The sequence below is a fragment of the Desulfitobacterium sp. PCE1 genome (assembly GCF_000384015.1).
GTDB classification, from domain to species: domain Bacteria; phylum Bacillota; class Desulfitobacteriia; order Desulfitobacteriales; family Desulfitobacteriaceae; genus Desulfitobacterium; species Desulfitobacterium dehalogenans.
In genome coordinates this window covers 2,619,309-2,676,979 of the sequence record NZ_KB913023.1, presented here as the reverse complement: position 1 = coordinate 2,676,979, position 57,671 = coordinate 2,619,309, and the positions used below count along the sequence as shown (strand labels likewise).

The 57,671-nt window shown below is 42.8% G+C and carries 49 protein-coding genes, 2 tRNA genes, 2 rRNA genes and 5 pseudogenes (2 of these 58 cut by a window edge); 54 read left to right on the top strand and 4 right to left on the bottom strand.

Annotation, left to right across the window (positions count from 1 at the left end; all coding sequences use genetic code 11):
- The 8 genes from DESPCE1_RS0113310 to DESPCE1_RS0113275 all read left to right on the top strand — a co-directional run.
- Positions 1-738, top strand: partial view of an IS110 family transposase gene (locus DESPCE1_RS0113310; protein WP_019849557.1) — the 3' portion only. Its footprint begins 546 nt before the window's first position; 738 of the gene's 1,284 nt are visible here — the last part of the coding sequence; its start codon lies beyond the left edge, outside the window; it ends in the stop codon at positions 736-738.
- 425 nt (positions 739-1,163) lie between these two features.
- Positions 1,164-1,439, top strand: coding sequence for a YciI family protein (locus DESPCE1_RS0113305; RefSeq protein WP_014794460.1), 276 nt, complete (start codon positions 1,164-1,166; stop codon positions 1,437-1,439).
- A 307-nt stretch (positions 1,440-1,746) separates the two neighbouring features.
- A complete protein-coding gene (locus DESPCE1_RS0113300) occupies positions 1,747-2,394 on the top strand; it encodes a DUF975 family protein (protein ID WP_014794459.1) in 648 nt (215 codons plus the stop codon).
- 117 nt (positions 2,395-2,511) lie between these two features.
- Entirely contained in the window at positions 2,512-2,904 is a 393-nt protein-coding gene (locus tag DESPCE1_RS0113295) for an ACT domain-containing protein (protein WP_014794458.1), read from the top strand.
- A 264-nt stretch (positions 2,905-3,168) separates the two neighbouring features.
- Positions 3,169-4,134 carry a hypothetical protein gene (locus DESPCE1_RS0113290; RefSeq protein WP_014794457.1) on the top strand — a complete coding sequence of 322 codons (966 nt, stop codon included), beginning with the start codon at positions 3,169-3,171 and terminating at the stop codon, positions 4,132-4,134.
- Positions 4,135-4,324: 190 nt separating this feature from the next.
- A complete protein-coding gene (locus tag DESPCE1_RS0113285) occupies positions 4,325-5,467 on the top strand; it encodes a hypothetical protein (protein ID WP_019850773.1) in 1,143 nt (380 codons plus the stop codon).
- Between the two features lie 47 nt (positions 5,468-5,514).
- Entirely contained in the window at positions 5,515-5,925 is a 411-nt protein-coding gene (gene fosX, locus DESPCE1_RS0113280) for a FosX/FosE/FosI family fosfomycin resistance hydrolase (protein WP_014794455.1), read from the top strand.
- 34 nt (positions 5,926-5,959) lie between these two features.
- Entirely contained in the window at positions 5,960-6,253 is a 294-nt protein-coding gene (locus DESPCE1_RS0113275; RefSeq protein WP_014794454.1) for a Dabb family protein, read from the top strand.
- Positions 6,254-6,348: 95 nt separating this feature from the next.
- On the opposite strand, the gene DESPCE1_RS0113270 is transcribed toward DESPCE1_RS0113275, so the two are convergent.
- Positions 6,349-6,873, bottom strand: a complete 525-nt coding sequence (locus DESPCE1_RS0113270; protein ID WP_014794453.1) for a CarD family transcriptional regulator — start codon at positions 6,871-6,873, stop codon at positions 6,349-6,351.
- Between the two features lie 253 nt (positions 6,874-7,126).
- Here DESPCE1_RS0113270 and glgB point away from each other — a divergent pair, with 253 nt between their 5' ends.
- From glgB to DESPCE1_RS23355, 29 genes and pseudogenes are all read left to right on the top strand, one after another.
- Positions 7,127-9,073, top strand: a complete 1,947-nt coding sequence (gene glgB / locus DESPCE1_RS0113265) for a 1,4-alpha-glucan branching protein GlgB (protein WP_019850772.1) — start codon at positions 7,127-7,129, stop codon at positions 9,071-9,073.
- A gap of 58 nt (positions 9,074-9,131) precedes the next feature.
- Positions 9,132-11,561 (top strand): glycogen/starch/alpha-glucan phosphorylase, encoded by a 2,430-nt coding sequence (locus tag DESPCE1_RS0113260; protein WP_019850771.1) that lies wholly within the window; start codon positions 9,132-9,134, stop codon positions 11,559-11,561.
- A 17-nt stretch (positions 11,562-11,578) separates the two neighbouring features.
- The gene (locus DESPCE1_RS0113255; protein WP_019850770.1) at positions 11,579-12,775 is read left to right on the top strand and encodes a glucose-1-phosphate adenylyltransferase; all 1,197 of its coding nucleotides are present in this window, start codon (positions 11,579-11,581) and stop codon (positions 12,773-12,775) included.
- Between the two features lie 14 nt (positions 12,776-12,789).
- Positions 12,790-13,911: a glucose-1-phosphate adenylyltransferase subunit GlgD gene (gene glgD, locus DESPCE1_RS0113250; protein ID WP_019850769.1), complete on the top strand. Its 1,122-nt coding sequence runs from the start codon at positions 12,790-12,792 to the stop codon at positions 13,909-13,911.
- Positions 13,912-13,926: 15 nt separating this feature from the next.
- On the top strand, positions 13,927-15,330 hold the full coding sequence (gene glgA, locus DESPCE1_RS0113245) for a glycogen synthase GlgA (RefSeq protein ID WP_014794448.1): 1,404 nt from the start codon (positions 13,927-13,929) through the stop codon (positions 15,328-15,330).
- A 10-nt stretch (positions 15,331-15,340) separates the two neighbouring features.
- On the top strand, positions 15,341-18,892 hold the full coding sequence (locus DESPCE1_RS0113240) for a bifunctional glycogen debranching protein GlgX/4-alpha-glucanotransferase (RefSeq protein ID WP_033422456.1): 3,552 nt from the start codon (positions 15,341-15,343) through the stop codon (positions 18,890-18,892).
- 26 nt (positions 18,893-18,918) lie between these two features.
- Complete coding sequence (locus tag DESPCE1_RS0113235; RefSeq protein ID WP_028305572.1) at positions 18,919-20,487, top strand: glucose-6-phosphate isomerase; 1,569 nt, start codon at positions 18,919-18,921, stop codon at positions 20,485-20,487.
- 131 nt (positions 20,488-20,618) lie between these two features.
- Complete coding sequence (locus DESPCE1_RS0113230) at positions 20,619-22,088, top strand: L-lactate permease (protein WP_242835395.1); 1,470 nt, start codon at positions 20,619-20,621, stop codon at positions 22,086-22,088.
- Between the two features lie 313 nt (positions 22,089-22,401).
- A complete protein-coding gene (locus tag DESPCE1_RS0113225; protein WP_014794444.1) occupies positions 22,402-22,602 on the top strand; it encodes a hypothetical protein in 201 nt (66 codons plus the stop codon).
- 7 nt (positions 22,603-22,609) lie between these two features.
- Positions 22,610-23,569: a polyprenyl synthetase family protein gene (locus DESPCE1_RS0113220; RefSeq protein WP_019850765.1), complete on the top strand. Its 960-nt coding sequence runs from the start codon at positions 22,610-22,612 to the stop codon at positions 23,567-23,569.
- Positions 23,550-25,913 carry a sensor histidine kinase gene (locus DESPCE1_RS0113215; protein ID WP_019850764.1) on the top strand — a complete coding sequence of 788 codons (2,364 nt, stop codon included), beginning with the start codon at positions 23,550-23,552 and terminating at the stop codon, positions 25,911-25,913. Before DESPCE1_RS0113220 ends, DESPCE1_RS0113215 begins: the two co-directional genes overlap by 20 nt.
- Before the next feature lie 42 nt (positions 25,914-25,955).
- On the top strand, positions 25,956-26,600 hold the full coding sequence (locus DESPCE1_RS0113210) for a response regulator transcription factor (RefSeq protein WP_019850763.1): 645 nt from the start codon (positions 25,956-25,958) through the stop codon (positions 26,598-26,600).
- A 254-nt stretch (positions 26,601-26,854) separates the two neighbouring features.
- Positions 26,855-27,412, top strand: coding sequence for a DUF4879 domain-containing protein (locus tag DESPCE1_RS0113205; RefSeq protein ID WP_019850762.1), 558 nt, complete (start codon positions 26,855-26,857; stop codon positions 27,410-27,412).
- 161 nt (positions 27,413-27,573) lie between these two features.
- Positions 27,574-28,023: a hypothetical protein gene (locus tag DESPCE1_RS0113200; RefSeq protein WP_019850761.1), complete on the top strand. Its 450-nt coding sequence runs from the start codon at positions 27,574-27,576 to the stop codon at positions 28,021-28,023.
- Between the two features lie 332 nt (positions 28,024-28,355).
- Positions 28,356-28,889: a hypothetical protein gene (locus DESPCE1_RS0113190; protein ID WP_019850760.1), complete on the top strand. Its 534-nt coding sequence runs from the start codon at positions 28,356-28,358 to the stop codon at positions 28,887-28,889.
- A 90-nt stretch (positions 28,890-28,979) separates the two neighbouring features.
- Complete coding sequence (locus tag DESPCE1_RS0113185) at positions 28,980-29,582, top strand: hypothetical protein (protein ID WP_019850759.1); 603 nt, start codon at positions 28,980-28,982, stop codon at positions 29,580-29,582.
- A 569-nt stretch (positions 29,583-30,151) separates the two neighbouring features.
- Entirely contained in the window at positions 30,152-30,535 is a 384-nt protein-coding gene (locus DESPCE1_RS0113175) for a hypothetical protein (protein WP_084813872.1), read from the top strand.
- A gap of 175 nt (positions 30,536-30,710) precedes the next feature.
- Positions 30,711-31,784: pseudogene (locus tag DESPCE1_RS21905) on the top strand (transposase).
- A gap of 111 nt (positions 31,785-31,895) precedes the next feature.
- Positions 31,896-33,872, top strand: a complete 1,977-nt coding sequence (locus DESPCE1_RS0113165) for a DUF1430 domain-containing protein (protein WP_019850756.1) — start codon at positions 31,896-31,898, stop codon at positions 33,870-33,872.
- The gene (locus tag DESPCE1_RS0113160; RefSeq protein WP_019850755.1) at positions 33,869-34,477 is read left to right on the top strand and encodes an ATP-binding cassette domain-containing protein; all 609 of its coding nucleotides are present in this window, start codon (positions 33,869-33,871) and stop codon (positions 34,475-34,477) included. Before DESPCE1_RS0113165 ends, DESPCE1_RS0113160 begins: the two co-directional genes overlap by 4 nt.
- A 323-nt stretch (positions 34,478-34,800) precedes the next feature.
- Positions 34,801-34,953, top strand: a pseudogene (locus tag DESPCE1_RS24195) (lactococcin 972 family bacteriocin); the annotation flags it as partial.
- 117 nt (positions 34,954-35,070) lie between these two features.
- Complete coding sequence (locus DESPCE1_RS21900; RefSeq protein WP_019850754.1) at positions 35,071-36,975, top strand: hypothetical protein; 1,905 nt, start codon at positions 35,071-35,073, stop codon at positions 36,973-36,975.
- A 6-nt stretch (positions 36,976-36,981) separates the two neighbouring features.
- Complete coding sequence (locus tag DESPCE1_RS23505; RefSeq protein ID WP_202951812.1) at positions 36,982-37,389, top strand: DUF1430 domain-containing protein; 408 nt, start codon at positions 36,982-36,984, stop codon at positions 37,387-37,389.
- Positions 37,386-38,036, top strand: a complete 651-nt coding sequence (locus tag DESPCE1_RS0113150; protein ID WP_019850752.1) for an ABC transporter ATP-binding protein — start codon at positions 37,386-37,388, stop codon at positions 38,034-38,036. Before DESPCE1_RS23505 ends, DESPCE1_RS0113150 begins: the two co-directional genes overlap by 4 nt.
- Positions 38,037-38,086: 50 nt before the next feature.
- Positions 38,087-38,420, top strand: a pseudogene (locus DESPCE1_RS0113145) (hypothetical protein); the annotation flags it as partial.
- A pseudogene (locus DESPCE1_RS23795) lies at positions 38,411-38,572 on the top strand (ABC transporter ATP-binding protein); the annotation flags it as partial. The pseudogenes DESPCE1_RS0113145 and DESPCE1_RS23795, both read left to right, overlap by 10 nt.
- A gap of 267 nt (positions 38,573-38,839) precedes the next feature.
- Complete coding sequence (locus tag DESPCE1_RS23790; RefSeq protein WP_019850750.1) at positions 38,840-39,094, top strand: response regulator; 255 nt, start codon at positions 38,840-38,842, stop codon at positions 39,092-39,094.
- A gap of 45 nt (positions 39,095-39,139) precedes the next feature.
- Entirely contained in the window at positions 39,140-39,319 is a 180-nt protein-coding gene (locus DESPCE1_RS23785) for a helix-turn-helix transcriptional regulator (RefSeq protein WP_256379871.1), read from the top strand.
- A gap of 398 nt (positions 39,320-39,717) precedes the next feature.
- Entirely contained in the window at positions 39,718-39,948 is a 231-nt protein-coding gene (locus tag DESPCE1_RS23355) for a hypothetical protein (protein ID WP_172637566.1), read from the top strand.
- Here DESPCE1_RS23355 and DESPCE1_RS21890 read toward each other — a convergent pair.
- Positions 39,919-41,128, bottom strand: a pseudogene (locus DESPCE1_RS21890) (transposase). The gene DESPCE1_RS23355 and the pseudogene DESPCE1_RS21890 sit on opposite strands and share 30 nt — an antisense overlap.
- Before the next feature lie 134 nt (positions 41,129-41,262).
- Between DESPCE1_RS21890 and DESPCE1_RS0113115 the strand changes: the two are divergent.
- From DESPCE1_RS0113115 to DESPCE1_RS0113075, 9 genes are all read left to right on the top strand, one after another.
- Positions 41,263-41,709 carry a hypothetical protein gene (locus DESPCE1_RS0113115; RefSeq protein WP_014794440.1) on the top strand — a complete coding sequence of 149 codons (447 nt, stop codon included), beginning with the start codon at positions 41,263-41,265 and terminating at the stop codon, positions 41,707-41,709.
- Between the two features lie 19 nt (positions 41,710-41,728).
- Positions 41,729-42,199: a hypothetical protein gene (locus DESPCE1_RS0113110; protein WP_019850746.1), complete on the top strand. Its 471-nt coding sequence runs from the start codon at positions 41,729-41,731 to the stop codon at positions 42,197-42,199.
- Between the two features lie 70 nt (positions 42,200-42,269).
- Positions 42,270-42,737: a hypothetical protein gene (locus tag DESPCE1_RS0113105; RefSeq protein WP_014794438.1), complete on the top strand. Its 468-nt coding sequence runs from the start codon at positions 42,270-42,272 to the stop codon at positions 42,735-42,737.
- A complete protein-coding gene (locus DESPCE1_RS0113100; RefSeq protein ID WP_014794437.1) occupies positions 42,737-43,105 on the top strand; it encodes a hypothetical protein in 369 nt (122 codons plus the stop codon). The genes DESPCE1_RS0113105 and DESPCE1_RS0113100 overlap by 1 nt, the downstream gene beginning before the upstream one ends.
- A 299-nt stretch (positions 43,106-43,404) precedes the next feature.
- Complete coding sequence (locus DESPCE1_RS0113095; protein ID WP_019850745.1) at positions 43,405-43,635, top strand: hypothetical protein; 231 nt, start codon at positions 43,405-43,407, stop codon at positions 43,633-43,635.
- 90 nt (positions 43,636-43,725) lie between these two features.
- Positions 43,726-43,977 carry a hypothetical protein gene (locus tag DESPCE1_RS0113090; RefSeq protein ID WP_019850744.1) on the top strand — a complete coding sequence of 84 codons (252 nt, stop codon included), beginning with the start codon at positions 43,726-43,728 and terminating at the stop codon, positions 43,975-43,977.
- Positions 43,978-44,219: 242 nt separating this feature from the next.
- Entirely contained in the window at positions 44,220-45,356 is a 1,137-nt protein-coding gene (locus DESPCE1_RS0113085) for an FtsX-like permease family protein (protein WP_019850743.1), read from the top strand.
- A 127-nt stretch (positions 45,357-45,483) separates the two neighbouring features.
- Positions 45,484-46,653 carry an ABC transporter permease gene (locus DESPCE1_RS0113080; protein ID WP_242835394.1) on the top strand — a complete coding sequence of 390 codons (1,170 nt, stop codon included), beginning with the start codon at positions 45,484-45,486 and terminating at the stop codon, positions 46,651-46,653.
- The gene (locus DESPCE1_RS0113075; RefSeq protein ID WP_019850741.1) at positions 46,650-47,315 is read left to right on the top strand and encodes an ABC transporter ATP-binding protein; all 666 of its coding nucleotides are present in this window, start codon (positions 46,650-46,652) and stop codon (positions 47,313-47,315) included. Before DESPCE1_RS0113080 ends, DESPCE1_RS0113075 begins: the two co-directional genes overlap by 4 nt.
- Before the next feature lie 389 nt (positions 47,316-47,704).
- Here DESPCE1_RS0113075 and glk read toward each other — a convergent pair whose 3' ends face one another.
- Positions 47,705-48,772 carry a glucokinase gene (gene glk, locus DESPCE1_RS0113065; protein WP_028305568.1) on the bottom strand — a complete coding sequence of 356 codons (1,068 nt, stop codon included), beginning with the start codon at positions 48,770-48,772 and terminating at the stop codon, positions 47,705-47,707.
- A gap of 101 nt (positions 48,773-48,873) precedes the next feature.
- On the opposite strand from glk, the gene DESPCE1_RS0113060 reads away from it, so the two are divergent.
- Positions 48,874-51,231, top strand: coding sequence for a sigma 54-interacting transcriptional regulator (locus DESPCE1_RS0113060; RefSeq protein WP_019850738.1), 2,358 nt, complete (start codon positions 48,874-48,876; stop codon positions 51,229-51,231).
- On the opposite strand, the gene DESPCE1_RS0113055 is transcribed toward DESPCE1_RS0113060, so the two are convergent.
- Entirely contained in the window at positions 51,225-52,613 is a 1,389-nt protein-coding gene (locus tag DESPCE1_RS0113055; RefSeq protein ID WP_019850737.1) for an MFS transporter, read from the bottom strand. The genes DESPCE1_RS0113060 and DESPCE1_RS0113055 overlap by 7 nt on opposite strands.
- Positions 52,614-52,717: 104 nt before the next feature.
- Here DESPCE1_RS0113055 and DESPCE1_RS0113050 point away from each other — a divergent pair, with 104 nt between their 5' ends.
- The 7 genes from DESPCE1_RS0113050 to DESPCE1_RS23485 all read left to right on the top strand — a co-directional run.
- Positions 52,718-53,470, top strand: coding sequence for an acyl-[acyl-carrier-protein] thioesterase (locus DESPCE1_RS0113050; protein ID WP_172637621.1), 753 nt, complete (start codon positions 52,718-52,720; stop codon positions 53,468-53,470).
- A gap of 124 nt (positions 53,471-53,594) precedes the next feature.
- A complete protein-coding gene (trmB, locus tag DESPCE1_RS0113045) occupies positions 53,595-54,242 on the top strand; it encodes a tRNA (guanosine(46)-N7)-methyltransferase TrmB (RefSeq protein ID WP_014794429.1) in 648 nt (215 codons plus the stop codon).
- An 87-nt stretch (positions 54,243-54,329) separates the two neighbouring features.
- Positions 54,330-54,406 (top strand) — tRNA-Arg (locus DESPCE1_RS0113040).
- A 9-nt stretch (positions 54,407-54,415) separates the two neighbouring features.
- Positions 54,416-54,489, top strand: a tRNA-Gly gene (locus tag DESPCE1_RS0113035).
- A gap of 180 nt (positions 54,490-54,669) precedes the next feature.
- Complete coding sequence (locus DESPCE1_RS0113030; RefSeq protein ID WP_019850736.1) at positions 54,670-55,206, top strand: helix-turn-helix domain-containing protein; 537 nt, start codon at positions 54,670-54,672, stop codon at positions 55,204-55,206.
- A 294-nt stretch (positions 55,207-55,500) separates the two neighbouring features.
- Positions 55,501-57,181: ribosomal RNA gene (locus DESPCE1_RS0113025) — 16S ribosomal RNA — on the top strand.
- Positions 57,182-57,443: 262 nt separating this feature from the next.
- Positions 57,444-57,671 (top strand): 23S ribosomal RNA (locus tag DESPCE1_RS23485); it runs 1,904 nt beyond the window's last position.
- Together the 16S and 23S rRNA genes form the textbook arrangement of a ribosomal RNA operon.

The following is a 57,671-nucleotide window of genomic DNA, read 5'->3' as shown; positions in this document are numbered from 1 at the left end:
ACGGTGTTTGGAAAGTTTGATGCCACGAGTAGCATGCTGGTATTGCAAGTTGCCCCGCTACCTAGGGATGTTGAAAGACTTGGAGCAGAAGGAATCAACCGAATTTGGAGAGACAACAAATTGAGAGCAGTCGGAATGAAAAGGGCTAAGAGCCTGTATGAAGCTGCTCAGAAGAGCATTGGTTGCACCGAAGGAGAGTCTTGTTCCCGAATGGAAATCCAGCTATTACTGCAAGACTATCATACTAAAACAGCACAATATGAGGCAGTCACTGAAACCATCGATGGGTTGTGCCGTCAGATACCCGAAGTAGCCAAGTTGCTTGAAATTAAAGGTGTTGGCCTCGTTACCGTGGCAGGTTTTCTCTCCGAAGTGGGAGATATTAGACGCTTTAATTCTCCAAAGCAAATTCAAAAGCTAGCGGGCCTAGCCTTGCGAGAAAGTAGCTCGGGCAAGCACAAGGGACAGACCACCATCAGTAAGCGAGGTCGAGCGCGGTTGAGGGCGATTCTATTTCAAGCAGTGATGCCGCTAGTCGCCAAAAACGCAGAGTTTGCAGAGATACACACCTACTATACGACAAGGCCCAAGAATCCACTGAAGAAGAAGCAATCGTTAATAGCCTTAAGCTGTAAACTGATTCGGGTGTTCTATGCCCTATTAACAAAGGGTATAGACTATGACCCGAAAAAGCTGATTCAAGATATTCATCGTCCAGTTGAGTATTCAGCAGCGTAACAGAATAGCAGCGAAATCACAAAAACAAACGGTCTGTGAGTAAGCGTCACCGCAGAAGTGAACAATCCAGGTAGCCTAGCAGACAAAAGAGCTGGTAGTCAGTCGGATAAATCACCATTAGAGCAAAGACTCGGTTGAGGAGCATAACTGACACCCAATCATGGATAGGTGGAACGAAGGAATTTAGGGCGGATTTATCATCTTGACCCTGTTAGACATGGGAGGTTTACCACCGTGAGAATAATGGGTTTACAACGGCCAACATATGCTAAAAAAGCAGACGTTTGCTTTGCTATACCCAAATTCTCTGAATTAGGCATTCTATGCGAATTCTATCCGTGGTGAGCTAGTTTGTTTGGTAAGGAATTCTATGAAAAAGCGAGATATTCAAAGAAAATCAAAAGATATTATAGGGAGGGGAATAAATGACATATGTTTATTTAATGAACAATCAGAAGCCGATAAATAATGATATAATCAATAGTCATGTAGAATATTTAAGAAAATTAAACTCACAAGGCAAGCTTGTGATCTGTGGCCCTTTTACGGATTATCCTGGAGGAATGGTTATTATTTTGGCAGAAGATTTTATTGAAGCAACAAACATTGCAAATTCTGACCCGTTTATTGCATCAGGGTGCAAATCTTTCGAACTCAGAACGCTTGAGGTGGCCAATGAAGAGAATAATTATTTGCTTTAACTAAGGGACATAGGCATAACCTTAGTTCACAACATTCTTAAATTACGTAGTAAAAGACACGGAGGTTCAAGGGGCCGCCGTCCATGGCGCCCTCTGAATTCGGGGGCGTACAGCATTGGATAACAGAGGGTTTGCGACATTGGGGTAGAACATTAAAGATAATAACCCGACGTTGCAAACCCTCAAAACGTAATGCGATATGGCACGAATTTAACATTTAATCACAGGTATAATATTCTGCGTGGGCAGTATATCTTTGCATTGAGATGATGATATTTGTTAAGTAACTAAGGTTGGAGGAGATTAAATGAAAAGTAATGCAGAACTCAAAACTTTAGCTCGGGAAAATTTAAAAGAGAAATGGCTTATAGCAATTATCGTCTCCGTTGTTGCCTGGATGTTAACCGATGCTTTCACAGGAAATAGCGGCAGAGAAACTGTTGAATATGTATGGCGTAATGGAGAGTTTGTAAAAACTGTAAATCACTCAAATGCTATGTTCTCTTTGATTGCATTCATTATTGGCGGGCCAATAAATTTTGGATTAGCGTCTTTCTTTTTGAAATTAGCAAGAGATCAAGAGTCTACATTTAGTGAATTATTTAGCGGTTTTCACTATTTTTTAAAAAATTTTGTAATGAACTTCTTTATTATACTTTTTACTACCCTCTGGTTTTTGCTTCTCATAATTCCAGGGATTATTGCTGTTTTAAGATATTCTATGGCCTATTACATAATGAATGATAACCCCGATCTTAAGCCATTGGAAGCTATAGACTTGAGCAAAAAAATGATGTATGGACATAAGGAGAGATTATTTTTCCTATGGTTAAGCTTTATAGGTTGGTTTTTACTTGGGATTTTCACACTTGGCATAGGTTTTCTCTATGCGATGCCTTATTATAATGCAACCTTAGCAAATTTCTATGAAGACGTAAAAGATAATGCTTATTAGGCAAGTTAATTCAATAGAAAATCTAGCTTTATCTACAATGCGGACGGAAAGCTTATTTTAGTTGTAATTTAGGAGTGTGCAGAGTAGCCTAAAAAAAGAAAAGGTGGGAGTTTACTATTGGAAAAGCGGTTAACCATTAAAGTATTTGAAGAAATTTTAAGTGTTTGTAGATTAGATAAAAGTGCTCGGGTGCCAGACTGGGCAGAAGGTGATTTTTTAACTATAACTAGAACTCCTGAAGAATTATCAATCGTTTGTTGTCAAAAAAACATCCCTGAAGATGTTAAGTGCGAACGAGGTTGGCGATATTTCAAAATTGATGAAGTATTAGATTTTTCTCTAGTAGGAATTCTCTCATTGCTAAGTGGAACATTGGCAAGTCAAGGCATCAGTATATTTGCGATTTCAACATATGACACCGATTATATATTGATTAAGGAAGAAGAATTGGATAGGGCAATTGAAGCATTAAGATTAGAGGGCCATCATGTATCCATAAATGGACAATAGTACGTATATCCTTTAAGTACTTGAATCAAAGAATAGAAAAGTACAGGTTTAATGGAGGGGTATTCTATTGTGCTTTATCTGGGGCGTCCGCATTGTAGACAACAGGTAATTGCCGACACTAGAGGATGATAAATGTGGTTGGGACGCTTCGTGAATGCCCAGTACGTTATGTAAATGGCATTTCGGAGTACTATTATGAGGTCATAAAATTAATTTCTTAGCTTTTATGGGTAGAGATAGAATAAAAGAGAGGGGAAACAATCAATGTCAAGAGCAAGGGTGTCTTTAATAGTCATTAGCTTCTTTGGTATTGTTTTGTTAATTGCTTTCACCAACCAGTATATAAAATATCAAAAATTATTTTTTGATTACAATAACCTCAGTGTAGAACATCAACAATTGAAAGAAGAATGGGAAATACTTACTAAAGGTAGTATTGCCACCAATGGGAAGGTAAGTGAGAGCGTTCAAGGGGAATACTCATTCATACAAAGGTATAGTGGTATGAAATATCCTGTTGCCAGTGGACTGAGACGCTATGTAGGAGAAGAACCTTTACGCATATATCCAAGCTCCAAAGCTCCTTTTGTTTATAAGGATTGGAACCCGGATGTTGTTGAATTGATCAATGAGGTTAGTACGCAAAATGAGGAAGGATACCATGAGGGAACCTGGTGTCTTGTTTTAGATAACGCTAGGGGCATCAGTGGATATGCAAACAGTACTGAACTAATAACAATTGATGAAAAAGACAAAAATTATACTCGTGATTATGGGAGCGGAATCGAAACCTTAAGAGGATTCAGAGTAGGTGACAGAATAGAAAAAATTATAGGTTTGCTTGATCGGGATTATTATCTTATTTATGAAAACGGCAGAATTTATGAATTCCCGGATAATCAGTCTAAAGACATAGTTATTGAGCCAATCGAAAGGCCATTCTCTGATATTCAAACTCTAGATGCTTTTGTAGAATATACCAACCATATCGGTCTTTTGAGGACGTCTTCTCCTGAGTTCCCCTTAAAAGATGGATATAAGGTTGGCGATAATGCTATCAAAGTATTGAACTATTATACATCGAAATATAAGTCGTTAGATAATCGGGAATTAGAATACCAGTATCCTGGCTACACATTTATCCTAGAAGAAGGGCATATGTTGGAGTTTTTTATAGATACTGAAGAATTGAATCAAAACAGCGTTATTAAGTCTATTTGGATTGATTAAAGAGTTAAAATAATTATATATAGAAGCATTTCTGTTGCAACAATGAAACTCTTTATGACAGAAGAGGAATTTTATACGTAGGTAATATCACCATTCAACTTTCCGTAAAATCAGCGATTAAAGATTGAAATCGAAGACCCTGCCTATAAAGGTATAACATTTTTAGCACTGGAATAATGGAGGATTGGGAATGTTCAAAGGGTTTTCGACTCATTTGAAAAGGCATAGGGTAAAACACCTTGCTTTCATATCATTAATCATGTTGGTAATTCTCGTCAAGGTAGTTCTGATCGATGTGGTTTATATTAGTAAACAATATGAAAAGAAAAGAATTATCACACCCTGGGGTGAAAAAATAAAATCGGGGAATCTATCTGTAGATTACTCTCTGGAACAGACATTGATAGATATTGAAAATCTCGGTTTAAACACTGTTAATGTACCGGTTCAAATTGATATTCCATCCTTGACAGCCAATACAGCGACATTAAATATAGAGAGCAAGAAGAAAGCAATTCAGCTCATCAAAAAGCTAAGGTATCAGGGGATTAATGTAATCTTAGAACCATACCCATACATTAGCAACGGAGAACTTTATGAAACACAATTAGATCCACAGGATAAAAATGAGTGGTTCAGGAATTGGAAAGAGGAAATACTCCACCCCATAATTCGGGATATCGCAAAACCTTACAAAGTTTACGCCTTATGTATAGGGTCAAATTTTGACAAGTTTGAAAAGGAATATGCGCTTTGGATTGATGTCGCAAATTTTGTGCGTGAAAACTATCGGGGAAGAATAACTTATAAAACGAATTGGTGGTATACAGCGGAATGGAACACAGAAAAAGACGGTCTCCATGACACTTATACTGCGAAGCTAAATAACCCTTTACTGGCAGAAGTGGATTTTATTTCGGTCGCAGCATACTTTGAACTCACCGATCAAGAAACGAATACTGTAGAGAGTCTGGTAAATTCGCTTTATAGTACCCAAATTCACTCTAGACATCAGAATGTTTATGAGGAATTAAAGAACTTATCTTCCGAATGGAATAAGCCAGTATTTTTTGGTGAATTAGGTTTTCCCAAAAGGAACAAGGCTGCGGTTCATCCATGGGATCCGGAGCCTTCTGCCATACCTAATGAACTGGAACAGGCGAATGGATTTCAAGCCTATAAAGAGGTGTTCGAAAAAGAAAGTTGGAACTTAGGTTTTTCAGTTTTCGCAATTGGTAAAAAGGATGAGTTTAAAAATTATTATCCAAGTCATCAGAGTATTAGAGTGATTAATAGTTGGTATAAATATAACCATCCATGGCGGGATCGATAAGTGAATATTGGAAAACACTATTTAAAAAGATTTTGGAGAGAGCGATCATGATTGAAGGAATCAGCCATTTGACTTTCATAGTTAAAGATATTGAACGTGCATCAGAGTTTTTTCGATTTATCTTCGATGCTCAAGAGGTTTATTCTAGCGGTGAGGATGTGTATTCTTTATCAAGGGAAAAGTTCTTTTTGATGAACAGCCTATGGATATCAATAATGGAAGGGGAATCGTTATCTGAACGAACTTATAACCATGTTGCATTCAAGATTAATGATGATGAATTTAGCATTTTTGAATCAAGAATTCGAGCTTTGGGATTAGAAATAAAGAACCCTAGACCAAGGGTTAAGGGTGAAGGCCAATCGATATATTTTTATGATTATGATAATCACCTTTTTGAACTTCACACAGGTACTCTTTCCGATAGATTAGCTACATATAAAAGCATTGCTCAATAATTAGATAACATGCCACTAAGGGGGACAGTTTTTTATGTTAAAGCATATCGTGATGTGGAAGTTAAAAGAAGGTGAGCAGAAAGAGCAAAATGCACTCACTGTTAAAGAACTTCTGGAAGGTTTAGTCGGGAAAATTCCCGAACTGAAAAAAGCCGAGGTTGGAATCAACATCAATGGATCGGATACCGCTTATGATGTGGTGCTTTATTCGGAATTTGATGATGAAGCGGGCTTAGCCGCTTATCAAAGCCATCCTGAGCATGTGAAGGTAGGCGAGTTTATGAAAGAGATCAGGGAAAAGCGCACAGTGGTGGATTATATTCTGTAAAGTCAAAGAGACCTTAAAGAAAAAGGAGCATCGCCGACTACTCTACAAAAGTAGTCTTGGCGATGCTCTCTTTTATGTGCAACGCATGAAAGGTCTTAACCTAATGCTTCTTGCTTTTCTTTTTCGTCTTTTGCCTGATCGATGACACTCTGGAGTATTTCAACAGCTTTTTCCATTTCTATGCCTTTCACCTGTACGATTTCACTGGTTACAAGCTGAAAGGCTGTGTGTAGCATATTGTTGTCTTCCATACCCAGTTTTTGGAGATTGCCTTTTCTTGTTAGATCGCGTATGATTTCGCTCTCTTGATAGATATCTCCACTCTTCATCTTCTTCTTGTTGATATCACGGTAAAAACGGTTATTGCTTTCAAACATGATGGGGTCCGTATCTCCTTCAAAGAAAAAGCGCAGTACATCATCGATGACCTGGCTGTTGACCACTTGGCGTATACCTAAACCCTCAGCTTTGCCTACTGGAATCATAATTTCCATATTGACATGAGGAATGTTCAGGAGGTAATACTGCCCTTTAACACCTAAGACCTCTTTTTCTTCAATGGAATCGATTATTCCTGCTCCATACATGGGATATAGAACCTTATCACCCACTTGAAACATCGAGTCACCCCCCAAAGAATTTCCTGAAAATAATTATAACACAAAAATCATTGGATGTAAAATTTATTATGATATCACAGCTATAATGCTATGTCAATACAATATTTTTATCTCTGTTGTCTGCTGCTAAGCTCCCAAGTAGATCGGTAAGCACCATCTGAGTAAAATATGCCTGGATGCCTGTTCTAAGGGAAGGAGATGGGTCATAGAATTTAACACTATGTGCAATCTCAAGACAAAGGAGTTTTATTCTATGGCCTGGATAAAAAAACTCAGTACCTCACAGCTTCAAGAGATAAAGAAGGAGTCGGAAGTTCATAAGGTTGGTCCAATACTCACCCAAGAAGAGATGTATCTTTTTAATTGTGGTGAGTTTTATCATAGTTTCCGCAAGTTTGGCGCTCATTTTGTCAAACATGAGGGGCGATGGGGAACTCATTTTGCTTTATGGGCTCCCCAGGCTAAGAAGGTCTCTGTCGTAGGAGATTTCAACGGCTGGCGGGGAATGAACCATCCTATGGAAAAATGGGGGGATCACGGGATTTGGACATGCTTTATTCCCGGCCTGGAAGAAGGGGAGATTTACAAATATGAACTCTTCACCTCTTCAGAGGAAAGGGTGCTGAGGGCGGACCCTTATGCCTTTTTTTCGGAAGTGCGGCCCCACACGGCTTCAGTCATCTACTCTCTGGAGGGTTATTCCTGGGGAGATCAGACCTGGCTGAATCAGCGCAAAACCAGGAATCTGAAAGTGTCCCCTTTATCCATCTACGAAATCCATCTGGGCTCATGGAAGAGAACAGAAGAAGGGCGGTTCCTTAATTATGCTCAGCTCACTCCGGAGCTGATCCGGTATGTAAAATCCATGGGCTATACTCATGTGGAGCTTCTGCCCCTGATGGAGCATCCTTACGACGGTTCCTGGGGCTATCAGGGAACGGGATTTTACTCCTGCACCAGCCGCTACGGCACTCCTCATGATCTTATGTTCCTGATCGACCAATGTCATCAAGCCGGAATCGGTGTGATTTTAGACTGGGTTCCGGGGCATTTCTGCAAGGATGCCCACGGTCTGGGCAATTTTGATGGAAGTCCCCTCTATGAGAAAGAAGTTCATGAGCATTGGGGGACTTATAAATTTGATTATTCCCGCTCGGAAGTCTGGAGCTTCCTCATATCCAATGCAGTTTTCTGGCTGGAAGTCTTTCATGTGGATGGTCTGCGGGTGGATGGGGTGAGCAGCATGCTTTATCTAGATTATGGGAAAGAAGGAGGGTCCTGGCAGGCCAATCTTTATGGGGGACGGGAAAATCTGGAGGCCGTGGGCTTTTTAAAGCGGCTCAATGAAACGGTCAACTGCTTTTATCCCGAGGTATTGATGATAGCCGAAGAAGCTACAGATTGGCAGGGAGTGACCTCCCCTCTTGATCAAGAGGGGCTGGGGTTCACTTTCAAATGGAATATGGGCTGGATGAATGATACCCTCCGCTATATAAATTTGGACTTTCATGAGCGCAGGTCTTACCATCAACTCTTAACCTTTCCCATGATGTATGCCTATACCGAAAACTTTATTCTCCCTTTATCCCATGACGAGGTGGTTCATGGCAAGAAATCTCTATTGGATAAGATGCCGGGAGATTATGGACAGAAGTTCGCAGGCTTAAGGGGCTTATACACCTATTTCATCACCTCTCCCGGTAAAAAGCTGCTCTTTATGGGGGGCGAGATGGCTCAGTTCATCGAGTGGCGGGAAGATCGGGAACTAGACTGGTTTCTCATGGATTATGAGATGCATAGAAAGTACCATTTCTTCGTTCAGCAATTAAATGCACTGTATTTGCAAGAAAAGGCTTTATGGGAAATTGATCAGGATTGGTCCGGATTTGAATGGATCGATGTCCATAACCATGAACAGGGGATTATTGTGTTTTGCCGCAAGGGAAAGTCCCCTGAGGACAGGCTGGTGGTTCTGATTAATTTTCAACCCTATGGCTATGGAAGGCATCGGATCGGAGTGGAAAAGGCTCTGGGCTATCGGGAAATACTGAACACCGACTCAGCTGACTTCGGTGGAGGGGATAGGACTAATCCTGGGCTATTAAAAGTAGAGAGAGTCCCATGGCACGGCCGGGAATTCTCCCTGGAAATTCAGGTTCCCCCCCTGGGTGCCATGATATTAAAGCCCGAACTTGCATAAATATTGGTATGAGGAATAGATATTGTAATACGTCGGTTTTGAAGGAGAGAAAAATAGGATGTTCTCAGACAAAAACAGTTTTAAAGATGCCTATTTGGAGAAATTTGCTGAAATTAAGGGAAAGCCCATTGAGGAAGGAACCTTATGGGATAAATATCATACCTTGGTTGTGCTGCTCAAAGAGGAGATCAGCCTTTGCCGCGCCTTTACCAATTACGCGGAAAACCGGCCTTCCAAGCAAGTCTATTATTTCTCCATGGAGTTTCTGATTGGGAAATTGCTGCATAATTATCTCATTAACATTGGCATTCAGGATATCGTCGCCGAAGGCTTAGGAGAACTGAATATTGACCTTCGGGACCTTTTGGCTCAGGAAAGTGATGCAGGATTAGGGAATGGAGGCTTAGGACGTTTAGCAGCCTGTTTTCTGGATTCTATGGCTTTCCTGGGCATAGCAGGGCATGGCAATGGAATTCGCTATAAATATGGGCTTTTTGAACAAAAAATCGTCAATGGCTATCAAACCGAGGTGGCGGACCATTGGCTTAAGAACGGTTATCCCTGGGAAGTGCGCAAACCGGATAAAGCCATAGTGGTCAAGTACAAAGGGAATGTTCGTGCAGAAAACCTTAAGGGCCGGCTGGTGTTCCATCATGAGAATTATGAACCGGTGCTGGCAGTTCCCTACGATATTCCCATCTTCAGCTATGAGAATCCTTTTCTGATCAATAATTTACGCTTATGGAGCGCAGAGCCTTTATCCTCTGAGCTGGATTTAGCCTTATTTAACCAAGGGAATTTCACTCAAGCCTTAAGTTATAAATCGGAAGTGGAGGCTATTTCTTACATACTCTATCCAGAGGATAGTAATTTGGCCGGAAGGGAGCTGCGCTTGAAGCAGGAGTATTTTTTTGTGGCAGCAGGACTGGGAGCGATCGTCCGCAGCTACAAGAAGAGCCATGGTTCTCTCAAGGATTTCTCCCAAGGGGTGTCCATCCATATTAATGATACCCACCCGGCCCTTTGCATTCCTGAATTAATGCGGATTCTCCTTGATGAGGAGGGAATGGATTGGGAAGAAAGCTGGAATATCACCGTGGATGCCATTTCCTACACCAACCATACTGTTATGCCGGAAGCTTTAGAAAAATGGCCCTTGGATTTATTTAAGAATCTCCTGCCCAGAATCACCATGATTATTGAGGAGATCGACCGGCGTTTCAAAGAGAAGCTCTTAAGGCGGTTCTTTAACAGCGAGGAATTATTTGAAAGTACCCCCATCATTAAAGAAGGGCAGATCTACATGGCCAATCTGGCTATGATAGGCAGTCATTCTGTGAATGGGGTGGCTAAGCTTCATACTGAGATTCTCAAAAAACATGTTTTCAAGGATTTTCACCGGATCTTCGGCTATAAATTTACCAATTTAACCAACGGAGTAAATCATCGGCGTTTCCTCTTAACGGCCAATCCCGCTCTCTCCGAGCTGATTACAGAGGCTATTGGTCCAGGGTGGAAGACCAATGCCGCTCAACTGGCAAAGCTTCATGCTTTTCGGGAAGATAGCTCCTTTCTCGACCAATTGGCTCAGGTGAAATACCAAAACAAAGTAAGATTGGCGGAGATGATTCAAGAGGAGCAAGGAGTTCTTATCGACCCCCATTCCCTTTATGATGTCCATGTTAAGCGAATTCATGCCTACAAGAGACAGCTCCTCAATGTTCTGAAGATCATGGAGCTCTACAATCGTCTGCTCATAGATCCTGAGGCAGTTCAGGGGGGGTACACCTTTATTTTCGGGGGCAAAGCGGCGCCCGGCTATCACTATGCTAAAAGTATCATTAAATTGATACATTCCGTAGCTGAAAAGGTTAATAAGAACCCCGGGATACAAGATAAGCTGAAAGTAATTTTTATGGAGAATTTCAATGTATCTTTGGCAGAAAGAATCTATCCTGCGGCTGATCTCAGCGAGCAAATCTCAACGGCCGGTAAAGAAGCCTCCGGTACCGGGAACATGAAATTTATGATGAACGGAGCGCTTACTTTAGGAACCTTAGATGGAGCCAATGTGGAGATAAGAGAAGCGGTAGGAGATGACCATATCTTTATCTTCGGACTGACCGCAGACGAAGTCCTCACCAGCAATAGGAACCGAACCTATAAATCATGGGATGAATATCATACCAATCCACGCCTTAGGCAAATTCTTGAACAATTGCATTCCCATCATTTTATGGAAAATGCCCAGGAATTTCGCGCCATTTATGATTCTTTGCTTCTCTATAACGATGAATTCTATGTCCTCAAAGATTTTGAATCCTATATAAGGACCTTCGAGGAAGCCGCAGCCCGTTATGAATTGCCAAAAAAGTGGTTGCAGTCCTCTTTGCACAATATTGCCGAGTCAGGAATCTTCTCCAGTGACCGAACCATAAGGGAATATGCCCACCAGGTTTGGCGGGTACGCTGTCGGAGAATTGAATGAGGAAAGGGGGATGAATCATGAGAACAAAGGAATGCATCGCTATGCTGCTGGCGGGGGGACAGGGGAGCAGATTGGGATGCTTAACCCGTAATATCGCTAAGCCGGCGGTGTCTTTCGCCGGCAAATACCGAATTATCGACTTTAGTCTCAGTAACTGCACACACTCCAATATCGACACGGTGGGGGTTTTAACCCAGTATAAGCCCTTTGTCCTGAATTCCTATATTAGTGTGGGCTCTGCCTGGGATTTAAATTGTTTAAATGGGGGAGTTCATATTCTCCCCCCTTTTGTCGGCGAAAATCAAGGAAGCTGGTATAAAGGAACCGCCAATGCGATCTATCAGAATATGGATTTTATCAATTTCTATAATCCGGAATATATCCTGATTCTCTCCGGGGACCACATCTATCAAATGGATTATTACGAGATGCTGTCCTACCACAAACAAAAGAAAGCGGAAGTCACCCTGTCCACCATTGCGGTTCCGTGGGAAGAAGCCTCTCGTTTCGGCATCATGATGGTGGATGCTGAGGGACGAATTACCCGGTTTGCGGAAAAACCCCCTCGCCCCGAAAGTAATCTAGCCTCCATGGGAGTTTATATCTTTAATTGGGATGTTCTTAAGGAAGCTCTTCTTGAAGATGAGCAGGACAGACAATCGGACCATGATTTTGGAAAGAATGTGCTTCCCCGGCTTTTGCAACAGGGAAAACGGCTCTACTCCTATCTCTTTCAAGGATACTGGCGGGATGTGGGGACGATTGAGAGCTATTATAATGCCAATATGGAAGTTCTGCGGGAAGAAAGGAACGATATGTTTTTCGAATTGAAGCGGCGGATTTTCTCCAATGAAGAAATTCTTGCCCCTCAGTATATCGGTGATCAGGCGAAGATACACCATAGCCTTATTGGTAACGGCTGCACTATCCTGGGGGAAGTTCATGACTCCATCATTGCCTCAGGAGTCTATGTAGGGAAAGGAAGCGTTATTGAACATTCTATTTTACTCCCCAACTCAGAAGTCCATGGGGATGTCCGACTGTGGAAAACTATTTTGGGAGAGAATGCCATCGTCCGGAATCATTGCCGGATAGGGGATGAGGCTGAAGAGAATCCGCCCCAGGAAGGTATTACAGTGATTGGAGATCATTTGCAGATCCAGGAGAGTACCGTCATCAATGCAGGAAAAAACGTTATAAAAACCATCTCTTGAAGGGAGGAGGCAAGGTGAATAGTGCTATCGGCATAATTTTTGGCAATATGAATTCCAGCGTTTTACAAGGGCTGGCCCAAGACCGGCCCATTGCGGCGGTTCCTTTTGGAGGGCGCTACCGGCTTTTGGATTTCGCCCTTTCCAGTATGGTGAACTCAGGAATCCGCACTGTAGGATTGATCACCCCTCAGCAATATCGACCCATGCTGGATCATTTAGGTGCCGGTAAAGACTGGTCTTTGGACCGTAAATCGGGAGGTCTGTTTATCCTGCCGGGAGTTATCCATAGTTTAGGGCATCACACGATTCGCTTCAGCTTAAGGGATATCGCCAATAATATTGATTTTCTGGAGAAAGATTGTGCGAAGAATGTCATCATCAGCAGTTCAGATCAAGTATTTAACCTGGATTTTCGGCCCATTTTAGAGCATCATGAACGGGCAGAAGCTGATATTACTTTAGTCTATAATCAATCGGTCCAGCCCCTGGAAGAGGAGGATATCATTTATTTAAAGATGAAACCCGGTGAAAAAGTAACGGCCATGACTAAGAACAAAGACATGGCGGGCTTGGAGGGCCCCTGGCCATACTTTATCGATCTCTTGATTATTCGGCGTGAGCTCCTTCTTCAGATGATTGAAGGATATGGAAGCATTGAAACCATAGAATTGAGCGAAGTCATTGCCCAGCACCTTGGCTCTCTTTCGATACAAGGCTATTTCTTCGGTGGGTATGCGGGCCGGATCCGTTCCGTGAAGGATTATTTCCTTAATAACATGGCCTTACTGCAGGAAGAAATCCGTCAAGATCTCTTTAGAAAAAATCGACCCATTCGGACCAAGATTCGAGATAATCCGCCAACGAAATTTGGCAAAAGAGCTCAAGTCGAAAACTCTTTAATATCCAGTGGATGCACGATTGAAGGGAAAGTGGTCAATGCTATCCTTTCCCGAGGTGTTGTGATCGAAGAAGGTTGTGAGGTTCAAAACTGCATCATTATGTCAAAATGCACGATTGGCAGAAATTCTCGACTGGAGAATCTTATCATGGATAAGTTCGTGGAAGTCAACGAGGGGAGTGTTTTGCAAGGACGGACGAATAAACCCATGGTAATATCCAAGAAAGCCGTCATCTAGGGGGGAGGTGCGCAGATGAAGGTTCTTTTTGCAATAACGGAAGCCAATCCTTTTATGAAGACGGGAGGTCTTGGGGAAGTAGGAGGATATCTTCCCTTAGCTCTTCAAGAGCAGGGGGTTGAGATTCGGGTCATCCTTCCCAAATACAGCAGCATTCCTCAAGCTTATCGTCAAGGGATGAAGCCGATTAAGGAGTTCAAAGTTTCTCTAGCCTGGAGAAATCAGTATTGCGGCTTAGAAGAACTGGTTTACGAAGGAATACATTACTATTTTATAGATAATGAGTACTATTTCCTGCGTTCAAAATGCTATGGGAATGAGGATGAAGGAGAGCAATATGCCTATTTCAGCCGGGCCATCCTAGAAAGCATCCGCTATCTGCCTGGGTTCAAACCGGATATTATTCATTGTCATGATTGGCATACTGCCTTGATTCCTCTTTTTTTGAAAGCTTTTTACGCTCAGGATACTCTTTATTACAACATAAAGACTTTATTCACTATCCATAATTTAAAGTACCAAGGGATATTCCCCCAAGGGGCCCTGGAAGATGTTCTGGGATTGGGCAGGGAGTATTTATCTCCGTCAAAGCTTGAATTTCATGACGAAGTCAATTTTATGAAGGCGGGGATAGTGTACAGTGACCGGGTGACCACCGTTAGTCCCACCTATGCCCAGGAAATCCAGCATGCCTATTTTGGGGAGGGTTTACATGGAGTCATTCAGGAACGGAAAGATTCCCTGCTGGGGATACTTAATGGAGTTCCTCAACCTCTGTATCCTGCAACCCTTGAAAGTAAAAGAGAAGACAAGATAAAGCTGCAGGATAAGCTGGGTTTTGCGATCAGTGAGGAAATACCCATCCTCAGTATGATCTCGCGCTTAGTGGAACAGAAGGGATTGGATATTCTTCTCCATGTTCTGGATGAAATCCTCACCCTGGATATCCGGCTCATCATCTTAGGCTCCGGGGACTCTTATTATGAAGAGAGAATAAAGAGGTTTGAGGAAGGATACCCCGGTAAGCTGAGGGTGATCATGAGCTATCAGGAAGAGCTTGCCCATACTATCTATGCCGGTGCCGATATCTTCCTGATGCCTTCCCGGTTTGAGCCTTGCGGCATAGCCCAGATGATGGCCATGAGCTATGGGACGATTCCCATCGTTAGGGAGACAGGGGGGCTAAGAGATACGGTCAAGCCTTATTCCTTAACCACGGGGGAAGGGAATGGATTCACCTTTGCTCATTATAATGCTCACGAATTCCTTTACGCAGTTCAAAGGGCGGTGGATATCTTTCAAAATCAAAAAGAGGCTTGGAAAAAACTTCAGAAAAATGCATTAGATTCGGATTTTAGCTGGAACCGCTCTGCGGCCCAATACCGGGAGGTATACGAAAGTTTGTATTATTCATCCTAAAATGGGAGAGATGCCTGTGGTATTGGCTTATCATAATTCCCACGAGGAATTCTTTCGCAGCCCCTTTGGGGCCGTTCCCTGCGGCAGCCTTCTGCGTTTAAGGCTGCTTATTCAGAAGGCCTGTTCTGTTGATGAGTGCCTTTTGCGTTTATGGATTCAGGGCAAGGAGCACCGGCTCTCTATGAGCAGGGCAGAATGGCCGGCATTGAATAGAGTGGGGATAGAACCACGATTCTATCCCCAGGGAATGGTTGAGAGCGAAGGAGTAGTCTATGAGGTGGATTATAGTATTCCCCCTGAACCAGGAGTAATCTGGTATTTCTTTGCTTTCAAGGTAAGTGAAGATACTTACTTTTATGGCAATAATCATCAACAATTAGGAGGAACCGGTGAACTCAGCCACCAAGAACCTCCCGGATATCAAATTACAGTCTACCGGCCCATGAAATTGCCAAGCTGGTATACTCGGGGAATAATCTATCAGATCTATGTGGATCGCTTCTTCAACGGAGAGGAGCAAGGAAAAATCCTCAATCCCCGCCCTAAGTCCTTGCTGCACGGGGACTGGTATGATACCCCCCTTTATATAAAGGATGAAAGGGGTGCGGTGCTGCGCTGGGACTTTTTCGGCGGCAACCTATTAGGTATCATAAAAAAACTTCCCTATCTTAAGGAATTAGGCGTTACTATTCTTTATTTGAATCCCATCTTTGATTCCTCCAGTAATCATAAGTATGATACGGGAGATTATCTCACCATCGATCCCATGTATGGAGATGAGGAAACCTTTATAAGGTTAATCCTGGAGGCCCAACGCTTAGGTATGGCAATTATTCTGGACGGGGTGTTCAGCCACACCGGTGATGACAGCATCTATTTTAACCGCTATGGGAAGTATCCCGGCTTAGGTGCCTATCAATCCCCGGATTCTCCCTATTATTCCTGGTATCAATGGAAAGAAGAAAAGGAGTATTCCTGCTGGTGGGGAGTGAAAACCCTCCCTGAAGTTCAGGAGATGGAACCCTCCTATCGTGAGTTTATCATTCACTCGCCCCAGGGAGTTCTGCAGTCCTGGATGAAGCGGGGAATCAAAGGCTGGCGCCTGGATGTGGCCGATGAGCTTCCTGACGAATTCATCCAGGAGCTCCGGCAAGCGATGAAAGCCATAGAGCCTGAAGGGGTACTTATTGGTGAAGTCTGGGAGGATCCTACCCATAAATTCAGTTATGGAAAGCTCAGGCAATATTTTTGGGGGGCGGAACTGGATGCAACCACCCATTATCCTTTTCGGGAGATCTTTCTCCAGTACTTCCTTGGGGAGATGGATGCCTGCCAGGTGCATGAAAGGATCATGAATCTCTATGAAAACTATCCGCGGGAAAACTTTTTCGGGCAGATGAATTTAATCGGCAGCCATGACCGTGCCCGGATTCTGACCCTGCTTGGGGAAGCCCCGCCGCCGGAGCGGCTCTCGGTAATCGAACAGGAGAATTATCGCTTGTCTCCTGATGATCGGTATTTGGCTGTCCAGCGGCTAAAGCTGTTAACCTTGATTCAAATAAGTTTCCCCGGTGTTCCTTGCCTTTATTATGGAGATGAAGCGGGATGTGAAGGCTACCCGGACCCCTACAACCGGGGGACTTATCCCTGGGAAAGGGAAGATCAGGAAATCCTCCGGTGGGTTAAGCGGGTGCTTCGTTATCGGCAGGAATACGAGGTGCTGCGCCAAGGTGAGTTTTATTCCTGGTCAGTGGGAAAAGATATTTATGCTTTGAAAAGGAAGGGGGAGAAGGAAGAGATTATTATCCTGGTCAATCGAAATGTTCGGGAGTCTATAGAAGTGACCTTGAAGCTGGAGCAGGATGTGCAGCAGGTTATTGATATTTTTGAGGGGAAAGTGCTCTGCCAAAAGGAGCATGGATTGGGATTCTTTCCTCTTATCTTAGCCCCTTTATCAGCAAAAGCTCTCTTCTGCCAGAATCAAGCTCAAAACCACTATTTTAAACAGGAGATCATGACCCGTTCCTGCGGCATACTTATGCATATCTCCTCCTTGCCATCTCCATGGGGCATCGGAGACCTGGGAGGGGATGCCTATGATTTTGTGGATTTCCTGGCTGAAGGGGGGCAAAGCCTCTGGCAGGTGCTGCCTTTGAATCCTCTGGGGCTGGGAGATTCCCCTTACCAAAGTGAGTCGGCCTTGGCCGGGAGCGTTCTACTTATTAATATTGACTTGCTTATCCGGGCCGGGCTGCTCACCGAGAAGGAAGCCCAGAGAGAGGCCCGCAGGGAATGGGCCAAATATGGCGAAGGGGCCGGAGGAACTGGAGGGGCCGGGAGTGAGGGCTTTGCCTGGGTTGAACGCTATAAGGAAAAGCTGCTGCGCAAGGCTTATGAACGCTTCAGGAAAAAGCTGCCCGACTCTCCTTCGGGTTTAAGCAGCCCGGAGGGAGGCAACCAGCCTGGAGCTGAGGATTATTTTGATCTTCACGGTTATGAACGGTTTATCGCGGAGAATCAGGAGTGGCTGAAAGACTACGCTCTTTATAAATGCTTAAAGATTAAGTTTGGCGGCAAGGCTTGGAATGAATGGGAAAAAAAATACCTTGTGCGGGAACCTGAGGCCCTGGAAGCCTTGGCTATAGAATATGCCGAGGAAATAAACTATATCTTCTTTGTTCAATATACCTTCGCCTATCAGTGGCAAAGGCTGAAGGATTATGCCCATGACAAAGGGGTACAAATCATTGGCGATCTGCCCATGTTTGTAGCCTATGACAGTTGTGATACCTGGGCACATCGTGAGAACTTTGCCCTGGATGACCAAAATTCTCCCCTGGGCACTGCCGGGGTGCCCCCGGACTATTTCAGCCCTACGGGACAGAACTGGGGAAATCCTTTATATGATTGGGATACCCTTCGGGCCGCCGATTATGCCTGGTGGAAGCTTCGTTTCCGGCAAGGGCTGCATCGTTTTGATGCCTTAAGGCTGGACCATTTCCGTGGTTTTGAAGGGTATTGGGAAGTTCCTGCCCAGGCCGAGACGGCTGAAGAAGGTCGCTGGCTGAAAGGGCCGGGGAAAGGCTTTTTTGAAAGCCTGGTCCGTGAGTTTGGCCCTCTACCCATTATCGCCGAGGATCTAGGGACTATTACTCCTGAAGTGAATACCCTTAGAGCTATTTGCGGATTTTCGGGGACGAGAGTGATTCAGTTTTCCCCCATGGAGGAAAAAGGGGATTTCGTTTATTACTCCGGAACCCACGATAACGATACACTTTTGGGATGGTATTTATCTCAAGGATATGACGACAGGACTGCTATGAAACAAGTGGAGAAAACCATTGAGGAGCTTTATCAAGGGGACAGTGCCTGGGTTATTCTTCCCCTTCAGGATGTGCTTAAATTGGATTCTCAGGCGAGAATGAACATTCCCGGCACAATTAAAGGGAATTGGAAGTGGCGTGTAGAAAGTGAATCTTTAACTCAGGATGTTTGTGCTTGGTTAAGGGGTTTGGCTGAAAAATATGGGCGGCATAAGCATCCTGATCGGAAACCAAGCTAAAGCTTATGAAGAAAGACATAGAGGAGTTGGTTATCATTACTTCTTGGCAGCGCTTTAAGGAGTATTTATATTATGATGAAGAGATGGAATTGCTTTTAGATATAAGCCGGATGAATTTTACTCCGGAATTTTTAATGGAAATGACCGAGCCAATGGGGACTGTGTATCACCAGCTTCAGCTCATGGAAAAGGGCGCCTTGGCTAACCCGGACGAGGGACGAATGGTCGGGCATTATTGGCTTCGCAATCCAGATCTCGCTCCCTCCGAAGAAATTGCTCAGGATATTAAAGAGACTCTGGGGGAGATCCTTGACTTTGCGGAGCAGATTCATATGGGCAGCTTTCGCAACATCCTTTTAGTAGGGGTTGGGGGATCGATTCTCGGGCCCCGCTTTGTGGCCGATGCCCTGGCTTCTCCTCAGGATAAGATGAAGGCCTTCTTCATCGACAATGGGGATCCCGATGGAATCGATCGGGTACTAAGCCATATTGGAGAGGAATTGAATGCCACCCTCTGCATTATTATCTCCAAGAGCGGTGGTACGATTGAAACCCGGAATGGCATGCTTGAGGTCAGGAAGCGTTATGAGGAGCTGGGGCTGTCTTTTCCGGGTCATGCTGTTGCTATCACTCAACGGGGGAGTCAATTGGATAAGCTTAGCCAAAAGGAGGGCTGGCTGAGAGCCTTTCCCATGTGGGATTGGGTAGGGGGAAGGACATCTCTTTTGTCGGCAGTGGGGCTCTTATCCCTTGCTTTGCAGGGAATTGACACGGCTGGCCTTTTGCAGGGGGCCAGGGATTGCGATAAGCGAACACGGCGCCCGGATACTTTAAATAACCCGGGAGCCCTTTTGGCTTTAATGTGGTATCACAGCACCCAAGGTCATGGGGGAAAACAAATGGTAGTGCTTCCCTATAAGGACCGCCTCGAACTTCTCACTAAATATCTTCAACAGTTAATTATGGAATCTTTGGGCAAGGAGAAGAATCTCAAGGGAGAAACGGTCCATCAGGGGATTACAGTCTATGGCAATAAAGGTTCCTCTGATCAGCATTCTTATCTACAGCAGCTCCTGGAAGGTCCCGATAATTTCTTTGTGACCTTTATAGAGGTATTGAAGGATCGGCAAGGCCCCTCCGCTTATATGGAGGAAAACAGCACCAGTGGAGAGTATTTGCAGGCCTTCCTTTTGGGAACACGGGAAGCACTAACACAAAAAGGGCGTGAATCCATGACCATCACGGTCAAAGAGATCAACGCCTACACCATTGGAGTATTAATTGCCCTATTTGAGCGGGCCGTTAGTATTTATGCGCTTTTAGTAGGGATTAATGCCTATCACCAACCTGCTGTGGAGATGGGTAAAAAGGCAGCCGGTCAGGCAATACAATTAAAAAACAGAATTGTATATTTTTTAAAAAGCCATCCAAGTGAGAAATTTTCTGTTCATGAAATCGCTCTGGCAATCCAGGAAGAGGAACACCAGGAGATGGTTTTCAAGATTTTACTCCATTTAACGATTAATCCTGAACATGGGGTGAATATGGGACCGGGGCATCCTTTGCCGGAGAGCAGGTTTTTTGTGGGCGGTTAACAAAAAAGAATTACCTGTAACTGTAATTTATACTAATGCATGTTACATAGAAAAGGGCTAGGATAAGAAGCAAGGAGAAGGAGGATGTTAACATTTTTTTTCACAACTATAATCCATTGAATAATGTTGCCTTGTCAACCGTTGTTGCGGTACTTCCCAGCATCATCCTTCTCTACTTGCTCGTTCTTCATCCTCACAAAAATAAAGACGGAGATCGTGTACTTGGGATTATGGCTCCGTATGCCGCCCTCGTCGCAGCTTTAACCTCTTTTGTCATTGCCGTTTTCATTATGGGAATGCCTGCGCTTCAAGCCGGCAGCGCATTTTTCTACGGTGCGGCCGCCGGTCTTTTCCCGCTCGGGTGGGCCTTTTTTGCATTGTTCTTTTTCTATCACACCACACAAACTGGAGGCGGTCTCAAGATCTTCAAAGATTCGCTCATCTCCCTGGTATCCGATCGTCGTTTGCAGGTTTTACTCATCGCCTTTTCCTTCGGAGCTTTTATCGATGGCATTGATGGCTTTGGTTTAGCAATAGCCGCCGCCGGAGCTATGCTCGTGACCCTTGGCTTTCGCCCGGTCCAGGCAGCAGTCCTTTGCTTAATTGCCAATATGGCGTCGACCGCCTGGAGTAGCATGACCTCGAGGACAGTCTTTCTGTGGTCAGAGCCGGACTTCTTCACATTTCTTCATCATCTGTTCCCGATATTTACCCTTTTTGTTCCGTTCTTTCTGATAGCAGTCTTCGTGTTTATGGAAAAGGGCACTTTCAGAGATGTCTTCGACCTTTGGCCAGCTGCCCTTGTTGCCGGTTTTTCCCTTGCTCTGAGTCAATTCGCGCTGGCCCAAGCCAATATGGGTGTTGTCGATAGTAGGCTTCCCCGTATGGGTGCCGGCTTGATCAGTTTCATCCTGACCGCGCTTTTTTTAGCTATTTGGAAACCGCAAAAAAATCCGCGCTATACAAGTGACTCTGAAGAAATACCTTCTTATTCGGCGACCGAAGTTGTCAGGGCTTGGCTGCCCTGGGGGATCTTGGGCATTGTTCTTTGTCTGTGGAGTTTACCTGGTGTGAAAGGATTCCTTAACGGTGTTTTCAGCATCTTTTTGGCAATTCCCTTTCTCAATGGCCGTGTGGTTCATGTTCCGCCGATAGGAGACGGTGTGAATGCCATGAGCGCTGTTTTTTCGCTTAATCTTCTCTCATCAGTAGGTTCAGGAATCATCCTTGCCGCTGTCCTGTCGGGCATCTTTGTCTTACGCCTAAACGGCGGGCAATGGGGAGAGTCCCTTCGTCAAACCTGGGCCAGTCTAAAAATGCTCATCCTCTTTTTGACTATAATGTTCGGTTCCAGTTATTTAGCTCGCTACGCAGGCCTTGATGCGATACGGGGTCTGGCCTACATGCAGACCGGCAGTTTCTATCCTTTTTTCGCTTCATTGTTTGGAGGTATCAGCTCGCTGATCTATGGCTGCGTCGTAGCCTCCGCCACTTGCTTCAAAGATGCCAAGGAAGGGATATCGGCGACAGGGCTGATTTTCCGTTCCGCTTTCTTTTATATGATCATTTTAGCAATACTGCAAGGCTTTCTATTCTTATAGGTAATTTGCATTCTATTACTTTAGGTAGCATAAAAATATCAGATTATGGCATTGGAGCGAATGGCTCGAATGTTTTTTTGCTTATGCAAATAGAAGTTTCCTGGAATAAATATCTGTAAATAATTGATAGACCTGTAATTTATACTGATGTGAATTATGTAAAAAAAGGTTGCTATGGGAAATAACGAGAACTATAGGTTGTACAAGAGAAGAGTAGAAAAACTGGGGGTGGTGATGGGAGGAGCCACTTGTTTAATTAAATTCATTAATCTATAATGATAAACAATACCATTTGAGGGAGGATGAGGAAAATATGGATTTCGATCAATTGGCAAAAGTTGTCCATGATCTGGTGCAAAGGCAGAACAAGAAGGAGATTGGAACCCTGAATTCCGAGGCTTTGCAGGGGATGACGCTGAGGGAGCAGGAGGCCGTTGTTGATGGTTTTTCTAAGCTTCGCTTATCCGGACATTCTGTCGTGATAGAGATTGGGCCTTATAGTCAATGGGCTTAAAGAGGGTATGGGTACGGAGCAGCGAATCATAGGCGGGATAGAACGGTTCCTGGCGGAATCCGGGCTGGCCGGGGAGCTTTCCGGTACAATCCTGGAATGGGTACGCGCGGAGAATAAGCCCGGCGGCAAGCAGTACCCATGGGGAAGTTTGCTTTTTAGCGTGGGGGATGTCTTCGGCGGCAGGCAAGAGATCATCCTGCACGGTGCTGTGGCTATGGAGCTCTACGGGCTGGCAGCGGACATATTCGACGATATTGAGGACCAGGATAATGATCAGTTGCCCTGGCGGACAGTTCCCGCGGCTCAGGCCATAAATACTGCTAACTTAATCTTGTTCCTGTCCTTCAAAGCGCTGGCAGCGATTAATGAGCATTCCCATTATCGCCAGGCCCATGAAATTTTTCACACTATGGGGATCACGGCCTGCCATGGGCAGAATCAGGAGTTCCTTGCTGAAGAGCAGGAGGTCATACCCCTTGATCAATATTTTGATACAGTCCGCAAAAAATCCGGCGCTTTAACTGCGGGTGCTTGTAAACTGGCAGCGGTTTTAGCTGGAGGTGATGCCGGTCTGATTCACGATTTAGAGAAACTTGGTCAAAACCTTGGCATCATCAGTCAAATCAAGAATGATCTCCAGGACTTGTTCCGGGTTGAGACCAAAAGTGATGTAAGGCTGGGCAAGAAAACGCTGCCGCTGGTTTATCTGGCTGATGTATTAAAACAAAATAAAGGGAAAGCAGAAGAACTGTATCAGCTTTGTTCACCGACACGGCAAAAGGGACCGGAATTCGGCCCCGCAGAAAAGGAACGGTTGCGCCGATTCATTATACAGGAAGGTGCTGCGCACTACTGCTCGGTTATATGTGCATACTTTAAGCTGGAAGCGGTGGAAATCCTGGACGCTATGAATATAGCAATGGAGCAGAAAAGGAAGTTGATCGCACTTGTGGAAAATCAAACATGAAAATTGGGCATTGCTTCTGAGCAATGCTATTTTTGTCATACTCTGTTTGGTCTGTCTGATCGGCCTGTTGCGCTATCCGTATATCGGTCTTGTTTTGGAAAATAATGAAGAGACCTGGACGGTAGTAGCTGTAGATCCCTATGGCGAAGGAGCGCGCTCAGGCGTCAGTGAAGGTGATATCATACTGCAAATGGACGGCCTTGCCCCCGAACAGCATTCTTCAGTCCGGATATGGCACGAAGTAGTAGACGTCTCGGTACTCATCGTGCAAACTCCCGGAGAAGCGGCCCGGACGGTTCACATAGTGCAGCCCTCACCATTCAAAACCCTGTTAAGTGAGATGACCCTGATTATTGTGGGCTTATGCTTTTGGCTGATGGGTCTTAAGGCCAGGATGAAGCGGCCCAACTTGCAGCCGGCCAGCGCATTATTCCGCCTTAACTGGCTGGTCGGACTCTTGTTTGTGCTCACACCGGCTTCCAGCAGGGGGCTATGGTTTGCCAAAGAATTGATGTTTATCGGGGTTGCCTTAGCAGCGCCTCTGCTGGTGCATTATATAGCAGTACTGCTTAAGAGAGAGCAGGAAAAATCCTATAGGACTATTATGGGCTTGCTTTTGATTCTCCCGGTATTGATACTATTCACCATTCTGCTCAAATGGTCAGGTTTTGTTTATGCTGTCAGCGAATTGCGGGCTATGTCCTTGCTCAACGGCCTGTTTGGCTTTACGGCTGCTTGCACGCTGCTGTTCCGGCTCTGGGGACTCCCGGCCACCGAGCCGGAGAAAAACCGAATCAATCTGATACTGGTGGGATTGCTTGCCGGACTGCTGCCGTTTCTGATCTTTACAGTGGTTCCGATTCTGGCAGGCGTGGAACCGGTAATGTATTCCAGGATTACCGCTTTGTTTGTCGCCATTCTCCCTTTTACCATGAGTTATGCCGTAATCCATCAATATCTTCCCGATTCCCGGAAGTTAGTGCAGGAAGGGTTTGCTTATCTGATGGCAGGCATTGTAACCAGCCTGATCCTGTATGGCTTTCTGTCAGCGAGGGGCTGGCTGCCCGGTAAGGATATCGACAGCTATCTTGCCCTTTTTGCCTTGACAATGGGAACGATTCTTTTATTCCTTAGCCTAAAATTCGTTGGGCATAAACTGGCTGAACGCTTCGATACGGGCCAAGAAGCCGCAAGTAACGAGGATTGGACCGAGCACAAAGAAGCCCTGCATCCGGATGATGAAAAGGCCATTTTGGAAGAATTGTCCCGTCGGCTGAAGCTGGAAGGAGCACTGGTCTTCGTCGAACAAGACGGAAGTGTTTTTCTCATGAAAGCCTGTGGGAGATACGAGAGCAACCAAGCGGAGCAGCAAGCCTTGGAAGAATATCATCTGACGAGTTTAAAAACGGTTCATACAGGGCAGCTGCTTCCACGTACTTTCCCGGCTGAATTTTACTTTCCCTTTGTCTCCGGAGGCTTCTCCTGCGGATTGTTTCTGGGCTACCGCCGTTCCCGTGTGACGCTGAATGCCCAGGAACTGCCCTGGCTTAACATCATTGCCGGTCAGACTTGCCAAAGGCTTAAAGCTCTTGGGGATATAAAGTCTTTACAGGAAAGAGTAAAGGCCGGAGAAGAAAAGATGGAAGAGCTCTACTGGAAAAGCCGCCCGGCAGCGCTTCTGAAACGGTGGCTGTTTAAAAACCTTGAAGAAGAAAAGAGAAAATTGGCCAGAGAACTTCATGATGGTCCGCTGCAAAACAGTTTATATCTGTATCAAAGGCTTCAAGCATTGAAGGATTTACCGGACGGATCGGTCAATGCCCATGTTCTCTCAGAAATAAAGGACAGAGTAGATGACCTTAGCTATGACTTGCGTACCATCTGCGGCGAGCTGCGGCCTTCTGCGTTAAAAGAGCATGGGTTTATGCCTGCACTGGAAGGTTTCGTTCAGGAAACCATGAGGCATGAGCTGCTTACCATCACCATGGACGTAAAAGGCATATCCCGGTTGGACAGGTTCGAAGAAGATATGGAACTGACGGTCTTCCGGCTGGTGCAGGAAGGAATCCGCAACGTGCTCAAACACTCCGGTTCCGGTAACGCGGTCATTACTATTGTCCAACACGACAAAGAAATAAGAGTGGAAATCAAAGATGACGGCAAAGGATTCGACCCCGCGTTAATTCAAGAAAACATGCAGGACGAATTGCAGACAGACAGCCGCTTTGGGCTGATCGGCATGAAAGAAAGAGTGGAAGGTCTCGGCGGAGAATTCACGATAATCTCTGGCTCCGGTCAGGGGACGGTGGTGCGTGCAGCTTTGCCATACCGGAAAGGCCGCTAAGGATCATGCAGCGCACACCATGCGCGGGAGGGGGAAGAAAAGATGGATTCGGTAATCAAAGTCTTGGTTGTGGACGATCACAAATTATTTGCCCAAGGGGTGGTGTCCTTATTATCTTCGGAACCGGACATAGTTGTTACAGATGTGGCTTCCAGCGCTGAAGAGGGCTTAAGGCTGGTAAGGGATGTTCCTCCCCATACGGTGCTCCTCGATATCAATCTGCCGGACTCCTGCGGGGTGGACATTATCAGCAAGATCAGGCAGATAGATCCCGGTATAGGGATTGTGATGCTTACCGGACTCAGCCCGCTGGGACATATCGACGCGTCATTGGCCCAAGGGGCTTCAGGCTTCCTCTTAAAGAATTGCACCAAAGAAGAGATGGTTACGGCTATCCGCAAGGCGGCGAAGGGCGAAGGTTATTTTTCACAAAGCCTGGTCCCTTATTTGAAAGGAGAATTGGTATCCTCTTCCCACCAAGACTCCCACTGCGATGGTAAGATGGCCTCCCTCACGGACAGGGAATTGGAAGTGTTTAACTTGGTCGTTAAAGGCTTGCGCAGTAAAGAGATTGCTGAAGACCTGGGAATTGCCAAGCGCACTGTGGATTATCATATAGGCAATATCTTGCTGAAACTAGAAGTGAAATCCCGTTTGGAAATTGTTTTGAAATATAAGATAGACTAAAGAATAAATGGCTCAAATAACTTTTATAACCTGTAATAAATACCCTGCAAATAATTCTTCAAAACCCAGTATTTATACTGATGTGCATTATGTGGAAAAAAGCTAAAATATGAAGTAACAAGAGGAATTTGCTTTATTAACATGTTCCATCGTAAAAATAAACACAATTGCCATTTTAATTTAGAGAGGGGTTGATGATGAACTGAAGAACTGTAAATATATACTTAATTTGTAATAAGAGGGGAGAAAAGAAAATGAAAAAAAGAGTTATCAGTATTTTGCTAGCTGCAATTTTTTTGTTGATAAGTACAACAACTGTGTTTGCTGAAAATAATCAAGTTAAAAATTATGAAGGGAACTTTTTGAAGGAAAGTGGTCCAATTGAGATCACTGACGGGCTTCGCGATCAGCTAAAGAAAATGCGGGAAAAATCAGCAAGTGATGTACAACCTATGGCAGAGGCACCGCCACTAAGCTATTTAGAAGTTTATGCGGCGATTTCCTCGCAGAATCCTACTTATGAGTATTTTACTGCAAATCAAACTAGTTCGGTTGCTGACCACGGTGGAGCAGAAATGTATATAGTTACAGCCGAACTTGGGTACGGATTCCAGAGACATGCCAAAATAGCTAATAGTGCTTTTCTTCCAGAAGTACAATATCAAATGATTGATCTAGATAATGATTCAATAGTTGACGGTTGGTTTTATTGGTGGGATGCTAGTGGCTACGATTCAGGGTTATTCACTTATGAAAATAGATCTGCAAACTATCCATTTAATACAATGTTCGATTCTATTATTATTAAATAATGATGTTTGATGGGTTTACTGCTCCTTCTCTTAAGAGAGGGAGTAGTAACACTCATTATGAACATAATTTATCCAGAAATGATTAAACACCCGAAGGTTTACTTACGATAATATTTTTTATAGAGGTAATTCTTTTAAATACGTAATACAGGAGTGATTCTATGAGGGTTGACACGAGCTACAATCCATTGTTGTACCAAAGAACCAATATAAATCTGAGCGCAAACCAAAAGGCAGGCGGTTATTTTAGCCTTCCGGAAAAATCCGCCCCAGAACAAAAAGAGCATGTGGCTACCGATATTTGGGAAGAATTATCTAAAAGCTATACCATAAGAAATGCATCTTTCAGGGAGATTCAGGAGATATCGGCTAAACTCTATGACGCAGGGCAAATATCCTTATTAGATCACGGCATACTAACATTTGAACCTATGGCTGCTCTGCCAGGAGCCTCGAAATTTAATATACATATGACTGAATTTAATGCGGATGGCAGGAAAGATTGGATTGAAGAATATGAGCAGCGAGCTCAAAGCGATTTAAAAAACAGTAACGCTATGGGTTATGCTCACAAGCAGAAGATTATTGAAATCCTTAAGCGCCTTCTTTGAGAATGCCCAAAATGCAATATATAGAATAGAACATTTTACAAAGAGTGTATAGCATTAACCGATGAGTCTAAGGAGTTGATGATATGTCGACTCCGGAATCGGATAAAAAGTATAAACTAGAAGTGAAATCTCGTCTGGAAATTGTATTGAAATATAAGATAGGCTAAAGAGTGAATGGATCGAATGATTTTTGATATAACCTGTAATAAATACCTGGAAAATAGTTGGTAAGACCTGTGGTTATACGGATGTGCATTCTGTAGAAAAAAGTTAACATAAGATAACAAAGGGCATTAGCCTTAATAAAGAGCTTACAAGGAGGTTATTAAAAGATGAAGAAGGTTTTTTCGATCCTAACTCTAGTTATTGCGTTGCTATTAGTAGCGAATCCAGTAATAGCTGCTACAGGAACGTATCAGGCGGGGGAGTCAAGTCCGAGTATTGTTATAGCAGGTAGAGCGAACTTGTGGGGAGCACCAGGTTATTGGGATTTAACTAATAATCCTAATATTCCCGATGGAGCAATTATAACTGGAATATATGAATATTGGACGTCACAATATCCAAACACCGGGCTACAAGTAGCTTTATTCAGATCATCTACAGGAAGCGGATACTATACTACTTCGGGTGCCAATATTCCAGGTTTTGCTGGAATGCCAGTTAAACAAAAATGGGAAACGCGGTGCAATGCTCAGGTTAGTACTTGGATTTGGCCAGTATTAACTATTAGGTGGAGTACTCCAGATAGTGCTAATGGAGTCATTGAAGGAGTAACTACGTTATCACAGGATGAGAGTACTACCGCAACGACAATTTGGAGTACTAAAGCAAGTGATGATTTTGTATTAACCCTAGATGAATAACTGTTAAATTATTCCAAAAATATATTTAAAAGGTGACAATATTCTTTTGGAAGAATATTGTCACTCAATCATTACAAGGTGGGATGTAAAATGAAAATAAATGACTTAACTTCTGCAAGAGTAATTTCTAATAATAATCGTCTGCAAAGTAACTCTCAGCAATATGAAAAATCACAAATAAATAAAATCTCAAATCAGCCTCCAAAATGGGAGCAACTTCAATCATCTGATCTGTCAAATGTAGCTGACCCAAATACTAATAGTCTTAATATTAAAGAGGGTGAGATGAAAAATATTGGAACAGTGGATGGTATCCCATTAAATATATTCTTTGATTCTTATGGGATGAATACTAATTTCTCTACCGCTATTCACCGTGATGATCCCGTTAATTCAGATAGAAATAGATATGCGTTTTTATTACTTGACAAATATACGACTGCACAACGGACTAAAGCGGATTCATTTAGCAGTCGTTTTCAAATGCTCTACTCGGTTGCTAAGGGTGATATTTCTGTTAAACAATATAATGAAACAGACTTGGGGAGAGGAGTTGTATCGACAGCTGAATTTTTAACGTCACTAGGAATTGATGTTTCAAAACCATTTTCGTTTAACAATAAAAGTTTTGTGTTGGATAGTGAAGGCAGTCTTCATAACTTATTACAGAGTAGCGAGCTAAGTCTTCAATGAATTTGAATTGTCAACATGATTGGTTTAATTGAGCCGATTGACGCCGGGAGTTTGAGAATTAACGGCATCGAATGCAGGACGAATAAGCAAAAAATGGAGTATTTCCGCTCGGTGGTCGGTTTCATATAAACGCTCAAATCATTATGGATACGCTGATTTCTCTGAATGCCGAGGGTAAGACTGTCATTATCGTGACCCATGATCAAAAAATTAAAGACCAGGCAGGAAGGGTTATCGAACTGTAAAAGCTCGTCTAAGTTATGGCATTGGAGTGAAGGCTCGAATGCTTTTTTGTTTACATAAATAGAGGCTACCTAATAATAAATACCGGGTTTAACTGATGTAAGTACCTGGAAAGTAATTTGTAAAACCCGGCATTTATACCGATGTGCATTATGTAGAAAAAGGTTAACATAAGAAGTAACAAGAGGTATTTACTCATTATAAAGGGGAGTGATTTATGTGAGTAGAACCTCTAAAAATACTTACAAGGGAGGGATATGTGCGTTATGAGATAGGTCAACTTCGTTAAATGCCTATGAGAGAGAGAATGAAAGGATTGGTGTTTCATGAAAATAAGATTTAGTAAAAAAAGGACCGCATTACTTACATTAGTTATGTGCTCATTCCTTGTGTTTCCTGCTGCATCATATGCGGAGACCACTCTTGTGCATGCGAGTAAATCAGGATCAGGCTACTTCATTAGTAATTGGATGGAATCCAAACAAGCTTCCTATTCAGGGTCCACTGAAAAATTGGACTATGGATTTAATACTTTTTTGATTAATGAAGATATTGCATATGCTTATAGTAATGGAAGTAGACATGCTGCAAAAATAGTCAATGGAAATGGAGAACATTATGGGCCTTGGAAATGGGCAAATGACTGGTCGGATCTTGAAGTACGACATGCTGGAAACACAGTGAATTATTACAGTGTGGATTGGGATTGATCAATAAGCTAGTACATGAGCTTTCAATCCAATTGAAAGCTCATGTGCTTTAGTTATAGTATAAGTGAGTTTGAAGGTCTTCGGTTAGAATATATTTTACAATAGAATTAGTTTCATAACTTGAACCCATTGATATTTCTACTTTTTTTGACAACTAAAAAAGGAGTACTCCCTGATGTTTAATATTCACCAAGAACGTCTATTTTTCTTGGAGGAAATTTTAGAAACTTCTCCAAGAGAGTCATATTCTCTAATTCTTGGTTCTTTGGACATTAACCCTTTACTCAAGATAGTTTCTAAAAAGGCTATCTTTGGAGCACCAACTCAACTCAACTATCCTGCTATGATCTACTCCTTGATCATTCGAGTAATCGAAAGAACCCTACAATTAAAGACTTGCGTAAACGGCTAAAGAACAGCTTAGAGTTTCGATTCGACTGTGGATTCACTCTTGCTGACTCTGTTCCTAGTGAAGCATCCTATTGCCGGATGATTAAGAAAATCCAAGCTTCCTCTGCTTTAGCAAAGTTTCAGGATGATTTGGTGCTTCAGGCATTTAAAGAAGGGTTTATCGATCCGGAATGTGCTGTTGCAATCGATGCCACCCATATCGAAGCAAGAGATCGCAAGCCTGAAAAAAAGCAGAAAGAAATGCCAGTTGAACACGTTCCTAAAAAGCGTGGTCGCAAGCCCAAGGCTGAAAGAGAGACATGGCTTAAAGAACAAGAGGAGCTCGAAAAGAATCGCCCCATATTTGAGAAGAAGATTGAAGCTCAACTTCCCTATAGATTTGCAGAATTAGAACAACAAATCCCACTTGATCCTCAATGGGGTATTAAGAAGAATTCAGAAGGGAAAAACGTGTTCTGGTATGGCTTCAAGGGGCACCTCCTTGTCGAGTGTAAGGGCCAATACATTTTAAGCTCTTTACTTTCTTCAGGGAAAATGGTCATTCCTCTGCTTAAAGCGCTGAGTGAAAAGCACCCTTATTTATATTCCTACCGTTACGACAGCTATGATCCGTGTTATGCACTGTACCAGCTAGGGAAAGTGACCGTTACTTTGAGCTTTACAAACAACGAACAGCTGTAGAGAGAGTAAATGCGTATCTTAAGGAGTATTTCCAGCTCAACAATATCCGTCATCGTGGAAAACGTGCCCAAGTAGATTTTCAGTTTTCAACTTGGCCTATACCCTCTGCAAATTAGCTGTTGATCGCCTAAACAAGTCATTGAGTAAGGTTGCTTAATTTTCAAAAACGGAAAAATCTAAGATTCTGTTGGCCTGATTTATTTTCAGACTAACATTATGAAATTAATTCAATAGGAAAACATTTATTGATAGAAGGGCTTCTATAATTATGAAGAAAATAAAACTGATCGTCATATCCTTGTTAATCAGCATCGGTTTTCTATTTAACGGGGAACTATTCGTTCTTTATCTGGACTACTTTCAAAATTCCTATTATCAATCAGGCTTTGATTTTGTGAATATGGATGCTGCTATCGAGGAAGAAGAAGTCATCCAGGACTTTCTCCAGGCGGGAAAGACCTATGATGTGGATTTCTTTTTTTTAGACAGTACAATTGTCTCGGCATACAACAAAGAGATAACAATATTTGGTACACCAAATGCATTGAAAACCATACAAGCCAGCGGAATTCCGGAAGGGAAGCATAAAAGCCTTTTTATGGGAGAAATGCAAGTCAGATACGAGGATTTCAGCAAGATTAAGACGATGGAAAAGTTCCAAGACTGCTATTACATCGGAGATCCATCTCAAGAGAAAGCCATGCGTTTATTCAAAGCAAGTCTGGTAGATAAATATAGCGGCAGCCTCCCGAAATTGTTCAGCTCTGATAAAGAGACTTGGCTGAATTTATTTACTGTGTGGTCGATCATTTTCAGCTTGATTCTGCTTTTGACGATTTATGAAATCATCAGTTTGAAGAAGGAGATCATGGTGAGAATCACCCTTGGAGAGGGTGTCAAAGCCCTTTTCGTCAAAAATGCTTTGGCTGATATAGGTATCCTAGTCAGTGTATTTATTATCCTATCGTTTCTATTAAGCTCTTTATCCAATGTCTATTTTAAGATAGAGGCCCTGGCCCTGGCTTTCGCAGTGTTCATGATGGTCAATACTCTGATCAATGGGGCCATTTTGCGGGTCGATTTTAAAAAGGATATGGTCGCCAGACGCTCCAGCGGTGGGCTTCTGACAGCCAATTACAGCTTGAAAATCCTGACTACTATTCTCACCCTCATTATACTATCGAGCAATTTTGCTATATTGACGCAAGGGTATCTAATGTATAAGCAAGGGGATTTTTTCTCTGCACATAAAGATTACAGTTACTATCAATTAAATTACAGAGTGAATAATTACTTAGGCAAAACAACATCAGACACAGGAATGATGAATCAGGAATTCTATCGACGATTTCAAAAGTATTCATTACAATACAACGATTTGACAGCCAATTTCAGCAGTCCATACCCTGTTGTTCTAATCAATAGGAATTCGTTTAAAGAAATTTCGGGAGTGAACCATGCCTTGACTGAAGCTGTGAAAAGTGCCGACGAAGATTACTATATCCTGCTCCCGCCCGGTATCTCAGAAAATTCTCAGGAATATACCATTGCGAAAGAAATATTCACTACCTTTTTGGGGAGAAACAACAATTCAAGTATTACAACCAAAGCGTATGATAACGATGTGAGTTTAGTGGGCATTCATAATCAGCCGTATAAATATGTAAGCAGGCCTATGGAAAATCCGATCATACTATTCAATAATACGCTTCAGCAAATTAATGAGTCTCAGGCAGGGAAAACTATGTATTATGCCTATAGTACGATGTACAATATCCCCGAACAGGAATTCAATCAGTTCATCCAGGAGTATCAATTGTCTGATCAAATAGTAGCCCAATCCAATGTCCTGGATGTCTATGAATACAATTGGGAGATTGCCTCACGCAATGCGAAATTAGTCCTTATTTTATCGATCTTCCTTCTGGCCCTGGAAATCGCGCTGATCAGCTTTATTATCAAACTGGAGTATCAGTTCAACGCCATGGAACTGGCCTTGAAAAAAGTACTGGGCTACTCACGCTTGGCCAGAAATAAACGGTTGATACTTATTACTTTAGTTGTTTTTCTGCTGAGCCTCGCCTTGGCATTATTGCTCAAAGGGCTTCTGGAGATGGACGAGGGCGTTGATCTCATCTGGGGAGGGCTGATCTTACTGACGGTGGAGTTGGTATTTATTATGAAGAAGGCAGGTGCGATGGAAAAAACCCATGTACCGTCCATTCTAAAAGGAAGGGTAGTATGATTGAAGGAATTAACATCACCAAAAGGTTTGAGGAACTGACTCTGTTTGAAGACTATAATTTTCGTATCGAGGATCAGGAATTCGTCTGCTTTTCCGGTGCCAGTGGCTCGGGAAAGACCACCTTACTTAACATGATTGGCTTAATTGAGCCGTTTGACGCTGGCACGCTGAAAATTAACGGCATCGAATACAGGACGAATAAACAAAAAATGGAGTATTTCCGTTCGGTGGTCGGTTTCTTATTTCAAAATTTCGCACTGATCGAGAACAAAACCGTGAAACAGAACCTTGAGTTGATCAGAAAAGGAAGCCGCACGAATTACACGATCGAAGAAGTGTTGGAAAGAGTCGGGTTAAAAAGCAAACTGAATAGTAAGGTGTATACCCTGTCCGGCGGAGAACAGCAGCGGATAGCGCTAGCCCGTTTATTTCTAAAACAATGTGAGATCATTTTAGCGGATGAACCCACAGGCTCTTTGGATGCGAAAAACGCTCAAATCATTATGGATATGCTGCTTGCGCTGAATGCCGAAGGTAAGACTGTTATTATCGTGACTCATGATCAAAAGATTAAAGATCGGGCTGGAAGGGTTATCGAATTATAGAAGATCGTCTGGGTTATGGCATTGGAGTGAATGGCTCGAATGCCTTTTTGCTTATGTAAATAGAATGTTGCCAGTACTAACGAATTAGCGGTGAAACCGACGTTAATCAGTGCAGGGTCTACATATTATTTTCATTACCATAATTGACAATGAAGAATTTGTTTCACCCGTAAAAAGTAACAATAATTCCAGTAAAAAGGCTTCTAACGATTTACAACCTGCATCAGCAATCGATCATGACTCACGATAGCAAAACTGCAAACTATGCGAATAGGATAATAACAATTAATGACGGCGAAAATGTTTGATGCTATTTTCATCTTGATAATTGCCATTCCGCTACAGCTAAATTGGGGACTCAAATAGATAAAAGGATTGAAAATGCTGGAAATTGGCCTATAGCAGATATATATGGCAATTCGAGCTATACAGGATATACATTTTGGGATAATAACGCCAACGGTTGCTTAAAATAAGCCCAAATTATTGTTAATTACCCTAATACCATACGCCGCTCTTCAGAGAGAGTGGCGTATGGTATTAGGCGTTTGGGCACAGGAATTTCCCTTAGGGTATTCAAAGGAGATATTGATTTGAAAAAGATATTAGCGTTTTTACTTATTTTAGCTTCTGTCTTTTCCTTCGTTATAACTTATAACCAGACCGATCAAGAGGAACTAAAAACAGTAACGGAGGTAGAAGTGGGGCTGGCAAAACGGTTTGAAATCCCTTATGGTTTTCATCCCGCTGTCCCAGATGAGCTGTCCCCGCTGTTATATGAGACGGCCCTTGAATATGAGGTTAATATTTTTAGAACCAATATCCATGAGCTTGAGGATGCTCAGCCAGAGATGCTCAAATACATATTGCTCACAGGTGACACTCATTTCTTTAATGCCTTCAGGCTTAAAAGCGGCAGTTTTTTGACAGCTCAAGACACACAAAGGGGGGATGCTTTTTTATCCTCGGCGGACACCGGAGAGAGCGGCCAGAGGGGTATTATCCGGGACTTCGGGGGCAATAACCTGCTCGTCATCAAGCCACTCAAGGCCGCTTATGAATACCTGCCTGTCTATGGTCAGTATTATGCGGAAGCCGCTGACGAGAAAGCGTTCGAGGCCTTTTTAGCAGGCTTTACCGCTAAAGTCAATGAGTTCCATAAAAAGCATGAAACAAACATCTCCTACTCCCCTGAGATTTTTCAGCAACAGAATTATTCCGGGGGAGCGGAAGTCGGAGCCCGGACAGACTTCTTAAACTATCAAAAATATATGCTCCTGCTCATCATGCTGATCTTGCTCGTGTACCATATTTTCTATGAGTCCAAGCGGATAGGGATCCTGAAGATGCATGGACTGTCCAACATCAGCATCTGGTTTATCATAGCCGGAAAGCTGATCACTTTTGTTTTTCTTGTATCCCTTGCGGTGTCCCTGCCGGTTGCTTTGTGGATCAAAGATACTACAGTTCAATTTGTTGGCAGCGCTATCCTTGCTCAATTCAAAACCTATGGTATCGCGACGGTGATTTCGTTTATTTCATATGGCTATATCTCCAGAATTAAGGTCAGCGACGCTGTCAAAAATCGTAAAGATACCCAGGGCATCTTTGTTCTGAATACGCTGCTCAAGGCGGGCTGCTCCATAATGGTGATCTTGATCGGGCTATCACTTTGGGGCCAGTATACTGAGCTCCGCACCAAGGGAGAGGAACTGAGAAATTGGGAACTCAGCAAGGATTATGGAGTTTTTTATCCCGTCGTGGTCGGTTATGACCTGGAGGATTTGAAAAAAGGGTTCCGCTTAACTACGGCCGCCTTAGCCGGGGAGCTTTATCCCACTCTCAATAAAATGGGGGCCTTATTTATCGAGGCCGATAGCTATGAGGAAAGATATCTTAAGCATTATTTATCCCAAGATTGGGACGGGATACTCTCAATAAGTGTCAACCCAAACTACCTACGGGAATTTCCTGTCTATGACGCCCAGAACAACCCCGTGCAGGTATCTGAGGACACAAGCGATTGGATTCTGCTGGTCCCGGAAAAGTATCGTCACCGGGAAGCTGAGATCATGAGCTATTTTCAGCGAGTAAGAAGGGGCACCCAGGAATCCGGGGGTATCTATGGGGCTGAGGAGACTTATTTAAATAGGGAAGTTCCGGACAGTGTGAGGAACCAACAGATCAGAATCATCTGGCTGGCTAATGAACAGGAAATATTCAGCTTCAATCCGGAGGTGTTCCCTGCGGAGAACAATGTGATCCTGGACCCCATCATCCAGGTAGTAACGGAGGGAAACAGTCTCGGTTTTGACCGGGCCAACATCATGAACGGCGGCGGGGGGGATGATCCGCTGAAAATGAGACTGATCGACAGGGATGCGGCGCTGACCTTAAAGACGCTGGAGCCTGAACTTAAACGCTTGAAGCTGGATGATAATATAAAATACCTGGTTGCGGTGGATCAATATGTTGCGGAGAAAGTATATCACCTGTAGGAGTGGATGAGACAGCTGATGCTGACAAGTCTGGGGCTGCTGGTGGTATTATTGTTGCTTGTAGTGCAGAATCTGTCCATATTTTTTAACAAATATCAGCGCAAGTTCATAGTGCGCAGATTATTCGGCACCGGCTTTTTCAGAACGTATAAGGAATATATCGGGTTATTCGCGGCAACGTGGTTAGTTCAGTTTCTGATTTGCTATTTGGTAATTAAAGGAGTAATCTCTCATTTCTTGGAGTTGGCGTCAAGGGTGTCCTCGGTGGCGAGCGCGGTGAGCGAAGTCAGCGGAACAGCGACCATCAAGCTGGTGGCGGCAGGGCTGATATTGATCGAGCTTGCTGCTTCTGTTATAGCCCTTGTGCTTATCGAGCAGAGACATCGGGTTAAGGTCTTAAAGGGGGGGAATTGAACGGTATGAAAGCTGTGTGTGAATTAATCAATATCAGCAAAAGTTATGGGGAGCACCGGGTCTTAAATAATTTGAGTATGATGGTGGACGAGGGTGAAATGGTGGCCATCACAGGAAAGAGCGGCTCGGGTAAAACTACAATTCTGAACATAATGGGAATGCTCGAAAAACCGGATAGCGGCATCATTAAACTGTTTGGTGAGAAAAGTCCCCAGATTGGCTCAGCCAAAGCTTATAAGCTCCTCAGGACCAGACTTGCTTACCTGTTTCAGAATGGTGCTTTGATTGATGACGAGACGGTGGACTATAATCTTGAAGTACCGCTGCTCTATGTTCCAAAAACAAAGAGAGAAAAGCAGGAGATGAAAACAACTGTATTGAAGAAAATGGGGTTGAATATTGCTCTTAAACAGAAAATATATGAGCTTTCGGGAGGAGAACAGCAGAGGATTGCCATAGCAAGGATACTGTTAAAGCCTTGCGATCTGATCTTTGCCGATGAACCGACAGGCTCATTGGATCCGGATAACAGGAATGAAATTATGAGAATTTTAAAAGATCTTAATGAAGCCGGTAAAACAATAATCGTCGTTACTCATGACCAATACGTAGCAGAAGCATGTGATAGGATAATAAAATTAGCGTAAATATTCTTTAGTTCAGTATTTGGCACAGTTAATAGAGAAGGGTTTTCTGTATTACGAAGAAAATAAAACAGATCGTCATATCCTTGTTAATCAGTATAGGCTTTCTGTTTAACGGGGAGCTGTTCGTTCTTTATCTGGACTATTTTAAAAACTCCTATTACCAGTCAGGCTTTGATTTTGTGAATATGAATGCTGCTATTGAGGACGAAGAAGTCATCCAGGATTTCCTCCAGGCAGGGGAAGCCTATGATGTGGATTTCTTCTTTTTGGACAGCAGGATTATCTCGGCTTACGCCAAAGAGATAACGATATTCGGTACGCCGAAGGCCTTAAAAAACCCTGCAAGCTAGAGGGATTCCTGAAGGGAAGCATAAAAGATCATTTTAGCGGATGAACCCACAGGATCCCTGGACGCTAAAAACGCCCAAATCATTATGGACATGCTACTTTCACTGAATGCCGAAGGAAAGACGGTCATTATTGTGACCCATGATCAAAAAATCAAAGATAGGGCAGGAAGGGTTATCGAACTGTAGAAGGTCCTCTGCCCGGTTAACCGGGTAGCTCCCTGTACGGCCTCAGGAAGCATGAAATATCAGGTTATGGCATTGGAATGAATGGCTCGAATGCCTTTTTACTTAATATACTCCCATTATGAACATAATTATCCAGAAGTGATTAAACATCCGAAGATTTACTTTACCTAAGCCGAGTGTTCGAGAAAAGGCCTCCCATCCGTTGACCTTTCCTCTCGGGGTCGTACCCTTCCAAAAATCGACATCACTGAATTTTGTGAGTATACGGTGTTCCTCGATATCAATCTGCCGGATTCCTGCGGGGTGGACATTATCAGCAAGATCAAACTGATACATCCCGGTATAGGGATTGTGATGCTTACCGGGCTCAGTCCGTTGGGGCATATCGATGCGTCATTGGCCCAAGGGGCTTCGGGCTTACTCTTAAAAGATTGCACCAAAGAAGAGATGCTCACAGTCATCCGCAAAGCGGCGAAAGGCGGGGGTTACTTTTCAAAACACGGCACCTTATCTGAAAGCTGAGTTGGCTCGCACTCCACAACAAAACTCCCACGATGATAAAATGGCATCCTCACCCCGAGGGAGCTGGAAGTTTTAAAATCGGTCGTTACAGGTTTGAGTAGTAAAGAGATTGCTGAAGACCTGGGAATTGCCAAGCGCACTGTGGATTATCATATAGGCAATATCTTGCTAAAACTAGAAGTGAAATCTCGTTTGGAAATTGTATTGAAATATAAGATAGGCTAAAGAGTGAATGGATCGAATGATTTTTGATATAACCTGTAATAAATACCTGAAAATTTTGTAAAACCTGGTATTAATACGGATGTGCATTGTGTGGGAAAAGGTTAATATGGGAAGTAGCAAGAGGCATTTGCTTCAATAAATCATTTTAAGGAGGATGAATCTATGTTGAAAACAAAAAATTGTCAGTAGTATTTTAGTCCTATTTCTATGCTTTGCATTCACCGGCCCTGCTTTTGCAGAGACAACCATGGATGAGGGTGCGTTGACTAGTGACATAGCTTTGGAAATTTTGGAGAAAGTGGATTCTGAGTATGGGTTGGAACCCCCGGATAATTCGAAAGAAGTGAAAGCTTCGGATTCTAAACCGATAATAGACCATACTAGAACACCGGCACAGTTTGAAAAACAAGTCAGAGAACATTGAATGTGCTATTAACAATGCAGAATATGAGAAGAAAATGGAAGAACTGGGAGATGTTAAATGGAAGCTGATGCCCCAAATGGACGAGGTTGGTATTTCTGAACCATATAAGGTTGTAGGTATTAAAGCTACTAAAGCATGGATAGGCCATCAAAATATCTATCCAAATACTGTTTACTCAACTTTCGCATCCCATTTGTGGAAATAAAGCCTTGATATAACGAGGTAATTGGGCAACCCACTTGTGTGATTGACTTAGGGATTCCTTATCTCTGGTTTATCGGGCAGTAAATTAAGGACAAATGCCATTAACTGACGTAAGGCTGTTTTTAAGTCTAAATCCATAATTTCATCAGCAAAAAGATAAAAAGACCCTAGCTTCAAATGCGATTTGGTCATTTTGAAAAACGTTTCGATACTCCAACGCATCCCATAAATCCTTATGGTTTCAGCATTTCCCAAGGAGAGATCCGTGGTTACAATTACCAACCACTCTCTTCGGTTGTTTCGATTCTGGACGAAAACAATGTTTAAAGCTAAGTCTGAAGAGGTGTGAATACGCACTGAACCAAGGATTTTTGCTTTGGGTTCTTAGGGACTTTCGCGTAGAGCTTTCGTAAACTGAGTGATGTTCCTTCAAAGAGATAACGCTGCTTAAGTTCCTTAACTATCCCAATGACGTGAAGCTCCTTATCCCTTAGTTTTTGTAATTATCCATGAGAACGTAATCCGCTAAGAATCCAGCCTTGAGAGCCCGTTCAAGCATTTGAACAACGGCATCAGGTTTAGGAATCAGCGCTTCCATGCGACGCTTAGAGCCAACAAAGCGTTTGTCCAAGTCCTCTTTCATTTCACAAAAGCGGTGTTTAGATTTTGACGAGCTCATCAAGGTAAAATCAAGAGGAACGAAGCTAAATCCATCAGACCACCCTAACGTCAGCAAGGTGTAGCCACGAACAAAGCGGATTGAAACATGATCAAAGACTCGGGCTAGGAGTTCAATATCCTTACTTCGTTGGCGTTTTATTACAGAATCATCCACGATAAAAACACGGATACGCTGCGAGGAGGTGAGGGTTTCAAATCGGCTGACAATCTTAAGGCTGAGTAATTGATAAAAACGTCTCTAGTTATATTGGGATTCATTAAAGAAATCGATAGATCGCATCTTTATCTGGAAGAGAGCTCGCCCGACTTCCTTCTAACAGCCGAAACAGATTTCGAGCTTGGAATACTAATTGGAAAATAATTTGGAAGACCATGAAGCTTGAAACCCTGTAGGACTTGTGGATTCCAGCGTTTTTAAGAAGCTGGCTTAGCTTGAGGGAAGAAAAAGTTAAGGAAAGTTGATGTTGATGCTGTTCAGACAGAGGGTTGTGTTGTGACATGGAGATACGTACCTTTCTGTTTTGGAGCGATGGGGAACTTGATCACTTCCATTTTACCAATTCGAAAGGTGTTTTTTGGTCAATGATTAAAGGACATGTTTGACCTTAAAAAAATTTAGGATAGGAGATTAAGTATGTTGAAAAAATTAAGATATACTTTATTTGCTTTTTTCATAGGGATATTTCTTTCACTAACAAATGCAGTATTTGCTGATGTGTATAGCACGACTAAGGACTTTGGACCCTATGCAGGTTATTCTTATTATAACTATTGTGCGCTTTTTACTGATCAAAATTCAAGTAAAATTTGGGGTTATTCTTCTGTAAGTGTTAAAAATGGTCAAACTGTGCCATCAGGATATATGGGGATTAGCGCTTATGTTTATAGTGAAGATGGTACATGTGTCGCAAATACCCCCTGGACATATAATGATAAAACAATAGGTTACTGGGCTTCAGGGCAGACCCCATATGTTACTAAACACGGTTATAACTATTATTGCAAGGGTTTAAGCTGGTCATGGAATGGAAGTAGTTATTCAAGTGACTGGTCAAACCCAACCCCATATATGTCGTTTTAATGAATGGAGGTAAAGGCTAATGTGGAAAAAAGTTAAAAAAGTCAATGCCGGTCTGGCACTTATTGGTGGTCTGGTTATTGGAACATTATTCTATAGTTCTATACCAGCTTTGGGCAGCAATTTCGGCGAATTAAATAAAGATTATAACTACGTAATCAAAGTTAACCAAAGTGGAGAGACGTATGGTTCAATGGCAGGTGCTTCCTCTTATGAGCAAATACCTGATTTAATCCTTGCCGAAGGAATAGATGGAACTGTAGGATATGTGAAAAACTCAGACCTGAACCAAGGTCTTCCCAAAAATCCTGAAGAAGCTGTTGTTTATATGAAGAACCTTAAGGACAACGGTTTTAGAAAAATACCATTGTATGCTGTTGATGGAAAAACAGTAATAGGTGAATATCAAGTTGGCACCCCACAAATTGATGAAGAGGCTTTAGACATTATTCAAAAGGATATTGATAATAAGCTAAGGGGTTCAGACCAGTAAATTTAGTAGTGAGGGAGGTGCAAATGAAGTTATTCGTAAAATTTTGAATAAAAATTAAGGAGGAGATTTTATGACTGTAAGTAAAAAATTGTCTTTAACAGGAGTCTTTATGGTTATAGCTTTTGCAATTGTACTACTTTTTGGCAGCCTTAACTATTTATCTGCAGATAGTGATTACACGGAACTAGAAGCATCACATATGGACTTAGCGGTAAAATCTTTCGGTATTGAAACCGATAAAGTAAAAGCTCTTTATGCGGGTGATGTATTTAAGGATAATAATAAGGGAACGGTATTTAGCACTGATAAGGTAACGGAAGACCAATCAAAAAGGGTAAGATGTGCCGCGGCCTTGAGCGAATTGAGAAAAGCAAAACTATTCAATATTGGTGATTATAGGCCAGTTTTTTTTCTAGGAGAGGATAAAGTTTCAATAGCAATTAAACATGGAGATGGAACTATTTCTCTTACGGATGTTGATATTTCTAAAGATAGACCAGTCATAATTGATCATAAGGTTAAGGAGGTGGCTGAATAATGAAAAAATCGACAATTATTGGTTTATTAACCTTCACCTTCCTGCTATTTGGTTCTTTATCAGCTTATGCCAGCTGGGGAATGTCATATGGTTCAGATATCCATTCGGCTGTAGTTACCGTATATGGTTATTCTTATACAGGCACAACCGTAGTTGCTGATGAGGTCTATGCAGATAGTTACTTTTATAAAAGTGGTCTATTAGTAGATTCGGATTCCGATTTAGTATACAATAATACTTGGGCACAAGCAGATGTTTCAACTTTTAATAGTATCGGCGAAGAGTCTTACCGGATTGAGGGTTATCATTATGCCAAGGTAAATAACGATATTGTTAATGAGTATACCAGTGCGAGTAAGAGGCTATAATATCTTGACGAAATAAGCATGCCAATAAAAGGGAATAAAAATCATTTTGTGTAATATGGAAATTCTAATTCAAAGCTTATTTGGTTGGATTATAGTTGGCTCTTGCAAATTATGGAGGATAAGGCATATTCCGTTTTTTAATGTATTCCGATTATTTCTCAAACCATGCTGAGTATTTTGTAGATGCACTATCCTTTCGATTAAAAAAATCGGAATATTGTATTCAACATTTTGTTTATTCCTCCATAATAGAGACGTCTGGCGATCAACCAAGACGAATCTATTATGGAGGTTTTTCTATGCAAAAAAACATGGAAGCAATCGATTGTGTTTTGGCATTTCTCCAAAAGCTCCCTCTCAGTAATAGTAGCATTAGGCAGTATAAGATTTATCTGCGGAGTAGCATTGTTCCTTACTGCGAAGCAAACTGCATTGAGAGTTTTTCTGATGAAGAAATGCAGGCCTATGCAGAGGAACCAAAGGCAAAGAACGGTGAGTTTAGCAAATCTACTATGATACACAGAAGGTGAAAAAATCCGGCTCCGCCCCCAGAATGACCGTCCCCGAGAAATATTCCTAAAATCTTTTTGACAGTGGCTTTTGAGGATGGCGCATATCGAGTGGTTCATTTTGGTGGAAATGCTGAACAGTTTGGGTTAGTAAAAAATAATTTAAAAAGATTAACTAATGAATTAGCAGTGAAACCGGCGTTAATTAGTGCAGGGTCTACATATTATTTCGTTACCATAATTGACAATGAAGAATTTGTTCTACCCGTAATAAGTAACAATAATTCCAGTAAAAAGGCTTCTAACGATTTACAACCTGCGTCAGCAATCATTGAAATTAAAAGATATTCAAAAGAATACTGAAGCAGATGAACGTGGGGGAGGTGTTGTTGTTTCTGGAACAGCACCCATGGGGAATAATCAAAACAATAGTATTTTCCTTATGGCTACAGTAATAGTAGTAACACTTACAGCAACAACTGTACAATCGGTACGTAGATGTTCATGTGGTTACTAGGATAACAGAATTGTCAATTAGGTATACTGTAACCCCCTGAGGAGCAATATCCTGTCCTTATTTTTAAGTAAGAAGTTGTGAGGTTAATTTGTATAAAATAATAACTTTATTAAAACGGCAGTTCATAGCCCACACCGTTTCCATCATATTTTTATTGATAGGCTTTATCGTATCCATATTGCTTATATCCATTGGAACCAATGCTGTACTTGGGTTAAAACAAGCCGCCATAATGAAAGAAAACGCCACGCCGCAAAATGCTTTGGCCATGACATATGCTTTTAGTAAAAAGTCCAGTTTTGACGATCATTTAGAAATAATTAAAAATATCTCCGTGAATTCCGGCGTTATGGTAGGGAACCACTCCCTTTATTTTAACGAAGATAAATCCAAATATCCCTTAACCGCTATCTTTTTTCAAAAAGAATCCAAATGGACTTATCCGTATTACGATGGAAGATATTTCAAAACAGATGAAATAGATCAAGGAGCCAGCGTAATTTTAATCGGTAAAAACCTGTTAGGGCTTACCCATAAGAGAGATGGAATAAAGTACCTGGATATTGAGGGCAAAGAATATAAAGTGACTGGCTTAATCGGTGTAAAAGATCAATACACCACATGGGATTCCAGAATATTGATGCCCCTTACGTCAGTTCCTGAGAGCACCAGGAGCGAAATTGAAACCAGCGGCTGCACTATGATCTTGTATAATGATGAAAAACTGCCGATGGATGATTTTAATACCTTGAAGGATAAAATCCTTCAGGTGGATAAAGACGCCATGATCATGGCTGAGGAATTAAACCCAGGCAGCGAAAATATTATCATTAATTTATTTGCACAGAAGGATAGTTTGGTGATTTTTACTCTCTTGGTTTATGTAATAGCCCTGATTAATCTGGTTAATATCACATCCTATTGGATCAATGACCGAAGATATGAAATTGGGGTAAGAAAAGCTTTTGGTCATACGAATATTCAGGTTGCCATGATGTTATTCTCGGAAATGTTTCTCGTTTTATTGACAGGGTGCATTATCGCCTTGGTTTTACATGTGCTATTAAACCAAATTTTAAGCAGCATGCTGGATTATCCGTCAACTGTAACATACGTTAATTGGTTAACGGCTATCATTTTCACAATGGCGTCGTCTCTTGCAGCTACAATCATTCCCATCGTCAAATCTATGAAAATTCAGCCCATTGAAATCATAAGAAAGTAAAACCCAGCGGGAGGATAGTATGCCATCCATTAAGATTGCCTTAAAGTCTTTGGGAAAAAGAAAACTTACAACGATTCTTTTCATCGTGCAGTTTACAATTACTATTTATATGTTGCATACGGCCGTTATGGGTATCAAGACAAACTCTTATCAGGAAAATCAAATCAATAAGTATCTCAACGCAGATATTGATAAAACAATACATTTAACGATATTCAACGTAACGTATGCCGAATACTTCAGGTCAAGTTTTCTCACCCTCGCAGAGTATATAAATAACCTGCCGGGAGTTGAAGGTTTTGGAGGATATGATTTAACCAATACCTTTTTTGCAGAACTTGAAAATGATAACGCTTTTTTGACGAAAAGAAAGGAATTAACCAAAGGCTCCTTTAAGGAGCAATACCCTCATGCCGTCGAGATCATCAAGATGGATCAAGGGGTATATCAGTTAGCAAAATTACAAATAGTTCAGGGCAGGAGCTTTCAGGACAGTGACTTCAATCCGGATCAGAATACGATTCCGATATTAATTGGCGAAGCTTATTCTCAAATAATAAAACTGGATCAGATGATAACAGACAGCAATACCGGAATTCAATATAAAGTGATCGGTTTTATCGGCAATGACAGCCGTTGGTTCAATGAGCAGGATTATATCGGCAATAAGTTGGTCAGTCTGTCCGATAAATTCGTTGCCCCATTTTCGTCTTCGGAAAATCCAATACTGGAAAAGTCCAACTCGTTATTTTATACCCTCAGCAATACTGAAGAGCAGGAGAATATCAGCATGCTCATTGAAAACAAAGCAAAGGAATTGAACCTCGGAATCGCGTGTAAATCGATCAGAGAAGAACTGCTCCTTTACAAACAAAATAACAGGGAGATTATGTTTAGTCACCTATTCATCTGTATCTTCCTAGGGGTTATGTCGCTTTTTGGGTTGATTACCGTTAGCGTCTCCACCGTTTTAGCAAGAAAGAGAGAATTTGGAATAAGGATGGTGACGGGGGCCAGCAAAGCGTATATTCGATCTTTAATCATAGAAGAAAACTTTATTATTATTGCCATTTCCGCATTATTGGCAAGTTTAGCTATTTTAAATATGAATTATCTTGCCGTAAAACAAGCAATACAAGACGGAGAAATGTTAAATCCAATGCAAGATAGCAGTCTGGAAACCGTCTTATTGTCAATCATCATTATTATGGGAATAATTTTTCTTTCATCGATAATCCCCGTTCATAAGGTTAATTCCTTAAAACCGGTGGAAATGATAGGAGGCAATGATCGATGAATATCATTGAACTGAAAGAAATCTATAAGATTTACGGCAAAAGCGATTACCGGACTATCGCGCTCAATAATATAAATCTGGCAATAGAAAAAGGAGATTTTCTGGCGATTATGGGGCCGTCCGGCTCGGGGAAATCCACCTTCTTAAATATTTTAGGCTGTATGGATGTTCCTACAAGCGGAGAGTATTATTTAAACGGAGTTCTAACAAATTCGCAGTCCGACAGGGCGTTAAGCTATATCCGAAATCATACTGTCAGTTTCATTTTTCAGAATTTTGCTCTTCTCAAAGACTACAGCCTTTATGAAAATATTGAATTACCCCTTCTTCATCGGAAAATACCGGCTAAACAAAAAAAGGAAAAAATCATGTACTACGCCTCAAAACTTGAAATAAGCAGTATTCTCAGGAAAAAACCTCAGGAAACATCGGGTGGCCAACAACAACGGGCGGCCATCGCCAGAGCCTTGGTATGCGAATCAGAAGTCATTTTGGCTGATGAGCCAACCGGCGCGTTAGATCAAAAAACGGGAGAAAATCTGCTGTTGCTGTTAAAACAGATTAATCAGGAAGGGAAGACAATTTTGATCGTGACCCACGACAGCAAAACAGCAAACTATGCGAATAGGATTATAACAATTAATGACGGCGAAATTGTTTGATGGTATTTTCAAATTACAAGTGTTCCTGTCCTAAGTACCGAACGCATAAGTCCGATTAGCGCCATATTCGCCACCATCGTTATTTTACCAGAGGCGATGAAAGGGTGAGCATAGATATAAGTGAGCCTAATTAATACGCAGAAATCCTTCTTTTCCGTTTATTCGAAAGGGAAGGATTTCTGGTGCTCTCTTGAAAGAATGGCGTATGGTATTAGGTGTTTGAACACAAGAATTTCCCCTAAGATTAAAAGGAGACTATTGTTTTGAAAAAGATATTAGCGTTTTTTCTTATTTTAGCTTCCGTCTTTTCCTTCGTTATAGCCTACAACCAAACAAATCAAAAAGAACTAAAAAAGTAGAAAAGGCAGAGGAGGGTATGGTAAAGCCGCTTATTTTTGAGAGCATGTAGGAGGATACCCGGCTGCCGCTGCCAAACGAGCGGCCCCCAGGAGAGCAGTCCTTTCATTAAGGATCACATAAATGGGAATCTGGGACAAAAGATCCCTGAAACGACCTTTCGAGAGAAAGGCCTCTAGGAAGAAATTCTCTTGAAGCATGGGTAAAATCTTGGGGGGAATGCCCCCGCCCAGATAGACTCCCCCATAAGCCAGGGTCCGTAAAGCGAGATTGCCTGCTTCCGCGCCCAGGACTTTAACAAAGAGTTTTAGTGTTTCTGTACAGAGTGGGCAGATTCCGGCTAGGGCTCTTTTTGTGATCTCCGCAGGAGCAGGGATAGGGTCATGGTGAGAAGGGGGATGGGATTCCCAGTGCAGAAAACGATAGATGTCTGCCAGTCCGGGACCGGACAGAATTCTCTCATAGCTTACGTGATCATATTGTTGGGACAGAAAGCGCCACAGCCGTACTTCCTGCTCGGTACGGGGAGCATAATCCGAATGGGCGCCTTCCGTGGCGTAAACTCGATGATCAGCCAGGATCATGGCCTGGCCTAGGCCGGTACCGGGGGCGATCAGTGCCCGATTTAGAGAAGGCTTGGAGAGAGCCGAGGCAGGATTCTTTGCGGAAGGGTTAAGACAAAGCAGATCGTCATCTTTTAATAGCATTAGGCCCTGTCCCATAGCCTCAAGGTCGTTGATAAAGAGCAAAGGCTTTCGCAAAGCAAAAGCGGAATGCAGGGTCTGAAAATGAATCACCCGGTTCAAATTGGTGAGGAGACATTTATCTTGAGTAATGGGTCCGGCCAAGCTGAGGCAGCCACCGCTTATTTCTTCAGGTGGTACGGAGATCTCTTCCAGAAATCCTTGAATGAGTCGTATTAGATCTTGCCAGTCCCTGCTGGGAAAGTGCCGTTCCTTAACTAAAGTAAGCTCGGTGCCCTTCAGGGAATAAAGCCCTAAAAGTGTTTTGGTTCCGCCGATATCCCCCGCCAAGTATAAAGGACAGTCTCTTTCAATGCCTCCATAAAGCAAATTAATCACCTCATTTTGTTGTATCATGTATTCTTAGCCTTGTGAATTTAAAATCCTTGGCAGCAGCTTTTTTCATAGCGTATAGTAGACTTAAAATTCCGAATTTTGGGATGAGGAGGATGAGCCCTGTGAATGAAAAACTCCATCTTCTCTCCAAGGTGCCATTTCTTGCGGATTTGTCACAACAGGATCGAATTGAGTGTGCTCACGAATTTTACTGGGAGATCTACCCTCAAGGGACCGTCCTCATTGAAGCAGGAAAAAAGCCGGCGGCAGTCTATATACTCGAAGAAGGAAAGCTGGATAGTGAAGATAAGGTATTGGGCATGGTTTCATTGGTCACGGGTAAGGCGGCCACTGAAACGATTCGTTCTTTGGAGGCGGTCCGCCTCTTGACCATTAAGGCCGAAGATTTCGCCCGTATCTTGTTGCGCTGGCCTCAAATCTATGGTACCATCATCGGCAATTTAACGGATAACCTTGCTGAAACCCATCAAATACTCTCGGCAAGCCGTTACAAGGAAGTACTGCGGTCGGCCATTCAACTTACCCGGTATAAGGATAAGTTTTACGGAATTTGGGGCAGTGTAAAAACCACCCATGAGGTAGAACGCTTGTTTAAAAAGCTTCAGCAGACTCAGGGGCATTTGCTGATCAGGGGAGAGAGAGGAACCGGCCGGCAAATGGTGGCCTGGTATGCTCATCAGAAACTTTTTGGTGAGACGGCTCCTTTTGTCGTCCTGAATGGTCAGCGTTTTGAACAGCAATGGGGTTATCTGCTGAAAGAGGAAAAGAAAGCTGCAGAAAGCTCTTACGCTGCGTTTACTTTTGAGGATATTGCTGCAGGTGGGACTCTTTTCATCCAGGAAATAGACCGAATTACCCCTGAGCTTCAAGTAAGACTTGCCAAAGTTCTCGGTTCTGCTCATCATCCATGTTTGGTCATCGGCAGTGTTCAGGAAGATACCAAGCATAAGGACCCCCAGCTTATGCCTGAATTGGCGGCCTGCTTTAGGCATAGTTACGCCATAGCTCCATTACGGGAGCGGAAAAGAGATATCCCCATCATAGCTCAAGGTATTGTGGAGAGTTTGGCTCAGAGGCATCATCGTAAAGTGCCGACATTAACTCCTGAGGCGACGCAGCTCCTGCTTTCCCATAATTACCGCCAAGGGAATGTAACGGAACTCATTCAGGTCATGGAGCGGGCATTTTTTCTCGCCGATCAGGATGTTATCGGGCTGGAGCAAATCTTTTTTGGCCCTACTGCTGAAAAGATAGGGAGCAAAATCAATCTTTTGCAATGGGGGTTCTTTAAAAGTCTATTCAAAAATAGGAAGCTTCTTCCCAGCCTGCAATGGATTTCGGCAGGTTTATTCCTCCTGCTCATTGTCGGACTGGTTTTTCTTCCGGAATTATCGGTCATGATGAAAGTCTTCGTCTTAGTTTGGGGTCTTTGGTGGCCCTCCTTGGCTATCCTATCCCCCTTATTGGGGAGACTTTGGTGTACTTTTTGCCCCTTTTCCAAGATTATGGAGTTCGTGCAGGACCGTTACCACCCGAAACGGCCTCTGCCCGCTCTCTTTGTGAAATACGATTATCTGATTGTGAGTGTCTTATTTGCTCTGATTTTTTGGGTAGAAATTTTTACGGGGATGCGCTCCAATATGCTCTATACCGCTTTACTGCTCATAGTCATTCAAGGCCTGGCCATTATCGTCAGCATCCTCTATCCCCGTCATGCCTGGTGCCGGCATTTTTGCCCCTTAGGAGGATTTATTGGGACCGCTTCCATCGGCTCCCTGATCGAAGTGAGAGCAGATGCTGCAGTTTGCTTAAATAAATGCGCCACCTTTGATTGTTATGTAGGTAGGGATGGGGTCAAGGGCTGCCCTATGAGTCAGCATTTACCTTATCTGGATAATAATTTAGACTGCAAATTATGCTTTAAATGCGTCCGCAATTGTCAGCATGAGAATGTCCAAGTTAATTTAAGGGTGCCGGCACGGGAGGTTTGGCATTTAACCCGTGTCAATCAGGGTTATACTGTTTTTATCGGTATGCTTATGGGGATCCTTTTTCCCATCATGATTTTTGAACCTCTTCATAAATCCTTATCCGCAGGTCAATGGAATGTTTGGTTTACCTCGATCTATTGGTTGGCAGCCCTATTGGGCGGAGCGCTTGGCTGGTGGCTTGGGAAGCCTTTTAAGACGAAAGCAGCCTCGAAACGGATTAAACTGGTGTTTGCCCTTATTCCCATCATTATTGCTGGGCATATTATTTATCAAATGGGCCGTATTCCAGGGATCGGTCATCTTGTCTTGGGGGTAGGGTATCAAAGTGAGGGTGGAATGCAAACCCTGTTTATTTCCGCCAATAGTGTAGGATATGGACTTGCCCTGATAACGGGGATCCTGCTGACGGTCATTACAGTAGGAATAACTCTTTACCAGTACAGTAAAGCAAAAGGTAACCATCATTGAACTTCAGCTTTTTTTCCTCGTGCCAAAGAGGCAAAGACTCCCGGCAAACAGAGTATGGCAAAGATACTGAAGCATATCTTAAAGCTGGCCATGAAGGCTTGGGGATATTCCGGGGAATAGAGGCTGGTATTTCCGATAAAGACCGATGTAATTAAGGATACGGTTGCCATACTTAAGGTCTGCCCTAAGAGTCTCATGGTTCCTAAGGTAGATGAAGCGATGGAGTAATAGCGTTTTTCCACTGAACTCATAATGGCATTGGTGTTGGGGGATGAAAAAAGACCAAAGCCGATGCCGATGAAAATTAAATTAGCAACAATAAGGGAAATTGGGGTCGAAGGTTTAAAGAAGATGATGAAGAAGAGTCCCACGGCAGTTATGGCCATACCGATAGAAGAGAGAATACGGGGTTCCACTTTGTCGGATAATCGTCCCGCAAAGGGAGAGAGGATAGCCATAAGGACGGGCTGGGAGAGGAGTATAAGCCCAGATAGTGAGCTGTCCAGTCCTAAGACGAGCTGGAGGTACAAAGATAGCAGGTAACTTAAGGCAAAAGTAGCCATGTAATTGATGACTGTGGCTAGATTAGAAAAGATAAAGGGTGTGTTCTTGGCAAAGACCTTAATCGCAAAGATAGGTGAATCGGCTTTAAGCTCAACTCGGATAAAGAGCACTAAGAGGATCACTCCGGTAATAAAAAAAAACGTATAATAAGGAGCCAAAGTCAGATTCGATAAAGCGAATAACAATAGGGCTAGGCCGGAAACCCAAAGAATGCTTCCCCGATAATCGTAGGCCTCTCCTTCCGCAACTTTCCACTCCCCAGTAAGCTTAGTAATAATTAGTAAAAATATAATGGCATCTACCGCAAAGCCGAAAACAAAAATCCCTCTCCAGCTGATGACTTTGACGATTAATCCACCTAAGACCGGTCCGAGGGAAAGCCCGATATAGACCGCAGCAGAAGCAATACCCAGCGCTTTACCCCGTTGTTGGGGAGGAACCACTGTGGTCAAAATCGCCATGGACGTACCGGCGACCATGGCATTGGCTACTCCTTGCAAAAGCCGGAAGAAGATTAAAACATTAAAAGAACTGGTCAGACTACAGCCTAAAGAGCTTAAGCAAAATAAACCGATGCCTATGAGAAAGAGTTTCTTTCTGCCAACAATATCGGCTAAGCGGCCAAAGGGTAAAGCTAAGGCAGCGCTGGACAGTAAATAAATGGTGACGATCCAATTGAGATGCAACTGAGATACGGTAAAATCGAGGGAAATGGCAGGGATGGCAATATTCACAGAGTTCGACATAAAGGATCCGATGAAGGATGTTAAAAGACAGATAATCATCGTTGAGCGGATGAATTCGCTTTTGTAGGCCATACGAATGCTCCTTCACATTTAGTATCGAATAATTATTAATGGGTTTCCTTTGCCAGAAAATCGATAATCCATTAAACTATTGATAGACATAGGATAAAGTAAGGATGGTAATGATGTCGGGATACTGTAAAGAATACGAGATATTTTACTTTCAAGTCGATCAGTTTGGAGAAGCTTCGGCAGTAACTATACTGAGCTTTCTTGAAGATTGCGCTACCGCACATTCCGAAGCCATAGGAATGGGTATCGAATATCTGACAAGTCAAAGAACCTGCTGGGTGCTTAACCGCTGGCGATTACAGATGGAACGTTATCCTCGTTTAGGGGAAAAGGTATCGGTGGAGACTTTTCCCACAAGTTTTCTACGGTTTTATGGTCAAAGGGTGTTTACCATTAGAGACGGGCAAGGGCATATCATCGGCAGCGCCGGTTCCTTGTGGATTTACTTAAATATTGATAAAAGGCGTCCAACCCGAATCCCTTTGCATTTTGCTTCCCAATATGGGGTGTCGGAGGGATATGAAGATCATGAATCTTTTCAAGATTTGCCGGCAATCACGGATATCCACTCTGAGATAAGTTTTCATGTCCGAAGAAGTGATATTGATACTAACGGCCATGTCAATAACACACGATATGTGGAGTGGATGCTGGAAGGGATCGCAGAAGATACGATAAAGGATTACCGACTTCATCAGCTGGAAGTAATCTATAAGAAAGAAACTCAATATGGTACGGACATAATATCTCGTTGCCAAAGAACAGAGAGTGCTGAACCGGAATATCTGCATCTCATTCTTGATAAATCGGGAAGCAGTGAACTGGCTTGTGGCAAAACAGTCTGGACAAAGCGTTAAGGGCTTTGAGTGTGTGCTAATAGTTTATGAAACGAACTCTGCTACTACTCAGAATATCCCTTTGCCGTGAGCGTTTCAATATTTATTTTATGAATAGTCAATATGAATAGTCGAGGAGAATAGAATGAGACTTAGACGAAAAGCCTGGGCAAGACCTGAGCTGGAAAATGATCCTAAAGTTATTTATAATCCCATGGATTATAAGGAAAATTGGCATGAAGTGTTCGGAAAGGATCAGCCCATTCATCTGGAATTAGGATGTGGACGCGGTCAGTTCATTAGTCAATGTGCAGAGTTGAATAGCCATATAAATTATATAGCCATCGACCTTTATGATGAAGTATTGGTTAAAGCTTTGCGAAAAATTAACGAAAAGAATCTAATTAATGTGCGAATTATCCCCATGAATATTGCTAAGCTTGAGGATATTTTTAATAAAGATCAAATAGAAAAGATCTATATTAATTTCTGTAACCCATGGCCTAGTAGAAGGCATCATCACAAAAGATTAACACACCCACAATTTCTGACGGTCTATAAAAAGCTTATGAAGGATCATTCGGAAATATGGTTTAAAACAGATGATGATGAACTGTTTAAAGATAGCTTAAAGTACTTTGAAAGCGAAGGCTTTATTGAAAAGTATCGTACTTTTGATTTGCATCGCAGTGAATTCCGGGAAAATGTAATGACGGAATATGAAGAAAAGTTTAGTAACCAAGGAATTAAAATTAAGTTTGGGATATTTGCAGTCAATAAAACTATTTTGTAAGTTTTTTATTTTAACTTTTAATTGACTTAAGGGAGTTTTTTCTGTTATAATCAATAACTGTTGACGCAGTAATGCTTTACAAAATTTGCGCTCGTAGCTCAGCTGGATAGAGCGTCTGACTACGAATCAGAAGGCCTGGGGTTCGAATCCCTACGAGCGCACCATTTATTTTTGCGGGTGTAGCTCAATGGTAGAGCACTAGCCTTCCAAGCTAGCTACGTGGGTTCGATTCCCATCACCCGCTCCACGATAATTAGGCTAAAAAAGATGCAGCTTGTATCTTTTTTAGCTGATTTTTTATGCAATCTTTGTATTTATATTTTAAATAAAGAAATCAACTGGTGGTTGCGAGTTTTCAAAGCACGATTGGTAGGATGCAACTCCCCATAAAATTAATATTAAGTTAATCAAACAGGAGGTGGTCTTTATGACTTTAGGAGAAAAAATACAGCAACTTAGAAAAGCTGCTGGGATTTCTCAAGAACAGTTGGCGGAGCAGCTTGATGTGTCTCGTCAATCTATATCAAAATGGGAACTTAATGATGCTGTTCCCGAAATAAGTAGAATTGTAATGTTAAGCGAGTTGTTTTCTATTTCAATAGATGAATTGCTAAAGGACAGTAATTCTCAACGTATAGATGATATAGAAGGAAAGCGAAGCACGTCTACATTGGAAGAAATCACAATAATGAATGCTGCAAATAAGCAGACGAATATTGGCTTCAAAACAATTATTATTGGTCTAATTATGCTTGTACTGGAGTTTATGTTTTTGCCCATATTGGGAACCATGCAAAAGGCGCATGTAGATGGACAAGGATTTTATAGTGACTTCATGAAATATGCAGGGATGCAGCCTATGCCCCTTATATTTATGTTTACTGCCATGATAATTTTGATTGGAATTTTCTTTTTACTAAAAGGATTGATGCATAAGAAGAGTAACCCCACAAAATCAGCATAATCAACCTTGCATCTATTTTGTACTAATGACACAGTAACTTAACTTGCACTGATTGCGCCCGAGGCTAAAGCTACATCTGGTTTAATGATACAGTAAAGGGTGATACAGTAAAGATTGTGTCACAGTAAAAATTAGTAGTTGACGAAATTCGTCAAAAATGCTAATATAAATTTCGCCGCCAATAACCGGCGGATGCAAGTGGTTCATGGTCTTTGAAAACTAAACAACAAGGAACAGCCAATGACTCGTCAAATGAGTAAAGACAATTTGAGCAATCAAATTTTCTTCATAAATTTTATGGAGAGTTTGATCCTGGCTCAGGACGAACGCTGGCGGCGTGCCTAACACATGCAAGTCGAACGGACTAATTCTTAACACTGAGTTCTTAGTAAGGAGCCAGCGAGAGCGCGAACGTAGTGAAACGAAGTGAGCGCTCCACGCATTATAAAGTGCCAACACACTTATCTAAGGAGAACTTCGGACTAAGGGTTGAGTGTTAAGAATTAGTTAGTGGCGGACGGGTGAGTAACGCGTGGATAACCTACCCAATAGACCGGGACAACCCTTGGAAACGAGGGCTAATACCGGATAAGCTTATCCCATGGCATCATGGGATAAGGAAAGATGGCCTCTGAATATGCTATCGTTAATGGATGGATCCGCGTCTGATTAGCTAGTTGGTGGGGTAAAGGCCTACCAAGGCGACGATCAGTAGCCGGCCTGAGAGGGTGAACGGCCACACTGGGACTGAGACACGGCCCAGACTCCTACGGGAGGCAGCAGTGGGGAATCTTCCGCAATGGACGAAAGTCTGACGGAGCAACGCCGCGTGTACGACGAAGGCCTTCGGGTTGTAAAGTACTGTCTTCAGGGACGAACGGNANNTATGNAAATANTGTANNTNCATGACGGTACCTGAGGAGGAAGCCCCGGCTAACTACGTGCCAGCAGCCGCGGTAATACGTAGGGGGCAAGCGTTGTCCGGAATCATTGGGCGTAAAGGGCGCGTAGGCGGATGATTAAGTCTGGTGTGAAAACCTAGGGCTCAACCCTGGGACTGCATCGGAAACTGGTTATCTTGAGGACAGGAGAGGAAAGTGGAATTCCACGTGTAGCGGTGAAATGCGTAGATATGTGGAGGAACACCAGTGGCGAAGGCGACTTTCTGGACTGTAACTGACGCTGAGGCGCGAAAGCGTGGGGAGCAAACAGGATTAGATACCCTGGTAGTCCACGCCGTAAACGATGAGTGCTAGGTGTAGAGGGTATCGACCCCCTCTGTGCCGCAGTTAACACACTAAGCACTCCGCCTGGGGAGTACGGCCGCAAGGTTGAAACTCAAAGGAATTGACGGGGGCCCGCACAAGCGGTGGAGCATGTGGTTTAATTCGACGCAACGCGAAGAACCTTACCAAGGCTTGACATCCATAGAATCCCGTGGAAACATGGGAGTGCCCTTCGGGGAGCTATGAGACAGGTGGTGCATGGTTGTCGTCAGCTCGTGTCGTGAGATGTTGGGTTAAGTCCCGCAACGAGCGCAACCCCTATGTTTAGTTGCCAGCAAGTAATGTTGGGCACTCTAGACAGACTGCCGGTGACAAACCGGAGGAAGGTGGGGATGACGTCAAATCATCATGCCCCTTATGTCTTGGGCTACACACGTGCTACAATGGCCAGTACAGACGGAAGCGAAGCCGTGAGGTGGAGCAAATCCGAGAAAGCTGGTCTCAGTTCGGATTGTTCTCTGCAACTCGAGAACATGAAGTCGGAATCGCTAGTAATCGCAGGTCAGCATACTGCGGTGAATACGTTCCCGGGCCTTGTACACACCGCCCGTCACACCACGAAAGTCTGCAACACCCGAAGCCGGTGAGGTAACCCTTTTGGGAGCTAGCCGTCGAAGGTGGGGCCGATGATTGGGGTGAAGTCGTAACAAGGTAGCCGTATCGGAAGGTGCGGCTGGATCACCTCCTTTCTAAGGAGACATGGTTTCTCGCTAGAGAAATCATATCCTAAGGTCGATGCTTTGAAGGACGTCATGGAAGCAATGAAGTGAAACGATTCAAAGTTGGAGAAGTCTTAAGAGACTTCTGAAAGCCGAAGAGGCAAAACGGAGCAATCCGTAAACTAACAATCCGCTGAGAAATCAGCCCATGTTCTTTGAAAACTGCACAGAGAAGAAAAAAACTGTAATTAGGATAACATCTAAAACCTAGAAGTGGCGGCAAAAAACGTTTGGTCAAGCTACTAAGGGCGTACGGTGGATGCCTAGGCGCTAAGAGTCGAAGAAGGACGCGGCGAGCGGCGAAACGCCACGGGGAGCAGTAAGCATGCCTTGATCCGTGGATATCCGAATGGGGCAACCCATCCAGAGTCATATCTGGATATCTGTAACTGAATCCATAGGTTGCAGAAGACAACCCGGGGAACTGAAACATCTAAGTACCCGGAGGAAGAGAAAGAAT

Excerpts from the sequence above, each read along its gene's own strand:
- DESPCE1_RS0113305 (WP_014794460.1), top strand. The coding sequence starts at position 1,164 with ATGACATATGTTTATTTAATGAACAATCAGAAGCCGATAAATAATGAT.
- DESPCE1_RS0113300 (WP_014794459.1), top strand. The coding sequence starts at position 1,747 with ATGAAAAGTAATGCAGAACTCAAAACTTTAGCTCGGGAAAATTTAAAA.
- DESPCE1_RS0113290 (WP_014794457.1), top strand. The coding sequence starts at position 3,169 with ATGTCAAGAGCAAGGGTGTCTTTAATAGTCATTAGCTTCTTTGGTATT.
- DESPCE1_RS0113285 (WP_019850773.1), top strand. The coding sequence starts at position 4,325 with ATGTTCAAAGGGTTTTCGACTCATTTGAAAAGGCATAGGGTAAAACAC.
- fosX (WP_014794455.1), top strand. The coding sequence starts at position 5,515 with ATGATTGAAGGAATCAGCCATTTGACTTTCATAGTTAAAGATATTGAA.
- DESPCE1_RS0113275 (WP_014794454.1), top strand. The coding sequence starts at position 5,960 with ATGTTAAAGCATATCGTGATGTGGAAGTTAAAAGAAGGTGAGCAGAAA.
- DESPCE1_RS0113270 (WP_014794453.1), bottom strand. The coding sequence starts at position 6,873 with ATGTTTCAAGTGGGTGATAAGGTTCTATATCCCATGTATGGAGCAGGA.
- glgB (WP_019850772.1), top strand. The coding sequence starts at position 7,127 with ATGGCCTGGATAAAAAAACTCAGTACCTCACAGCTTCAAGAGATAAAG.
- DESPCE1_RS0113260 (WP_019850771.1), top strand. The coding sequence starts at position 9,132 with ATGTTCTCAGACAAAAACAGTTTTAAAGATGCCTATTTGGAGAAATTT.
- DESPCE1_RS0113255 (WP_019850770.1), top strand. The coding sequence starts at position 11,579 with ATGAGAACAAAGGAATGCATCGCTATGCTGCTGGCGGGGGGACAGGGG.
- glgA (WP_014794448.1), top strand. The coding sequence starts at position 13,927 with ATGAAGGTTCTTTTTGCAATAACGGAAGCCAATCCTTTTATGAAGACG.
- DESPCE1_RS0113240 (WP_033422456.1), top strand. The coding sequence starts at position 15,341 with ATGCCTGTGGTATTGGCTTATCATAATTCCCACGAGGAATTCTTTCGC.
- DESPCE1_RS0113225 (WP_014794444.1), top strand. The coding sequence starts at position 22,402 with ATGGATTTCGATCAATTGGCAAAAGTTGTCCATGATCTGGTGCAAAGG.
- DESPCE1_RS0113220 (WP_019850765.1), top strand. The coding sequence starts at position 22,610 with ATGGGTACGGAGCAGCGAATCATAGGCGGGATAGAACGGTTCCTGGCG.
- DESPCE1_RS0113210 (WP_019850763.1), top strand. The coding sequence starts at position 25,956 with ATGGATTCGGTAATCAAAGTCTTGGTTGTGGACGATCACAAATTATTT.
- DESPCE1_RS0113205 (WP_019850762.1), top strand. The coding sequence starts at position 26,855 with ATGAAAAAAAGAGTTATCAGTATTTTGCTAGCTGCAATTTTTTTGTTG.
- DESPCE1_RS0113200 (WP_019850761.1), top strand. The coding sequence starts at position 27,574 with ATGAGGGTTGACACGAGCTACAATCCATTGTTGTACCAAAGAACCAAT.
- DESPCE1_RS0113190 (WP_019850760.1), top strand. The coding sequence starts at position 28,356 with ATGAAGAAGGTTTTTTCGATCCTAACTCTAGTTATTGCGTTGCTATTA.
- DESPCE1_RS0113185 (WP_019850759.1), top strand. The coding sequence starts at position 28,980 with ATGAAAATAAATGACTTAACTTCTGCAAGAGTAATTTCTAATAATAAT.
- DESPCE1_RS0113175 (WP_084813872.1), top strand. The coding sequence starts at position 30,152 with ATGAAAATAAGATTTAGTAAAAAAAGGACCGCATTACTTACATTAGTT.
- DESPCE1_RS0113165 (WP_019850756.1), top strand. The coding sequence starts at position 31,896 with ATGAAGAAAATAAAACTGATCGTCATATCCTTGTTAATCAGCATCGGT.
- DESPCE1_RS0113160 (WP_019850755.1), top strand. The coding sequence starts at position 33,869 with ATGATTGAAGGAATTAACATCACCAAAAGGTTTGAGGAACTGACTCTG.
- DESPCE1_RS23505 (WP_202951812.1), top strand. The coding sequence starts at position 36,982 with ATGAGACAGCTGATGCTGACAAGTCTGGGGCTGCTGGTGGTATTATTG.
- DESPCE1_RS0113115 (WP_014794440.1), top strand. The coding sequence starts at position 41,263 with ATGTTGAAAAAATTAAGATATACTTTATTTGCTTTTTTCATAGGGATA.
- DESPCE1_RS0113110 (WP_019850746.1), top strand. The coding sequence starts at position 41,729 with ATGTGGAAAAAAGTTAAAAAAGTCAATGCCGGTCTGGCACTTATTGGT.
- DESPCE1_RS0113105 (WP_014794438.1), top strand. The coding sequence starts at position 42,270 with ATGACTGTAAGTAAAAAATTGTCTTTAACAGGAGTCTTTATGGTTATA.
- DESPCE1_RS0113100 (WP_014794437.1), top strand. The coding sequence starts at position 42,737 with ATGAAAAAATCGACAATTATTGGTTTATTAACCTTCACCTTCCTGCTA.
- DESPCE1_RS0113095 (WP_019850745.1), top strand. The coding sequence starts at position 43,405 with ATGCAAAAAAACATGGAAGCAATCGATTGTGTTTTGGCATTTCTCCAA.
- DESPCE1_RS0113080 (WP_242835394.1), top strand. The coding sequence starts at position 45,484 with ATGGGTATCAAGACAAACTCTTATCAGGAAAATCAAATCAATAAGTAT.
- DESPCE1_RS0113075 (WP_019850741.1), top strand. The coding sequence starts at position 46,650 with ATGAATATCATTGAACTGAAAGAAATCTATAAGATTTACGGCAAAAGC.
- glk (WP_028305568.1), bottom strand. The coding sequence starts at position 48,772 with ATGATACAACAAAATGAGGTGATTAATTTGCTTTATGGAGGCATTGAA.
- DESPCE1_RS0113055 (WP_019850737.1), bottom strand. The coding sequence starts at position 52,613 with ATGGCCTACAAAAGCGAATTCATCCGCTCAACGATGATTATCTGTCTT.
- DESPCE1_RS0113050 (WP_172637621.1), top strand. The coding sequence starts at position 52,718 with ATGGTAATGATGTCGGGATACTGTAAAGAATACGAGATATTTTACTTT.
- trmB (WP_014794429.1), top strand. The coding sequence starts at position 53,595 with ATGAGACTTAGACGAAAAGCCTGGGCAAGACCTGAGCTGGAAAATGAT.
- DESPCE1_RS0113030 (WP_019850736.1), top strand. The coding sequence starts at position 54,670 with ATGACTTTAGGAGAAAAAATACAGCAACTTAGAAAAGCTGCTGGGATT.